This window comes from Mycobacterium sp. GA-1841, assembly GCF_001954135.1.
GTDB lineage: Bacteria > Actinomycetota > Actinomycetes > Mycobacteriales > Mycobacteriaceae > Mycobacterium.
In genome coordinates this window covers 1-56,609 of record NZ_MBEQ01000063.1, presented here as the reverse complement: position 1 = coordinate 56,609, position 56,609 = coordinate 1, and the positions used below count along the sequence as shown (strand labels likewise).

The window sequence follows — 56,609 nt, the reverse complement described above, 5'->3', positions numbered from 1 at the left end:
CGCTCTCGATGTCCTGCAGCATCAGGAGCCGTGCGGTGTCCAGGTGTTTGCGCCAGTGTGCCTCGGCGGCGTCGCCGTCACCGGAGCGGATGAGCTGAATCAGCTTGCGGTAGGACCGCATCAACTTGTCGTAATCGGTCTTGGACACCGGCCGGCGTTCCTTGAACAGGAAGGCGTGGTGGCGCACGGTGATCTCGTGCAGCATGCCGGCGATGATGCCGAGGGTGGCGTTGCCCGACAGCTCGACCACCCGGCGGTGAAAGTCACCGGTGGTCTCGGCCAACCGATCCGACTGGTGGTCGGTGGGGATGTGCTCGTCGAGCATGCGTTCCAGTTCGGCGAACGCCGCCTCGTCGCCCTTCTCGGCCAGCAACCGGGCGGCCATCGGCTCGATCGCCGCGCGGCCCACCAACAGGTCGGCGATGTCGGCGCCTGACAGCTCGAGCAGCAGGCCCGCCGGGCGGGCGACGATCTCGGGACCGGGGACCCGCACCCGGGCACCGGTGCGCGAGCCGCGCCGCACCTCGACCAGACGCTCGGATTCCAGCACCCGAACCGCCTCGCGCAGGGTCGGCCTGCTGACCCCGAAGTGCTCCATGAGCTCGGCTTCGTTGGGCAGGAAGTCGCCTTCTTTGAGCTGGCCGTCGACGACCATCCGCCGCAGGGTGCCCGCGACGAGCTCGGCCGTCTTCGGGGAACGGACCGGCGCTTGCGGTGCGATCGCGTCGGGGCCGATCATCGGCGCCAGTGGTGTGGTTCGAGCCACCAGACACTCCCAGGTAGACAAAGGTCGATACGGGCCGGGCGGCCCAGCTGTACAACTCAGTAAACCATCTGCGTCCTAAAGGAACGGCACATCAGGCTCTACCAACCAGTAGGTTGACCTAGTAAACCTACTGGTCTATTTTCACCTCGAGCGCCCTCATGGGCAGCACCAACCCACTCTTCAAAGGAGAAGCCATGGCTGAAGCCGTCATCGTCGAGGCTGTCCGGTCACCTATCGGCAAGCGCAACGGCGCCCTGTCGGGCGTGCACCCGGCGGATCTGTCGGCCCAGGTGCTCAACGGTCTGGTGCAGCGCGCCAGCATCGATCCCGCACTCGTCGACGACGTCATCTGGGGCTGCGTCATGCAGGCCGGTGAGCAGGCCCTCGACATCGCGCGCACCGCGGTGCTGACCGCCGGCTGGCCCGAAACCGTGCCCGGCGTGACCGTCGACCGTCAGTGCGGCTCCAGCCAGCAGTCGCTGCACTTCGCCGTGGCCGGCGTGGTGGCCGGTCACTACGACGTCGTCGTCGCCGGCGGTGTCGAGTCGATGTCGCGCACTCCGATGGGCTCCTCGCTGGCCAACGGCGGGCACCCGTACCCGGAGGCCTTCCGGGAGCGCTACAACGGGCAGAACCCCAACCAGGGTGTCGGTGCCGAGATGATCGCCGAGCAGTGGGGCCTCTCGCGTACCCAGCTCGACGAGTTCTCCCTGCGCTCGCATGAGAAGGCCGCCGCCGCACAGGATTCCGGTGCGTTCAAGGACCAGATCGTGGGGATCAAGGACCAAGATGGCAATGTCGTGCTGGAGGACGGCGGCATCCGCCGCGGCGGCACCGTCGAATCCATGGCCGCCATCAAGCCCGCCTTCAAGGAGGACGGCGTGATCCACGCCGGTAACTCCAGCCAGATCTCCGACGGGTCGGCCGCGCTGCTGATCATGTCGGCCGAGAAGGCAAAAGACTTGGGGCTCAAGCCCCTTGCCAAGGTGCACACCGCAGTGCTGGCCGGCGCCGACCCGGTCATCATGCTGACCGCACCGATCCCGGCCACCCAGAAGGCGCTGGCCAAGTCCGGCCTGAACATCGACCAGATCGGCGCATTCGAGGTCAACGAGGCGTTCGCCCCGGTCCCGATGGCCTGGCTCAAGGACATCGGCGCCGACGAGAGCCGCGTCAACCCCAACGGCGGCGCCATCGCCCTGGGCCACCCGCTCGGCGGCTCCGGCGCCCGCATCCTGACCACCCTGCTGTACCACATGCGCGACAACAACATTCAGTACGGCCTGCAGACCATGTGCGAGGGTGGCGGCCAGGCCAACGCGACCATCCTGGAGCTCCTGTGACCGACGCCGACGCCCAGCCCGGTGCGCTCGTAGAGAAGCGCGGCAACGTACTGCTCATCACCATCAACCGGCCCGAGGCGCGCAACGCGATCAACGCCTCGGTCAGCATCGCCGTCGGTGATGCGTTGGAGCAGGCGCAGAACGATCCGGAGATCCGGGCCGTGGTGATCACGGGTGCGGGTGACAAGTCGTTCTGCGCCGGGGCCGATCTCAAGGCCATCTCGCGGGGCGAGAACCTCTTCCACCCCGAGCATCCCGAATACGGATTCGCCGGCTACGTCAGCCATTTCATCGACAAGCCGACCATCGCCGCGGTCAACGGCACCGCCCTGGGCGGCGGCACCGAGTTGGCTCTGGCCAGCGATCTGATCGTGGCGGAGGAGAACGCGAAATTCGGCCTGCCCGAGGTGAAGCGGGGCCTGATCGCCGGTGCCGGCGGCGTGTTTCGCATCGCCGAGCAGTTGCCGCGCAAGGTGGCCAACGAGCTGCTGTTCACCGGTGAGCCGATGACCTCGGCCGACGCGCTGCGCTGGGGTCTGATCAACCAGGTGGTGCCCGACGGGACCGTTGTGGACGCGGCACTCAAACTGGCCGAGCGGATCACCGGCAATGCCCCGTTGGCCGTGCAGGCCAGCAAGCGGGTGGCCTACGGCGTCGACGAGGGCGTCGTCGTCGGCGACAAGGACGGCTGGAAGCGCACCAACCGCGAGTTCTCCACCCTGCTGCAGACCGAAGATGCCAAAGAAGGACCGTTGGCGTTCGCGCAGAAGCGTCAACCAGTATGGAAGGCCAAGTAGCCCAACATGAAGCGAACGATCTACACCGCAGAACACGAAGCGTTCCGCGAGACCGTCAAGGAGTACATCGAGCGTGAGCTCGTGCCGCACTCCGAGAAATGGGAGGCCGAGCGGATTGTCGACCGGTCGGCGTACACCGCCGCCGGCAAGTACGGCGTCATCGGTTTCAACATGCCCGAGGAGTTCGGCGGCGGCGGCTCGGACGACTTCCGGTTCAACGCGATCATCGACGAGGAGATCGCCAAGGCCGGTGTGCATGGCCCCGCACTGAGCCTGCACAACGACGTCGTCGGCCCCTACTTCAAGGACCTGACCAACGACGAGCAGAAACAGCGCTGGCTGCCCGGCATCGCCAGCGGCGAGACGATCATCGCCGTCGCGATGACCGAACCGGGCGCGGGCAGCGACCTGGCCGGCATCCGCACCTCAGCTGTGCGTGACGGCGACGACTGGATCATCAACGGCTCCAAGACCTTCATCTCGTCGGGCATCAACTGCGACCTGTGCGTCGTGGTGGCGCGCACCGATCCCGAAGCCGGCCACAAGGGCTTCACACTGTTCGTCGTGGAGCGGGGCATGGAGGGCTTCACCCGCGGCCGCAAGCTCGACAAGATGGGCCTGCACTCACAGGACACCTCCGAGCTCAACTTCGAGAACGTGCGCGTGCCCAACGCCAACCTGCTGGGCAAAGAGGGGCGCGGGTTCTACCACCTGATGACCAACCTGCCGTCGGAGCGGCTCTCGATCGCCATCTCGGCCATCTACGGGGCGCGTGCGGTCTTCCAGGAGACGTTGCAGTACGCCAAGGATCGCAAGGCGTTCGGCCAACCGATCGGCAGCTTCCAGCACAACCGGTTTCTGCTCGCCGAGATGGAGACCGAGCTCGACGTCACCGAGACCTACATCGACCGCTGCCTGCAGGGCGTCGTCGACGGTGAGCTGACCGCAGTGGAAGCCGCCAAGGGCAAGTGGTGGGCGACCGAGGTGGCCAAGAAGGTCATCGACAACTGCGTGCAGCTGCACGGCGGCTACGGCTACATGATGGAATACCGCGTCGCACGGGCCTACGTGGACGGCCGGATTCAGACGATCTTCGGTGGCACCACCGAGATCATGAAAGAGATCATCGGCCGCGACTTGGGCGTCTAGTTCTTTCGGCGAACAGACGCAAAACTGCCCATTTCCACGCGGAAATGGGCAGTTTTATGTCTGCTCGCGCAGGTAAAAGGATCAGCCGATCGGCGCGTCGGCGGCCGGGGTCTCCGGCTCTGAAGCCTGCGTGGTGGTGGTCGGCGTGGTGCTGGTGCCCGAGATGGTCGGCACCAGGGCCTCCGGCGGCGAGTTGGGATCGAGCACGGTGTCGATCAGGTAGATGCGGGCGTTCTGGGACTGGATCGGGCCGCAGACCAACTTGGCGGTGTCGTTGACCTTGATGTCGCCACCCTTGCCGGTCACCTTGACCTCGGCGCCCTGCTGGGTGGGTCGCTGGCCCTTCACGTCATCCGGGCCGAGCAGGCCGAGGAATGCGTGGTAGTAGTCGAAGCTGGTGAGCGCAGCCGGGTCGGCCTTGAGGGCGTCGAGCTGTCCGGGCGCCATGGCGTCGAAGGCCGCGTTGGTCGGCGCGAAGATCACGTATGGGCCATTGTCGAGCACCGGCACGATGTTCACATCCGGGTTCAGGCCGCCGGACAGTGCGGCGTTGAACGTGCTGATGTCCGGGATGCTGGCCAAAACCTTGCCCGTCGGCACGTCGGCGAAGCTCTTCCAGTTCGGCATGGCCTTCTTGAAGTTGTCGCAGCCCGAGCCCTGTGGGTCGGGGATCTCCACCACCGGGGCCGCGGTGGTCGTGGGCGCCGGATCGGCGTAGGCGGTGACCGCCAACGGCAGCGACGTCGTGATCGCGGCGACTGCCGCGGCGAAGCCCAGTGTCTTGGTGCGCGTCTTCATCGGTGGGTTTTCCTCCCGCTCGTGCCTAGCCTGTATTCGTCGGCTGCCGGTGACGCGTTACGCGGGTCTCCGCGACTGCGGCGACCGGCTGGCGAGCGAACACGACAACCTCAGCGTTCCCCGCGGCGCCGCATCGGATGGTAAGGGTAACGAAGCGGTTACGGCAAAGCCGACGTATCTACTTGGGCCGTTTCGGGACTCGTGACCAGGGCTTTTTGATCGTAGTGCACGACGCTGCCGCACCGGCACGCAGGTTTGACGCGACGCCGCCCGCCTGGGCCGAGGTTCGGCCCGGCTTCTACGATGACCGACATGCCTGAGCCGCTGATCGTTTCCGTCGCTGGTCATACTCCGCAGATCGACGCCGACGCCTGGGTCGCGCCCAACGCCAGTGTGATCGGCCAGGTTTCGCTGGCCGCCGGAGCCAGCGTCTGGTACGGCGCCACGCTGCGCGCCGAGGTCGAGCCCATCGAGGTCGGTGCGAACAGCAACATCCAGGACGGGGTCACCGTTCACGTCGACCCCGGTTTTCCGTGCCGGATCGCCGCCGGGGTGACCGTCGGCCACAACGTGGTGCTGCACGGCTGCACCGTCGAGCAGGACAGCCTGGTCGGGATGGGTGCGGTGGTGCTCAACGGTGCGGTGATCGGCGCCGGCTCGCTGGTGGCCGCAGGCGCCGTGGTGCCGCAGGGCATGGTGGTGCCGCCGCGCTCGCTGGTGGCGGGTGTGCCGGCCAAGGTGCGTCGCGAGCTCAGCGACGACGAGGTCGGCCACAACCAGCTCAACGCCGCGGCCTACACCCACCTGACCGGCCTGCACCGCGAGGCCTGAACCGACGTCAGTGCAGGGGATGGGCCAGCTCGTCGCGCGGCATCCGGGCCGCGGTGACGGCCACCGCGGCCAGTACGGCGGGGACCAGACCGGCCACCAGGAAGATCGACTCCATCGAGACCACTTTGGACAGCGGCCCGACGATCGCGAACGACACCGGCATGAACGCCAGTGACACGAAGAAGTCCAGGCTCGACACCCGGCCCAGCATCTGTGTGGGCACCCGGCGTTGCAGCAGCGTTCCCCAGATCACCATTCCGGCGCCGTCGGTGACGCCGATGCAGAAGGTGGCCAGAGCCATCAAGGGGAACGACGTGGTGACGCCGACGATCACCAGCGGTACCGAACCCAGGCCCCACATCAGCATCATCGTGGTCAGATAGCGCCGCGGCATCCGACGCGACGACACGGTCAACGCGCCCAGCGCACTCCCGAATCCGAAGAACGCCAGGATGAATCCGTAGGACCGGGCACCATCGTCGAACCGGTCGGCAGCGATGAACGGCAACAGCACCTCGATCGGCCCGAGTACGACCAGCACGAACAGACTGGCGAACAGCAGCGTCCACAGCAGCCATGGGGTACGCACCATGAACGCGAAACCGTCCCGCAGGTCCCGCAATACGTGCGGACGCTCGGTGACATCGTGTGGCGCAGCGGAATTCGACGCCGGGCGGGTGGCGATCAGCAGCACGAGACCCACGCCGAACAACACCGCCACCACCACCGCGCCCAGGGCGGGAAACGTCGCGGCGATCACCACGCCCGCCACGGCCGGCCCGACCGAGCGTTGGAACACCGGCCGTACCACTCCCTCGACTCCGTTGGCCGCCAACAGTTGTTCGGCCGGCAGGATGCGCGGCAGGATCGCGCTGTAGGCCGGGAAGAAGAACGCCGCGGCGATACCGAGAATGCCTGCGGCCACGGCCATGTGCCAGACCTTCAGCGCGTCGAGCAGACCCAGCACGGCCACCGTGGAGACCGTGGCCAAATTGACCGTCTCCACCACGATGATGATGGTGCGCTGGTTGATCCGGTCCGCGGTGATGCCGCCGATGAGGACGAACGCCACCAACCCGACGCCCATGCAGGTGGCCACGAGCGACAGCGACGTCGGATCGTTGTCGAGTGCGATGACTTGAAGCGCCATCACCACCGACCACATGCCTTCGGCGAAGATCGACAGGGTCACGGCCGCGATCAGCAGCCGGTATTCCCGGATGCGGAACGGGGCGAGCACACGCCAGCCGCCGGCCGTCTGGGCCGGTACCTCGATGTGGTGCTGAGTGCTCACCGTTCGATGGTGCCTACCCGGCGTGGTTCGCGTCCAACGATTTTCCTCGCCGAACAGTCCCCCACAAGGGGAGGTGGCCCCTGCTCGTGGTGTCTTACTGGTCGGTGAACTCCGGACGCCGGTTCTGCTGGAAGGCTGTGGTGCCCTCGCGGAAGTCGTTGGACACCAACAGTTTCAGCTGACCTTCGCGCTCCCGGGCGAACGCGCCCTCGAGTTCGGTGAGCGTGGCGGCATTGATCGCCTGCTTGGTCTCGCGCAGGGCGACGGCCGGTCCGGAACGCAGCTTGGCGATCGTCTTGTCCACCGCCGCGTCGAACTCGTCGGCCGGGTAGACCGCGCTGACCAAGCCCCAGTCGTAGGCGTCGGTAGCGGTGAGCCGGTCGGCCAGCAGCGCCAGGCGCATGGCCCGGGCCCGGCCGATGTTCGCGGCCACCAGGGCCGAGGCGCCACCGTCGGGCATCAGTCCGATCTTGGTGAAGGCGAGCAGGAAGAACGCCTGCTCGGAGGCGAGCACCACGTCGGCGGCCAGGGCCAGCGACACCCCGACGCCCGCGGCGGGCCCGTGAACGACGGAGACGACGGGCTTGGGCAGCTTCACGATCGAGGCGACGGCGCGGTTGGCCGCGTCGAGCACGCCTGCGGCATCGTGGCTCTTTGCGTTCTGATCTTCCTCGCTGATGCCGGCGCCCGAGCTGAATCCCCGGCCCGCGCCGCCGAGGCGTACCGCCCGCACCTCGGGATCGGTGCCGGCCAGTTCCATGGCGTCGGCGACCGCGATCAGCATGTCCTGGGTCAGGGAGTTGAGGCTGTCGGGTCGGTTGAGCGTCACCGACAGGACGCCGTCCTCGAGTGATACGGATACGTCTTTTACGTCGGGGTATTCGCGGGTCACGGTCATCTCTGCACCTTAAGTCTGGCGGGCCCGTGGCCCGCTGGCGGCGGGGCCGGCTATGGCCATGCCGGTCGAGAAGGTTATACAAGTAAGCTATGTCACCGGTCAACCGTGGCCGAACACGCGAAGGGGCAGTAGAGCATGGCAGGACCACTGCAAGGTTTGCGCGTCGTGGAGCTGGCCGGTATCGGCCCCGGCCCGCACGCGGCGATGATCCTCGGCGATCTGGGCGCCGACGTGGTGCGCATCGAGCGGCCGGGTAAGAGCGGGGGAGTGCCCGCGGGTGACCGGGATTCGATGCTGCGCAACCGCCGCTCGGTGGCGGCTGACCTCAAGAGTGACGAGGGCCGCGAGCTGGTGCTCAAGCTGATCTCCAAGGCCGACGTGCTGATCGAGGGCTACCGGCCCGGTGTCACCGAACGGCTGGGGCTGGGGCCCGAGGATTGCGCCAAGATCAACGACCGGCTGATCTACGCCCGGATGACGGGGTGGGGTCAGCAGGGTCCGCGGGCCTTGCAGGCCGGCCACGACATCAACTACATCTCGCTCAACGGCCTGCTGCACGCGGTTGGTCGCAAGGGCGAGCGGCCGGTGCCGCCGCTGAACCTGGCCGGCGATTTCGGTGGCGGGTCGATGTTCCTGCTCGTGGGCATCCTCTCGGCCCTGTTCGAGCGGCAGACGTCGGGCAAGGGGCAGGTGATCGACGCGGCCATGGTCGACGGCTCGTCGGTGCTGATGCAGATGATGTGGGGCTTCCGCGCCAACGGCATGTGGTCCGACGAGCGCGGCACCAACATGCTCGACACCGGTGCGCCCTACTACGACACCTACGAGACCGCCGACGGCAAATACTTCGCCATCGGAGCGATCGAGCCGCAGTTCTACGCCGAGCTGCTCAAGGGACTGGGGCTCGAAGGTGCCGACCTGCCGGCCCAGAACGACATGGCCCGCTGGCCCGAGCTGCGCGAGGCCTTCACCAAGGCGTTCGCCTCACACGACCGGGACCACTGGGCCAAGGTGTTCGCCGGCACCGATGCCTGTGCGACGCCGGTGCTGTCGTTCGCCGAGGTGCTCACCGAACCGCACATCGCCGAGCGCAACACGTTCTTTGACGACGAGGGCCACCTGCAGCCCATGCCGGCGCCACGTTTCTCGCGCAGCACCACCGCCGAGCCGACGCCGCCGCGTCCTCGCGGTGCCGACACCGAAGCCGTTCTGCGGGACTGGGTTTAGTCCACCGTTTCAGTTCGAACAATCCATGGGTCGGCACAGTGCCGGCCGGAAAGGAATGCGGTACATGGAGATCAAAGACGCGGTAGCCGTCGTCACCGGCGGTGCCTCCGGTCTGGGCCTGGCCACCACCAAGCGCCTGCTGGATGCGGGTGCGCAGGTCGTGGTCATCGACCTCAAGGGTGAAGAGGTCGTCGCCGAACTGGGTGACCGGGCCAAGTTCGTCGCCACCGACGTCACCGACGAGGCGGGCGTCGCGAAGGCACTGGACGTCGCGGAATCGCTGGGCCCGGTGCGGATCAACGTCAACTGCGCGGGCATCGGCAACGCGATCAAGACCCTGAGCAAGAACGGGGCGTTCCCGCTCGATGGGTTCCGCAAGGTGGTCGAGGTCAACCTGATCGGCACGTTCAACGTGATCCGGCTGGCCGCCGAGCGCATCGCCAAGACCGAGCCGATCGGCCCGAACGGCGAAGAGCGTGGCGTCATCATCAACACCGCTTCGGTGGCGGCGTTCGACGGGCAGATCGGGCAGGCCGCCTACTCGGCGTCCAAGGGCGGTGTGGTCGGCATGACGCTGCCGATCGCTCGTGACCTCTCGCGTGAGCTGATCCGCGTGTGCACCATCGCGCCGGGTCTGTTCAAGACCCCGCTGCTGGGCTCGCTGCCCGAGGAGGCACAGAAGTCGCTGGGCCAGCAGGTGCCGCACCCGGCCCGGCTGGGTGATCCCGACGAGTACGGCGCCCTGGCCGTGCACATCGTCGAGAACCCGATGCTCAACGGCGAGGTGATCCGCCTCGACGGCGCGATCCGCATGGCCCCGCGGTAACTAGGAAGGCGAACGTATGGCATTGAAGACGAAGTTCACCGAGACGTTCGGGGTCGAGCACCCCATCGTGCAGGGTGGCATGCAGTGGGTCGGCCGCGCCGAACTGGTGGCGGCCGTGGCGAATGCGGGTGCGCTGGGGTTCATCACCGCGCTCACCCAGCCCACCCCGGCCGATCTGGCCAAGGAGATCGAACGGTGTCGGGAGCTCACCGACAAGCCGTTCGGGGTGAACCTGACGATCCTGCCGACGATCAACCCGCCGCCATACGACGAGTACCGCCAGGTGATCGTCGACTCCGGCATCAAGATCGTCGAGACCGCGGGTTCTAACCCGGCGCCGCATTTGCCGATGTTCCATGACAACGGCATCAAGGTGCTGCACAAGTGCACCTCGGTGCGTCACGCCGTGAAGGCCCAGAGCCTGGGTGTGGACGGCATCAGCATCGACGGCTTCGAGTGCGCCGGTCACCCCGGTGAGGACGACATCCCGGGTCTGGTGCTGATCCCGGCCGCGTCGGCCAAGATCGAGATCCCCATGATCGCCTCGGGCGGTTTCGCCGACGCGCGCGGTCTGGTGGCGGCGCTGGCCCTGGGTGCCGACGGCATCAACATGGGGTCGCGGTTCATGTGCACCGCGGAATCGGCGATCCATCAGAACGTCAAGGAAGCGATCGTGGCGGGCACCGAGCTCGACACCGAGCTGATCTTCCGCAGCCTGGGGAACACCGCGCGCGTCGCGAGCAACACGGTCTCGCGTGAGGTGGTGCAGATCCTCAAGGACGGCGGCCAGTTCGAGGACGTCAAGGATCTGGTGGCCGGCAAACGCGGCGTGAAGGTCTATGAGATCGGTGATCTCGACGCCGGTATCTGGTCGGTCGGGACCTCGATGGGCCTGATCAACGACATCCCCACCTGCGGCGAACTCGTCTCGCGGATGGTGTCGGAAGCCGAGGAGCTGATCAGTGGGCGCCTGGCGAACATGATCGGCGCGGGCGAAGCCGAGCCGGAGAAAGAAGCAGTCCTCGCCTAAGCGAGGACTGCGGCCCGTCACGGGCAAACTCAAGATGGGAAAACGCGCGCCGCGAGGCGCGCGTTTTTCTCATACTGCCTTCGGCAGTTCCTGGTAGTTGTCGAACTGCTCCGAGGTGTCACCCTCGACCAGGACATCGCCGTGGTAGAGAGCCTCGAAATCAACCTTGATGACATCGGCACTGGTGTCGTCGATCCACATGACACTGAGCGTATGGGTCACCATTAAGGATTCTTTGAGTCACGGTTCGGAAAATGGTGGCAATCCTACTTTTGGGTAGGTTTCTGGCGAGTACGGCCCGTGACGCCGCCCGGCGCCTATTGCTGCGCCGACTGGCTGCGCCGACTGGCTGCGCCGACGGGCTGCGCCGATTTCTACCGCAGGGTCGCTGGAGCGCGCCGGCCACAACCCTGGCGTGGAAATCGACGAGAAGGCTCACGCGTAAGCAGCAGTTGAACCCCCGGGCCTCGGTCGCCGTATGTAGAGCATGGCCCAATGTTGACGCCGAAAACTTACCGTTGTTAACTTAACGGCGATACTAAGTGGGGGAAGGACTTACAGTGCTGCAACGAATCGCCCATCTGGCCATCGCCGCACCACGCCGTGTCCTGGTGGTCGCCGCGCTCGTGATGGTGGCCGCGGGCATCTTCGGCGTCCCGGTGGCCAAAAGCCTCTCGGCCGGCGGATTCCAGGACCCCACCTCGGAATCGGCGCAGGCCACGCGATTGCTGTCGGAGAAGTTCGCGCGAGGTGACATGCAACTGGTCATCAGCCTCACCGACGAGTCGGCCGCCGGGGCCCAGAGTCCGGCCGCCAAGGCCGCCGGCGCCGACATCGCCGCGCGCCTCGATGCGTCGCCCTATGTCACCGAGGTGAGCTCGGCGTGGACCCTGCCGGGCCCGGCGGCGGCAACCTTGATCAGCAAAGACGGCAAGACCGGGCTCATCCTGGCCGGAATCACCGGTGGGGAGAGCGGTGCGCAGAAGCACGCCAAGGAACTCACCGATCAACTCGTGCATGACCGCGACGGCGTGACCGTGCGGGCCGGCGGCGAGGCGATGATCTACGTCCAGATCAACGGGCAGAGCGAAAAAGACCTGTTGATGATGGAATCGATCGCCATTCCGCTCAGCTTCCTGGTACTGGTGTGGGTGTTCGGCGGGTTGCTGGCCGCCGCCTTGCCGTTGGCGGTCGGCGGCTTCGCGATCCTGGGATCGCTGGCTGTGCTGCGCGGCTTCACCATGGTCACCGACGTCTCGATCTTCGCGCTCAACCTCACCGTCGCGATGGGTCTGGCGCTGGCCATCGACTACACCCTGCTGATCGTCAGCCGGTACCGCGACGAACTGGCCGACGGCACCGACCCCGATCGAGCACTGGTGCGCACCATGGTCACCGCCGGACGCACCGTGCTGTTCTCGGCGATGACGGTGGCACTGTCGATGGTGGCGATGGTGCTGTTCCCGATGTATTTCTTGAAGTCGTTCGCCTACGCGGGCATCGCGGTGGTGGCGCTGGCGGCGTTCGCGGCCGTCGTGGTGGCCCCGGCCGCCATCGCGCTGTTGGGTGACCGTCTCGACGCGTACGACGTGCGCCGGTTCATCCGCCGCGTGCTGGGCCGGGCCGAACCGGCGCCCAAGCCTGTCGAGCAGACCTTCTGGTACCGGATGACCAAACGTGTGATGCGGCGTTCGGTTCCGATCGGCATCGGTGTGGTGGCACTACTGCTGATGTTGGGCGCGCCGTTCCTCGGCATCAAATGGGGCTTCCCCGACGATCGGGTGCTGCCGTCCTCCGCATCGGCTCGTCAGGTGGGTGACGAACTGCGGACCGATTTCGCCGTAGACTCCTCGACCGCCGTCACCGTGGTGCTTCCCGACGTGACCGCCCTGCCGCCGGCCGAGATCGACCGCTACGCAGCCGATCTGTCACGGGCCACCAGCGAGGTCTCGGTGTCCGCGCCGGGCGGCACCTTCGTCGACGGACGCCGCGTCGGCCCGCCGGCGTCGGGCACCGGAATCGACGACGGCAGTGCATATCTCACGGTTGCCAGCGATGTGCCGCTGTTCAGCGACGCCTCCGAAGCGCAGCTCGACGCGCTGCACGCGGTCCCGGCGCCGACCCAGGTGCAGTTCACCGGTCTGGCACAGGTAAACCGGGACAGCTCCCACGCCATCACGTCCCGGTTGCCGATGGTGCTCGGCATCATCGCGGCCATCACCTTCATGCTGTTGTTCCTGCTCACCGGCAGCGTGGTGCTGCCGCTCAAAGCGTTGGTGCTCAACGTGTTGTCGCTCTCGGCGGCGTTCGGTGCGCTCGTGTGGATCTTCCAGGACGGTCACCTCGGCGCGCTGGGCACCACGCCGACGGGCACCCTGGTGGCCAACCTGCCGGTGCTGTTGTTCTGCATCGCCTTCGGGCTGTCGATGGACTACGAGGTGTTCCTGGTCTCCCGGATCCGGGAGTACTGGCTGGCATCCGGGCAGACCCCGGCCGGCGACGCACAGCTGTCTCCCCGAGCCAGGAACGACGAGAGTGTTGCGCTCGGACTGGCCCGCACCGGCCGGGTGGTCACCGCCGCGGCCCTGCTGATGTCGATCTCGTTCGCCGCACTGATCGCCGCCCAGGTCGCCTTCATGCGGATGTTCGGCCTCGGACTGACTTTGGCCGTGCTGGTCGACGCCACCCTGGTGCGCATGCTGCTGGTCCCGGCCTTCATGCATCTGATGGGGCAGTGGAACTGGTGGGCGCCCGCGCCGCTGGCTCGGTTGCATCGGCGTATCGGCATCAGCGAGTCCGGCCCCGAAGATCCGTCCGACCTGCCCGGTGAACCCCGCCGGGAATGTGCCGGCGCCGGCATGGGGGACACCGGTTAGCGTGGTGCTGCAGCCGAGTAAGCGGCGCCGGGCCCCACGTGGGTCCGGCGAACTGCTGCGCGACGAGATCCTGGACGCCACAACCGAACTGCTGCTGAAAACCGGCCACGCCAAGGACGTGTCGATCCGGTCGGTGGCCCAGCGGGTGGGCGTCACGCCGCCGTCGATCTACCTGCACTTCGCCGACAAGGACGCGCTTTTGGACGCGGTGTGCTCGCGGTACTTCGAGAAGCTCGACGAGGAGATGCAGCGCGTGGCCGCCGACCACACCTCCACGATCGAGGTGCTGCGGGCCCAGGGGCACGCCTATGTTAACTTCGCCCGGCGTACCCCCGAGTTGTACCGGCTCGCGACGATGGGCGAGGGCAGGCCCGGAAGCGACGTCGACGCCACCCTCAACAGCTCGGCGTTCCAGCACATGCGCGGGGCCGTTCAGGCGCTGATCGAGGAGGGGGTGTACCCGGCCGAGGACGCCACGACGATGGCGCTCGAACTGTGGACCGCCGCCCACGGGGTGGCGGCCATCCTGATCTCGAAACCATATCTGCCGTGGGGCGACGTCGAGGAGTTCACCGACCGCGTGCTGCGGGCGGTGTGCATCGGTCAGATCGTCTCGGGAATCATCGGTACCGATCTCGAGCCGGCGGAGATGATCGCCCGTTTGAAGGGATTCGCAGTGGAGGACAAGAACCGTGACTGACAAAATTGTCGACAATCCGTTCTTCGCCAGGGTATGGAAAGCGCTGTCGAGTTCGGAACCGCCCGCGCTGCGCCGCTTGCGCGGAGAGAACCTCGCCGGGCTGAGCGGGCGGGTGCTCGAGGTCGGGGCCGGCACCGGCACCAACTTCGCGTTCTACCCACCGACGGTGACCCAGGTGGTCGCCATCGAACCCGAACGTCACCTTGCCGAGGTGGCCCGCGACGCGGCTGTCCACGCTCCGGTGCCGGTGACCGTCACCAGCGACACCGCCGAGACGTTCCATAGCGCTGAGTCTTTCGACGCGGTGGTCTGCTCGTTGGTGCTGTGCTCCATCGAAGAGCCCGATGCCGTTCTGCGGCAGCTGCTTTCATTGCTGCGACCCGGCGGGGAGTTGCGGTACCTCGAGCATGTCGCCGGAACCGGATGGCGGGCACGCCTGCAGCGCGCGGCCGACGCCACCGTGTGGCCGCGGTTGTTCGGCAATTGCCACACCCATCGGCACACCGAGCAGACGATCGCCGACGGCGGATTCCGGGTCGCCGAGACCCGTCGAGAACTGGCGATGCCCGCCTGGGTGCCCTTGCCGGTCACCGAGTTCGCGATCGGACGCGCGGTCCGGCCGGCCTAGCCGAGCAGTGCGGGCAACCGCTGCAACAGGCTCGGTAGAGCAGTGGCCGCGGTTTCGCGCAGCGAGACCGTCGCACTGTCGGACAGCGGTGTGCGTTCCGGATTGACCTCGATCACCGCGATGCCTGCGGCCAGCGCCGCCTCGGGCAGGCCCGCGGCGGGGTAGACGATCGAACTGGTGCCCACCACGATGACCAGATCGGCGCTGCTGACCGCCTGCACCGACCGCTGCCAGGCGTCGTCCGGCAGCGGTTCGCCGAACCAGACCACGCTGGGTCTGATCAGGCCGCCGCACGGGCAGACCGGAGGCTCGATCGTCTCGACCGGTTCGGGCATCTCGGGAAGATTGCCCTCGAACCTGGAACCACAAGCATCGCAACGGAATTCAAACAAACTACCGTGCAGGTGATAGACGTTGGTGCTGCCGGCGCGCTCGTGCAGGTTGTCCACGTTCTGCGTGATGACGTGCACGTCGGCGTGGTCCTGCCAGGCAGCTACGGCACGGTGGCCATCGTTGGGCTCCACGTGCGCCATCATGTAGTGCCGCCACAGGTACCAGGCCCACACCTTCTCGGGATTCCGCTGCCAGCCGTCCAGGCTGGAGATCTCATACGGGTCGACCTTGGCCCACAGTCCCGTCTCGACGTCACGGAACGTGGGTACACCGCTCTCTGCCGAGATGCCGGCGCCGGACAGGACAGTCACTTGCACGTCACCAACGTAGTCGGTTTGGGTGATACTGGGCACGTGGCCGAGTTGGGGGAGTGGGTGCTGGTCGATCCGAGCGCGGAAAAGCCGCTGTTCGATCAACTCAGGATCCAGATCATCGATGGCATCCGCCAGGGGCGGTTGTCGCCGGGGACCCGCCTCCCTACGGTGCGTGAGCTGGCGGGGCAGGTTGGCCTGGCGGTCAACACCGTGGCCAGGGCGTATCGCGAGCTGGAGGCGGCGGGGGTGTTGGAGACGCGGGGGCGGTACGGCACATTCGTGGCCCGGGCCGACCCGGCCGACGCCGCGATGGCCGCGGCCGCGCACTCGTTCGCCGAGGCAGCCCGTGCGCTGGGCATCGGCAAGACCGATGCGCTGCGCTACCTGGACGACGTGTTCGACTGAGTCGCGTTCAGCCGCGCTCGTCTAGCCGAACTCGAGGAGCCCCACCAGCGGGCGCACCGAGTCGAAGATCGGCAGGTGCTGCGCTCGCAGCAAGGTGTTGAACAACATGCCGCGTCCGGGTGGCATCGGCAGATCCCGCACGGTGCGGACGCCGGGGACCGTGTTCACCAGATCGGCCAACTGCGCCGGGGACAACGAGAACGGCATGGGCGGTACCCGGTAGCGCGTCGAGGTCGGCATTCCCTTACGGGTCAAGAACGCGAACACCGACGGCGGCAGGTCGAACATCATCTGGCCGCCCGGAAAGCGTTGTGCGCACGCGCGGATGATCGACATGGACTCCTCGGGCTGCAGATACATCAGGAGCCCCTCGGCGGTGATGAACACGCCCTGGTCAGCGTCGACCTGATCCATCCAACTGAAGTCCAGCGCGGACTGGGCGCACTGCGTGACCCGGTCCGGTTTGGGCAGCAGCTTGTTGCGAATGGCGATCATCGGTTCCAGATCCACTGACAGCCAACGGAACTCATGACCGAGGCCGGCCGCGTCGAGCCGGTAGAAGCTGGTTTGCAACCCCTCGGCCAGGGCCACCACCGTGGCCCGCGGATGATCGCGCAGATAGTTGCCGGTCATCCGGTCGAACACCAGGGCCCGCAACGCCATGTCCTGGCGCCGGGTGAAGCCGAACTTGCCGAAGTCGAAATCGATCGAGTCGACCAGTTGCACCGCCACCGGGTCGTCGATCAAGCCGTCGGGCCGCCGCGCTTCATGCGCACGGACCTGCAAGGTCATCAGCGCGGTCTCGGAAACGCCGGTGAGTTCGACCTTGGCACGCGAGTTGGTGGTCACCTCGTCGAATGTACCGAAATCAGCGCAGCACTTTCTCCACCGTGCGCAGGTTCCTGGTGGTTGTCGAGGACTTGTAGCGCTTCTTGCCCATGGTCTTGTTGAGGGTGCTGTCCAGTGTCGCGCCGCGGGGGACCTGCCAGTAGAGCACACCGTCACCACGCCGGACCTTTTCCCCTTTCCCCGGCGGAAGGGCCGCCAGTTCATCGAGCAGATCGGTGTCGCTGACGAACGTCACGTAGGAGTGGTGGCCGTCGACGTCACGCTCGAACGGGTAGGCCGCCGAGACCTGCTGCAGCGTCGTCACGTCGTACACCAGTACCCAAGCCTCGTAACCGAAGGTGTCCCGCAACGCGCGTTCGGCGGTGGTGCGTACCTTCGCGGCATCGAAATCGCTGTCCAGCACCACGTTTCCGCTCGCCAGGATCGTGCGCACCGCGGTGAACCCGGCCGCCTCCAGGGCGGCTGCCACCTCCACCATCTTCAGGTTGACCCCACCGACGTTGACGCCGCGCAGGAAGGCGATGTAGCGGGCCATGGTGGAAGCCTAATCGCCTCAGGCGAAGTCCAGCACCGTCATCGACGGGCGCGCGCGGTGCACGGCGCCGATCCGGTCCAGCCACGGTTGAGCGGCCAGCTTGACCAGGCCGCGGCCCGGCGGCAGCGCGACATCGCGGGCGGACCGGACCCCGGCGACGGCGCCCGGCCCCGACCCCGCCATGGCAAGGCCGCCGTCGGCGGTGAGGGCGAACGGCATCGGCGGGACGATGTAGCGGTCGGACAGGTGCAGTCCCTTGACGGTGCGCCGGCTCAGCCACGGCGGGATCGAGTCGAACATCATCCGGGCCCCGGGAAACCGGGCTGCGCAGTCGGCGATCAGGCTGCGCACGTCGTCGGGCTCGAGGTACATCAGCAGTCCCTCGGCGGTGATGAACACGCCGTCTTCGGCGTCGACCCGGTCCATCCAACTGCGATCGAGCGCCGACTGGGCCAGCGGCACGATCCGCTCATCGGTGGGCAGCAGGCGTTCGCGGATCGCCATCACCGGCGGTAGATCGACTGAATACCAGGTCAATTCGTCGGCCACCCCGGCCTGATCGAGGCGCCAGAAACTGGTCTGCATACCTTCGGCCAGGGCCACCACCGCGGCCCGTGGATGCGTCGCGAGGTAATCGGTGGTCTCGAGGTCGAAGGCGCGGGCCCGCAGGGCGTGCGATTGATTGGGCTTGCCGAACTTGCCGTAGTCGAAGTCGATCGCGTCGAGCAGGGCCACCGCCCAGGGGTCGCGGATCACGCCGTCGGAGCGCTTGGCCTCCGTGCCGCGGTAGCTCAGGGTCCACAGAGAGGTCGTCGAGACGCCCTGCAGGGTGTTGCCGTCAATCACGCTCATCGGATCGATGGTAAAGACGTACGCTCGACTCATGGGGCGCCAGGTTTTCGACGACAAGCTTTTGGCCGTGATCGGCGGCAATTCCTTGGGAGTGCTGGCGACGATCAAACAGGACGGTCGTCCACAGCTGTCGAACGTCTCCTATTACTTCGATCCGCGCGCGCAGCAGATCCAGGTGTCGATCACCGAACCGCGGGCCAAGACCCGCAACCTGAGACGCGATCCGCGCGCGTCCGTCCACGTCAGCTCCGACGACGGCTGGTCCTATGCGGTGGCCGAGGGGGACGCGATCCTCACCCCGCCCGCCGCCGCCCCGGACGACGACACGGTCGAAGGGCTTATCGCCTTGTACCGCAACATCGCCGGTGAACATCCGGACTGGGACGATTACCGCCGAGCCATGGTCGACGACCGCCGCGTTCTGCTGACACTGCCCATCACACACGTCTATGGGATGCCGCCCGGGCGGCGGTAGCGCTACGCTGCGCCTATGGCTGACGACAAACCGGAAGACGACAACAAGCGCAAGTTCCGGGAGGCCCTGGAGCGGAAGAAGTCGCAGTCGTCGGGAGGCGCTGCGCACAAGGACGGCGGTCGTTCTCAGCCGCGAGCCCACGGTCCGGTGGAGAACCGGCGGGAGTTCCGCCGTAAGAGCGGGTAGGCACCCTCGGCGTGCTATTTGTCGGCGAGTGCCCGGGCGGTGACCAGTGCCACCAGCATGACCGCCACGCAGTACACCCCCTGATCCTTCAGGCCCCACGCCACGGAGGTCAGCGTGGCCGCACCGGCCACACACAGCAGCAGGCCCACGCCGGCGCTGCGAATTCCGGTGCCGCTCACCACGCCGCCGTCCCACCCGGGCAGCGGGTTGTTCTCCAGCGGCCGCAGGGCGACGAAGGCGAGCGCGACCAGGCCGGCCATCAGCGCCAGTTGCAGTATCGACAGGGCCACGAAGCCGGGGGCCGACGGGTCGATGCGGTCGGCGCCGAGGTAGTCGAACGCCAGGTGCACACCCAGCAGCAGCGGCATGTGCCACAGGTACAGGGTCATCGCGCCGGAGTTGCCGATCGCGGTCAACCACCACACCCGCGGCCGCTGCGCCCACCGGTTGATTGCCGGAGCAGCGGCAATCGCGAACGCACACATCATGATTGCGTGGCCGGCCAGCAGCAGTGACGGCGGCGTCATGTTCTTCAGCTGCTGGGTCTCGATGCCGACCAGGCTCAGCTCGTAGGGGCCGAAGTACAACAGCGCCAGGTTCATCCCGAGCATGCCGACCCCGATCTTGAGCGCAGCCGAGCTCGAGAGCAGGTTCCGTCGATAGGCAACCCCGAACATGCCGGGTATCAACCACACCACGGTGTTGAGATAGCCGAGCGTGGCGTAGCCGTCAGTGCTGTCGGCGGTGATCCGGACTACGTCGATCACGGCGATGAACGCGTAGGTGCCCACGACCGCGGCAGTGAGCTGGGCCGTCGTCGTGATGCGTGCCAGCAGCGGCACCGCCGCCAGCACCAGCACGTAGGCGCCGAGGAACCACAGCAGTTGGATCGAGATCCCGGCGACGGGTTCGTAGACATGCTCCGGCAGCACGAACCGCAGTACCGCCAGGGCGACGGTCCAGAACGCCAGGTAGTAGAACACCGGGCGGTACAGCCGGGTGCAGCGCTTCAGCAGCCAGCCGCCCCACGGCTGAATTGCGGGCTCCGTCCGCGGCGAAGAGCCGGGCCGCCACGACTGCACGGAAGCGGCCACCCCGGCGAAGAAGAACAGCGGCATGATCTGGAAGATCCACGTCAGCGCCTGAAACACGGTGGACGCGGTGAGCAGGTTGCTCCAGATGAACACGTCATCGCGGATGGTGCTGGTGGCCATGATGGTGTGGCCGAACACCACACCGACGAGTGAGACGATGCGGATGACGTCGATGGCCCGGTCCCGATCCGGTGGGGTCTGGGCCTCGACCTCGGCGGGTGACGGGAACAGCCCGGCTTTTGCGGGGGCTGGGTCAGCGGCAATGGTCATGACGGCAACGCTATGGCCCGGCGACTGCGGAGTCTTTAGGTAGAAGCACTCAACTTTTGCCGGGCCTCGGTGACCAGGATGGCGGCCAGGCAGATCGCGGCCAGCGCGGCGACGCCGATCGCGAAGGCCACGCCGGCGGTGCGTAGACCGAGATGTTGGGCGGCCAGGCCTTCGCCGATCACCGGCAGCGAGATCGCGATGTACGCGACGACGAAGTAGGTGGAGCTGACCTCGGCGCGGCGCTCGGCCGGGGCGCGTTCGGCCACCGCGGCCAGGCCCCGACTGAAGCTCATGCCTTGGCCGATACCGGACACCACAGCCGCCGCGAGCAGCCCGACCAGCGATGAAAAGAACAGTGCAGCAGTCAGTATCGCCATACCTGCGATCAGCAACGTGCATCCCACCGCCACCGCGCGACCCGTGGCCATCCGGTTCGCGAACACCTGGGTGACCGCCGACGCGGCAAAGATCGAACAGGCGATCGCGCCGGCCACGGCGTGGTTGTCGATGCCGATCACCGTGGAGAGAAACGACGGAGCCACCGCGGTGTACATCCCCGTCACCGCGAATCCGGCGAAGGCAGCCAGCGCCGCGATGACGAACACGGTCCGCACCTCGGCGGGAACGGACAGGCGCTGCAGGCCGATCCGGCCGGTGCGTGCCGAGGTCTCCGGGGCGACGAACACCGCCGCCGCGGCCAAGACAGCCAGGCCGATATGGACGAGGAACGGCAGTTGCAGTGGATGCGGTGCGTACTGGACGAGCAGACCGGCCAGCAGCGGACCGGCGCCGAGCCCGCCGATGTTGGCGACGGTGGCGACCGCCGCGGCCCGGCTTTTCCACGCCGCCGGTGCCGCCTCGATGACGGCGGCGGTGGCGGTGCCGGTGAAGATGCCGGCCGACAGACCGGAGAGCACCCGTCCGATCAACAGCACCGGCACCGAGTCGGCGAACAGGAACGCCACCGCGCTGGCCAGAGCGAATCCGACGCCGGCCAGCAGCACCGGCCGCCGGCCCAGCACATCGGACCACCGGCCGAACACCAGCAGCGCGAAAAGCACGCCGCCTGCATACGTCGCGTAGATGACGGTGGTGGTTAGGACCGCGAAATGCATCTCCTGGCCGTAGAGGGCGTACATCGGGGTCGGCAGGGTGGTGCCGACCATGATGGCCGCGAACGCGTAGGCAAGGAGCGGAAACGAAAGGCGCCTGAGCACAGTTCAGGGTAGCGAGCGGAGCGCCGGCCAATCTGGCGCGCCGAGCGTCAGTGCGCGACGGCCTTTTCGGCGCCCACCCCGGTCAGCGACCGCACTTCCATCTCGGCATTGAGCTCCGGGTCTCCGGTGTCGCGTGAGGTGAGCGTGCCGATGATGCCGAGGGCGAACGCCAACGGGATCGACACGATGCCGGGGTTGGCCAGCGGGAAGAAATCGAAATCCGCGCCGGGGATCATCGCGGTCTTGCTGCCTGACACGGCGGGGGAGAACACGATCAACACGATGGTCGAGATCAGCCCGCCATACATGCTCCACAGCGCGCCGCGGGTGTTGAACCGCTTCCAGTACAGCGAGTAGACGATCGTCGGCAGGTTGGCCGCGGCCGCGACCGCGAACGCCAGTGCCACCAGGAACGCCACGTTCTGACCGTTGGCCAGGATGCCCAGACCGATCGCGAACACTCCCAACACCACTGCGGTGATACGCGAGACGCGCACCTGCTCGGCCTCGGACACTTTGTGGGACTTCAAGACTGACGCGTAGATGTCGTGCGCAAAGGAGGCCGACGCGGTGATGGTCAACCCGGCCACCACGGCCAGGATCGTCGCGAAGGCCACCGCGGAGATGACGCCGAGCAGGATCACCCCGCCGAGTTCGAACGCCAGCAGCGGCGCCGCCGAGTTGACGCCGCCTGCCGCACCGAGGATCCGGTCCGGCCCGACCAACGCGGCCGCCCCGTAGCCGAGCACCAGGGTGAACAGGTAGAACGCGCCGATCAGCGCGATCGCCCAAACCACCGACCGCCGAGCCTCTTTCGCCGTCGGAACGGTGTAGAACCGCATCAGCACGTGCGGCAGGCCGGCGGTGCCGAGTACCAGTGCCAAGGCCAGCGAGATGAAGTTGATCTGTGAGGTGAACGAGCCGCCGTACTGCGCGCCCGGGGCCAGCACGTCACGACCGGACACACCCTTGGTGGTGGCTTCGGAGATCGCCGACTGCGCCGAGCCGAGGATGTCGGAGAGGTTCAGCCCGAACTTGCTCAACACCATCAGCGTCATCAACGCGGCGCCGGCGATCAGCAGCACGGCCTTGATGATCTGCACCCACGTGGTGCCCTTCATGCCGCCGACCAGGACGTAGACGATCATCAGGATGCCGACGACGGCGATCACGATCGACTGCCCGGTGCGGCTGTTGACGTCGAGCAGCAGCGCAACCAGGCCACCCGCCCCGGCCATCTGGGCCAGCAGGTAGAACAACGACACCGTCAGCGTCGAGATCGCTGCGGCCAGTCGGACCGGTCGTTGCTTGAGCCGGAAGCTCAGCACGTCGGCCATGGTGAATTTGCCGGTGTTACGCAGCAATTCGGCCACCAGCAGCAGTGCCACCAGCCAGGCCACCAGGAACCCGATCGAGTAGAGGAAGCCGTCGTAACCGTAGACGGCGATGGCCCCGGCGATACCGAGGAAGCTGGCCGCCGACAGGTAGTCACCGGCGATGGCAATGCCGTTCTGCGGGCCGGAGAAGCCGCGACCGCCGGTGAAGAACTCGTCGGCGGTGGCGTTGCGCTTGCTGGCCTTGATCACCACGACCATCGTGACGACGACGAACAAGCTGAAGATGCCGATGTTGGCCACCGGGTTGCCGACGGTCTCGGCGGCGAGTGTCGTGATGGTCATCGGGTGCCCTCCAGCTCTTCGCGGATGGCGGTGGCTCGTGGGTCGAATTCCTTGTTGGCGAAGCGCACGTACAGCCCGGTGATCAGGAACGTGGTGAGGAACTGGCCCAGACCGATCAGCAGACCGACATTGATGTTGCCGAATACCCGGATGGCCATGAAGTCATGGGCGAACGCGCCGAGGGCGACGTAGAGGGCATACCAGACCAGGAAGAACGCGGTCATCGGAAAGACGAAGCGGCGCAGGCGGGTACGCAGCTCCTGGAATTCAGGACTGGCCTGCGCGGCGAGGAATTGCTCCCCGGTCGGGGCAACCCTCTCGGGAAGGTCAATTTCGGGCACGGTACTCCTGACAGTCGGCTGTGAGGGAACTGGGCACCGAACCTAATTGAGAGGTGGATCACAAGGCAGGGGTATCGGTCGCGATACGGCGAGTTCGGGCGTCGTTGCGCTGAACGGTCGGTCGTCTGGGCTGAGCGGCAGGGCGGTCAGCCGGTGGGGAGGCGCTCGACCCCCAGGCCGAGACGCTCCGGCACGTGCATGCGCGCGAAGATCTGTGCGACGCCGGGTGTGGGCCGGGTGAGGAGGCTGACGACGATCATCACCAGAAATGCGACGGGAACGCTGACCGCGGCCGGGTAGTCCACCATCACCGCGGGCCACCCGCCGAGCGCGGCATCGTCCACGCCGCCGGTGATCGCCACGAGGACCGCCCCGCCACATACCGACCCGCCGACCACGAGACCACATGCCGCGCCCACCGCGGTCAGGCCGCGCCACCAGATACCGAGCACCAGCAGGGGACACAAGGTGGACGCGGCGACGGCGAAGGCCAGGCCGACGCTGCGGGACAGCTCGAGCCCGGACACCATCAGCGACAACGGGATCGGAATCAGCCCGCCGACCACCGCGGCCACCCGGAAATCCCGCACCCGGCCGCGCATCACGTCGGTGGCCAGGGCGCCGGCAATGCTGACCAGCAGCCCGGACGAGGTGGCCAGGAATGCCGCGATGGCGCCGGCGGCCACGAGCGCGGCCAGCAGCTGTCCGCCGATACCGCCGACGGCCGCACCCGGCGCCAAAAGCACTGCGGCATCAGCGGTCCCGGTGATCAACAGCTGCGGAACGTACAGCCGGGAGAACACCCCGAGCAGGATCGGGAACACATAGAACACCGACAGCAGCGCCATCACGGCCAATGCGGTGCGGCGGGCGGCCCGCCCGTCCGGGTTGGTGTAGAAGCGGACTAGCACGTGTGGCAGGCCCAGGGTGCCGAGGAACGTCGCGACGATGATGGACAACACCTGGTAAAGCGGATGTCCGCCGCCCAGGCCGCCACCGGAGGCGATCCATTCGCTGCCGGTGCCCGGCGTATCGGCCACGACAGGCGTGGCCGCACCGGCCGCCAAGGTCAGCGCGGTACCGGCGCCGAGGGTGTGTTGCCCCGGTGCGGTGATCGTGGCGGAGTCGACGTGGCGGCCGTCGAGGTCGCCGGTCACCGTGATGCCGGCCGGTTCGATCACCTGGACGACGACATCGGTCTCGATCTGCACGGTGGTCTGATGCTGGACGGTCGGTGGCAGTGGGCCGCCCAATTCGCCGCGGTCGTTGACGAACAACCCCAGCAGGGCGAGCGCGGGGATGGCGACCGCGGTGAGCTTGAGCCAGTACTGGAACGCCTGCACGAAGGTGATCGATCGCATGCCACCGGCCACCACGTTCATGATGACGATCGCCCCCACCAACAGCGGACCGATCCACACCGGAACGCCCAGAAGTGTTTTCAGGGCCAACCCCGCGCCCTGATATTGCGGGGCCAGGTAGAACAGGCAGATCATCACGACCACGAGCATGGCCACCTTGCGCAATCTGACCGAGCCCAACCGGAATTCGGCGAAATCCGGCACGGTGTAGGCGCCCGACCGGCGCAGCGGCGCTGCCACGAACAACAGCAGGCCCAGGTATCCCGCCGTGAAGCCCACCGGGTACCACAGCGCGTCGGCACCGTATTTGGCGATCAGCCCCGCCACCCCGAGAAACGAAGCAGCAGACAGATATTCGCCTGATATCGCGGCGGCGTTCCACTGCGGCCCGATACTGCGGGAGGCGACCAGGAAGTCGGAGGTGGTGCGCGACAACCGGACACCGTACATGCCGATCACGATGGTGGCGACCGCGGCGACCAGGAGCGCGGCGGCGGTCAACGGGGCGCCGGTCATGGTTCGCTGTCGACGACCCGGACGAAATCGCGTTCGCCCTGTTCGGCCAGCCGCACGTACATCCGTCCCACGCCGTACAGCAGCGGGTAGAGCAGTCCGGCCAGGACCAGCCAGTTGAGCCGGATCCCGAATACGCTGAGCGCGGCCAGATCCGGCGCCATGGCGTTGATCAGCACGAGCGCCACGACGATCGTCACCACCACCGCGGTGAGCCGCAGCGCGAGCCCCAGCTGGGTGCGCACCAGCCCCCGCACCAGGGCGTCGCCCACCTGGGTCTGCTCGGCCACCTCGACGCGGGTGCGCACCATGCGGGCGCCGCGGCGGTGGGCGAGGACGACGCGCTCGCGTTGGGGGATGGGCCGCTCACTCATCGGTGCCCGCCGGTTTCAGTGAGCGCATCGGGTCACGGACCAACCGGTCGCGCAACTCGCGTGCCTGGCGTCGACTCACCGGCAACTCCACCGCGGGTGAGGATCCGTTGGCGCGCAACCGCACCAGCACGGCGCCGTCGGAGCTGCGCAGGCCGGTGACCTGCCGCAAAGACACCAGGTATGACCGGTGGATGCGCTGGAACCCGTGATCGCGCCATCGGGTCTCCAAGGTGCTCAACGGTATTCGCACCAGATGCGCACCGGTGGCCGAGTGCAGCCGGGCGTAGTCGCCTTCGGCTTCCACCCAGCCGATGCTGTCGCGGGGCACCAGATGGGTGATGCCGCCCAGCTCGGCGGGGATGACGTTCCAGTCCTGATCGTCCGGGGCGGCGGCCGTACCGCTGTGGGCGGTGCCGGCGGCCACGCGTCGCACCGCTTCGTCGAGCCGGTTCTGTCGGATCGGTTTGAGCAGGTAGTCGACGGCACCCACATCGAAGGCGGCCACCGCCTTGTCCTCGTGAGCGGTCACGAACACCACCGCCGGACGGTGCGTGTAATTGGCCAGCACCCCGGCCAATTCGATACCCGACAAGCCCGGCATGTTGATGTCGAGGAACACCGCATCGATGCGGTGCTGATTGAGTTCCCGCAGTGCCGAGGTGGCATCGGATGCGGTGTGCACGTCGGTGACGTCGGGGTGGCGGCCCAACAGGTAGGCGAGCTCGTCGAGGGCGGGGGCCTCGTCGTCGACGGCCAGTACGGTCAGGCCGGTCCTCATGCGAACGCTCCTCCGCTGGCTCGTATCCCCGAGCGGAACTTCGGCACACGCATCACCACTTTGGTCCCGGCGCCGACCGCTGTCTCGACCACCAGACCGTAGTCGTTGCCGAAAGCCGCGCGCAGCCGATGGTCCACGTTCGTCAGCCCGACGTGCGCAGATTCGTCGGTCCGGTCGGCCAGTGCATCGCCAGGACCGGCACGGAGCACGTCGGGATCCATGCCGGCGCCGTCGTCCTCCACGGTGATCACACATTCGGTACCCGCGTCGCGCGCGATGATCTCCACCGATCCGCCGCCCTGTCCGGCCAGCCCGTGTCGTACGGCGTTTTCCACCAGGGGCTGCAACGCCAGAAACGGCACCACGACGTTGAGCACCTCGGGCGCCACCCGCAGCCGCACCAGCAGATTGGCGCCGAACCGGGCGCGTTCCAAGGTCAGGTAGCGGTCGATGTTGCGCAGTTCGTCGGCCAACGTGGTGTATTGGCCTGCGGCGCGGAACGAATAGCGGGTGAAGTCGGCGAATTCCAGGATGAGCTCACGCGCCCGATCGGGGTCGGTGCGGACGAACGACGCGATCGTGTTGAGCGCGTTGTAGATGAAGTGCGGGCTGATCTGGGCCCGCAACGCCAGCACCTCGGCCCGATCCAGCCGGGCGCGGGATGCGTCGAGTTCGGCCAGTTCGATCTGGCTGGCCGCGTAGCGCGCCACCTCGCCGACCGCCCCGAGCATGCCGGGGCCCGGACTGGACGGGGCCAGCACGACGAGCGCGCCCAGCACCTCACCGCCCTCGGTGAGCAGCGGCTGGGCCACCACCGCGGTCGATCGCGCCGTGCGCAGCACTCGGCGTCCGGCGTTGATCGATTCCCGCGCGGTGTCGGCGCAGATGCCCACGATGTCGGGATGCCAGATCGCCTCGTCGGCATGATCACGGGCCAGGGGGGCCGCGTCGTCGTCGAACAGGGCCAGCCCGGCTGTGCCGGTGAGCTCACGCAGGTACGGCGCTGCGGTGGTCGCGGATTCGGTGTCCAGGCCTTGACGTAACGCGCGGGCGGCCTGTGCAGCGGTGTGCAGCGCGGCATGCACTGCGCGTTCGGTGGGGGTGGCGACGACTCTGCGGGTGCGCACCACCCCGACGGCGGCAACCGCCGCCAGGATCAGCGCCAGGGCCAGCGCGAGTGCAACTTCGCCGGACATCGTGCGGCCAACCTTAAACCGGCGAGGTTGCCCCGCGCGGTGCTGCTACTGAACCGGGCAGGCGTACTTTCTGGCCACGTCGTACACCCGCTGCTCCGCGCCGGGGCCGATCACACCCTGTGCGGCCAGCTCCCAACTGATGTACCCCGGGATGCTGCCCGTACAAGCCTGGTGAGCGACGCGCCACGCAGTATCTGGGTTGAGGTGGAATCCGTTGCGGTCCAGGCCCTGCATGTAGTTGTCGAATTCCGGCGTGCCCTGATCGGGGATGGCGTTGGCCGTGGCAGCCAAGGCAAGCGCCGTAGCCAGCGCGGCAAAAAGAGGTACAACGACGCGTCTCATGTCCATCTCCTATGGCACATCTCCGGTTGACGCGTGTACTTTCGCACACTCGACCGACACAGGCGTCAAAAACGAGTCTGGTTCTAGACTGACGACGTGGGAAAACTGCAGCTCGTCCAAGACCCCGAGGCCGACGCCCTGCTGGAGGCCAACCCCTTCGCGTTGCTGGTCGGGATGTTGTTGGATCAGCAGATTCCGATGGAGACGGCGTTCGCCGGGCCCAAGAAGATCGCCGATCGCCTCGGTGACGTCGACGCCCGCAAGATCGCCGATCACAACCCCGACGAGTTCATCGCGTTGGTGTCGCAAACCCCTGCGATTCACCGATTTCCGGGCTCGATGGGCAAGCGGGTGCAGGAGCTCGCGCGCGCCATCGTCGACGAATACGACGGTGACGTGACGGCCCTGTGGACCGGTGGCGACCCCGACGGCGCCGAGGTGTTGCGCCGGCTCAAGCGGCTACCCGGATTCGGTGATCAGAAGGCCCGGATCTTCTTGGCGCTGCTGGGTAAGCAGTACGGCGTGACACCGGCGGGGTGGCGCCAGGCTGCCGGCGATTACGGCAACGAAGGCAGTTTCATGTCGGTGGCCGACGTGGTCGATCCCGGGTCGTTGCAGAAGGTGCGGGCCTACAAGAAAGACATGAAAGCCGCGGCGAAGAAAGCCAAACAGGCCAAGGCTTAGCCACCACGCCGAGCGTGCGTTCAGATCGCGTTTCGGCCCGAAATGGCGATCTGAACGCACCGTCGACGTCAGAACGGCGGCCCGTCGAACCGTTCCCGGGTCGCGATCTCGGTGACGGGCTTTCGTTTGAGCTTGGTGAGTTGGCGGACGGGCTTGCCGAGTGGCAGCACTGCGGCGACCGCGTAGTCCTCGGGTATGCCGAGCAGCGCTTTGACCTTGGGTTCTTCGGCCACGGCCATGGTGGTGAGGACACCGCCGTAGCCTTCGTTGCGCGCGGCCAGCAGGATGTTCCACACGAACGGATACACCGAGGCCCCGGAGACCACGCCGATCCGGTCGAGGTCCTGGTCGAATGCCGCGACGACACCCAAGTCGACGCACACCACCAAAACCACCGGCGCCTCGACGAGGTGGGTGGCGCGTGGGACCTTCACCGCGGCGACATCGTCGGCCGACACCCGCATGGAGTGCAGCGGGTTCCACGGACTTTCGCCGTTGCGCTGCTGGGCGATATAGCGTCTCGATCCGGTGACGCCGAGGTCGGCGAGGGCCTCGCGGGTGTCGCGGTCGCGGATCACCACCACGCGTGAACCCTGGCGGTTGCCGCCGCTGGGTGCGAAGCGGGCGTTGTCGAGGATTCGTTCCAGCACGTTGTCGGGCAGCGGGTCGTCGGTGAACTGGCGTGCGGCTCCGGTCGTTCGCATGACGTCGTACAAGTCCATGGCTACATCTATCTCACATATGCGAAAGTGAGGATATGGCGAAGACACATCTGAACTGCCCGTGTGGCGAAGCGATCAGCGGTACCGACGAGGACGACCTCGTCGAGAAGGCCCAGGCGCACCTGGCCCAGCAGCACCCCGGCCGTGAATACGACCGGGAAATGATCCTCTTCATGGCCTACTGAGCCTCCGACTTTCAGCCCCTACACAAAATTCCCGGTCGCCGGCCATGAGGCCAGCGACCGGGAATTTCGCTTCCCCATTCATATGGTGTGGTCAGGGCACCACCGTGGATCCGATGGTGGGCATGAACTGGCACTGCTTCTCGGTCGTGGTGACCTGCCCGAAGATCGTCGACATGATGCTGCCGGAGCCGGTGTCGGCGATCGCGGTGAGCGTGGTCGGTCCTTCGGGGTTGATGTCCGAGCGCGGCTGCAGCGTCACGCTGCCGGACTTGCCAGTGGTCAGGTTGACCCACGTGGCGTTGAGCGGAAGCTTCTGCTCGGCGGCCGGACCCGGGGTGCCGATCGCGGTGAACACGTAGGCGGTCTGGCCGGCCTTCGGGCCGGGCAGCGGGATCGTGGCGGGGCCGGCCACCGAAATTGCCGTCGCCAGAACGTTTCCGCCGTCCTTGAGGCACCCGTTGCTGATCGACGGGTACATGAAGTCCTGCGTCGTCGGCGCGTTGGGACCGAAATCGGGCGCGCCGGCCGGCGCGGCGTCCGGTGCAGGCGCGGGCGCGGGCGCCGGAATCGTGACAGCGGCCGGAACGGCCCCGGGCGCCGGAGCGGGAGCAGCTTCGGGTGCGGGAGCCGGGGCAGCTTCAGGTGCGGGAGCGGGTGCCGGAGCAGCTTCGGGCGCCGGTGCCGGGGCAGGAGCCGGCAGTGCCTCGGGGGCCGGCCCGGCCGCATGGACCGGGTCGACGCCCGCAGGCAGATGTGCGTCGAGCCCCGCACCCGCGGCCGGGATGTGCTCGGGTGCGGCGACGGGTTGGGAGGCGAACTGGTTGACCGCCGTGGCGATGTTGTTGGACGCGGCCGGTTCCGACTTGTTGGCCGCGAACGCTTGCGCGGCAGCCATCAACAGCTGAGCCGCGCCGGCAGGGTCGGCCGCAGCCTGCTGGATAATCGGACTCAACTCCGATACCGCCGACAAGCCGGGTGCCTGCTGCGCGTCGATCGGCAGCGGTGCCGGATCGGCGTTGGCTACGGCGCTGCTGAACAGCAACAGGGTGGTGGACCCGATTGCGGCGGCGGTGCCGAACAACGTTTTCAGTGACATACGCGAGGACATGGCTTTCCCATCGTTTCGGGCGGTCAGACCAGTTCGGTGATCAGGGCAGGCCGGCGGTCAGCAGCGGGGCCAACGCTGCGACACCCGGGGCGGTCGCCGGAACAGCGGCGGCGGGCGCAGCAACTGCCGGAGCTGCCGCGACCGCCGGGGCACCGGCGGGCAGGGCCGTCTGGGCCGCGACCGGAACCAGCGACGCCAGGTCACCCGGGATGTTCACAGACTGCGGCAGGGGCAGCGGCATGCCCGGCACCTGCGGGATTTTGACCTCGGCCGAGGGCACCAGGGACGAGAGTCCGGTGGCCGGAGCGGTCGTGGCGGCAGCCGGAACGGCCGGGGCCGCAGCCGGAACGGCCGGGGCGGAGGGCAGGCCCGGTACCAGAGACCCCAGCGGTGCGTTGGCCGACGATGCGGCGGGCGCCGTGGCCGCGGGCTGCGGCAGCGTCACCGATGCGGTGGCCATCGGGGCCGGCGCCGGCGCGGGGGCAGGTGTCCCCGACAGCGCGGAGCCGACATCCTGCAGCAGCTGCGGCGCGGCGGCCGGCACGCCGGCGAGTTGGTTGACGATCGGCAGGCCCGGTGCGGGCGCCGGCGCCGGGGCTATCGGATCGGCATTCGCTGTCGCGCTGAGCGCCAACGCGACCGGGACTGCGCCGGCGGCTGCGATCACGCTGGTGGAAACTGTTTTCCAGGTGAAGATCATGGTTCTCCCAATCGGTTGCTTGCAACGTCTGAGCCCGAAACTATCGAGTTACTGGTGTGACTCAAGGGACACGTGTGGCGGTTATTCAACCGTTACTGCACCGTCTGAATTCGTTATCGGGCAGTGCCTGACGCGTGACGCGCCGACCGCCTCGGGCGTTTCTTCGTCCCGACTGTCACGCTGGGGTGACGCTCGACCTCGGCAGCCACGCTGGCGTGACAGACCGCGCGGGGCCGCGAGGACTTCGTCACGCTGGGGTGACGCTCGACCTCGGCAGCCACTCCTGCGTGACAACCGGTGGCGGGGCAACCGATGGCGGGGCAACCGATGGCGTGACAACCGGTGGCGTGACAACCGGAGGCGGGACAGCCGGTGGCGGGGGCAGGCGGCACAGGAGGGTCGCTAAAGTCGTGACCGTTAACACCGAACCGGCCACCCACTCCTCAGCATCCGCGCGGCTCTACCGCCTGGCGCCGATGTTGCTGGTCCTCAGCATTGCGGCGCGCCTGGCGTGGACATATCTGGTGCCCAACGGTGCGAACTTCGTCGATCTGCACGTCTACGTCGGTGGTGCTGCCACGCTCGACGGCCCCGGCGTGCTCTACGACTACGTCTATGCCGATCAGACGCCGGATTTCCCATTGCCTTTCACCTACCCGCCGTTCGCGGCGGTGGTGTTCTACCCGCTGCATCTGCTGCCGTTCGGGCTGGTGGCGTTCTGCTGGCAACTCGGGATCATCGCCGCGCTGTACGGCGTGGTGCGGATCAGTCAACGGCTCCTGCGTCAGGAAGCCGACCGGCGCGTCGCGATGCTGTGGACCGCGGTCGGCATCTGGACCGAACCGCTGCGCAGCACTTTCGACTACGGACAGGTCAATGTCGTCCTGGTGCTGGCCGTGCTCTACGCGGTCTACAGCAATCGCTGGTGGCTGTCGGGATTGCTGGTCGGCGTGGCGGCAGGGGTGAAGCTGACGCCTGCGGTGTCGGGCCTGTACTTCCTCGGCGCGCGCCGGTGGGCCAGCGTGGTGTTCTCGGCGGCGGTGTTCTTCGCGACGATCGCGGTCTCGGCGTTGGTGATCGGAGATCAGGCGCGCCGGTATTTCACCGAACTGCTCGGTGACGCCGACCGGATCGGGCCGATCGGGACATCGTTCAATCAATCATGGCGGGGTGGGATTTCGCGAATCCTCGGCCATGACGCCGGGTACGGTCCGGCCGTGCTTCTGGGCATCGTCGTCACCGCGGTGCTGGCCGTGTTGGCCTGGCGGGCCATCGGTGGCAGTGCCGACCGCCTCGGCGGGATCGTGATCGTGAGCCTGTTCGGGTTGCTGCTTTCGCCGATTTCGTGGACGCACCACTGGGTGTGGTTGATTCCGTTGATGATCTGGTTGCTGCACGGGCCGTTTGCCGATCGGCTCGGCGCGCGGATCCTCGGTTGGGGTTGGCTGGCGCTGACCCTGATCGGGGTGCCGTGGCTGCTCAGCTTCGCGCAGCCGACGATCTGGGAGATCGGCCGACCGTGGTATCTGGCGTGGGCCGGGTTGGTCTACATCGTGGCGACGCTGGCCACGCTCGGCTGGGTCGCGACTATTCGGGCTGGTCGGACAGAATCCGGTTGATCTCCTGGGCCATCTGAACGTCCTTGTCGGTGATCCCGCCGGCGGAATGCGTCACCAAGGCGAATGTGACAGTGCGCCAGCGGATGTCGATGTCTGGATGATGGTCCTTCTGTTCGGCGAACTCGGCCACGCGGCGCACCGCCTCGATGCCGTCGAGGAACGTGGGGAACTTGGTGGATCTGCGCAGGGCGCCCGCCGCGCGCTCCCAGCCCGGCAGATCGGGCAGTGCGGCGTCGACCTGATCGTTCGATAACACGGCCATATGCCCGACGGTATACCGTCGGGCGCGATGAGTGAGCAGATCGTCGTGGCCGGTGCGTTGTTTTCGGCGGACCGGCTGTTGGTGGCCCAACGGCAGCGGCCGCCCGAGCTGGCCGGATTGTGGGAGCTGCCCGGCGGAAAAGTCGCGACGGGGGAGAGCGACGCCGGCGCGCTGGCCCGGGAGTTGCAGGAGGAACTCGGTGTCGAGGTGGCTGTCGGCGCCCGTCTGGGCGTCGACGTCGAACTGAAGGCGGGGGTGATCCTGCGCGCGTATCGGGTCACGCTGACGGCCGGAAGTCCGCAACCACACGACCACCGGGCCCTGCGGTGGGTCGGTGCGGACGAACTCGATGCGCTGCCATGGGTACCGGCCGACCGGGCCTGGCTCGGTGAGTTGGCCGCGGTGCTGCGATCGTCTTAGACGCCCGCGTATTGGCTTGGTACGTCGCCCGTTTCGGCTGGCCGGCGGCTGCTGGGCATTTTGGACACGATGATGTTGCGGATTACGTTTCTGTGAATCTGCTCGCAACGTTTCCGGGGAAATGACGCACCTGCACCGAATATGATGTTTTGCTGTTGTGGTGAGCACGGCTAGCACGCCACTCCGGGGCCAGAGCGTGAATCTCGTGCTGGCCACCTGGGTCTCGGCCATCAATTTCTGGGCCTGGAACATGATCGGCCCGCTCTCCACCACCTATGCCGGCGACATGAGGTTGAGCAGTACCCAGGCCTCGATGCTCGTGGCCACGCCGATCCTGGTGGGATCGCTCGGTCGCATCGCCATCGGCTCCCTGACCGACAGGTTCGGTGGCCGCACGATGTTTCTCGCGGTGACCCTGGCCTCGATCCTGCCGGTGCTGGCGGTCGGGGCGGCCGGTGAGGCCAAGTCCTATCCGCTGCTTTTGATCTGCGGCTTCTTCCTCGGTATCGCGGGCACCATCTTCGCCGTCGGCATCCCGTTCGCCAACAACTGGTATGAGGTCAGCCGCCGTGGCTATGCCACGGGCGTATTCGGCATGGGCATGGTGGGCACTGCGCTGTCGGCGTTTTTCACCCCGAGGTTCGTCCGGTGGTTCGGGTTGTTCACCACCCACGTCATCATCGCCGTCGCCCTGGCGCTGACGGCCGTGCTGTGCATGGTGGCGATGCGGAACTCGCCGGTGTTCCAGCCGAATACCGACCCGGTGCTGCCGAAGCTGAAATCCGCGCTGAAACTCCCTGTCACGTGGGAAATGTCGTTCCTCTACGCCGTGGTGTTCGGCGGGTTCGTGGCGTTCAGCAACTACCTGCCCACCTACATCAAGAACATCTACGAGTTCTCCTCGGTCGAAGCAGGCTCCCGCACAGCCGGATTCGCGTTGGCCGCGGTGCTCGCTCGGCCCGTCGGCGGGGCACTGTCGGACCGCATCGCCCCCAAATACGTGGTGCTGACCTCTTTCGCGGGCACCGCAGTTCTGGCGTTTGTGGCGATGTTCCAGCCGCCGCCGGATGTATGGTCGGCGTCGACCTTCATCGGACTGGCGATCTTCCTGGGCATCGGTACCGGCGGTGTCTTCGCCTGGGTGGCCCGCCGGTCACCAGCGAAGGAAGTCGGTTCGGTGACCGGGATTGTCGCCGCCGCAGGCGGTTTGGGCGGCTACTTCCCACCACTGGTGATGGGGGCGTCCTACGATCCCATTGACCACGACTACACGGTAGGGCTTGTGCTCCTGGTGGCAACGGCGTTGGTGGCGTTCGGCTATACCGCGCTACGACTGCATGCCCGGGAACCCGCGCAGCCCAAGGAGGCGTTTCGATGACGAAGCCGCACATCGGCGGATCGATCGAGGAATTGCTCGAACGCAGTGGACAGTTCTTCACTGCCGGTGAGTTCTCCGGGGACCTGCGCACGGTCACCCGTACCGGAGGGCGGCAAGGGGATGTGTTCTACCGCGACCGGTGGAGCCACGACAAGGTGGTGCGCTCCACCCACGGGGTCAACTGCACCGGATCGTGCTCGTGGAAGATTTATGTCAAGGACGGAATCATCACCTGGGAAACCCAGGAGACGGATTATCCGTCGGTCGGGCCCGACCGCCCCGAGTACGAGCCGCGCGGCTGCCCCCGCGGCGCGGCGTTCTCCTGGTACACCTACTCGCCGACGCGGGTGCGGTACCCCTACGCGCGCGGCGTGTTGGTCGAGATGTACCGGGAAGCCAAGGTACGGCTGAAGGATCCGGTGTTGGCCTGGGCCGACATCCAGGGCGACCCGGCGCGGCGCAAGCGGTATCACCAGGCCCGCGGCAAGGGTGGCCTGGTCCGGGTGACGTGGGCCGAGGCCACCGAGATGATCGCCGCCGCGCACGTGCACACGATCAAGACCTATGGGCCCGACCGGGTGGCCGGTTTTTCACCGATCCCGGCGATGTCGATGGTGTCGTTCGCCGCGGGCTCGCGGTTCGTGGAGCTCATCGGCGGAGTGATGACATCGTTCTACGACTGGTATGCCGATCTGCCGGTGGCATCGCCACAGGTGTTCGGCGATCAGACCGATGTGCCCGAGTCCGGGGACTGGTGGGATGCGGCCTATCTGATGATGTGGGGCTCCAACGTCCCGGTCACCCGCACCCCGGACGCGCACTGGATGGCCGAGGTCCGCTACCGCGGCACCAAGGTGGTCACGGTCAGCCCCGACTACGCCGACAACACCAAGTTCGCCGACGAGTGGATGCCGTGCGCGGCCGGCACCGACGGTGCACTCGCGATGGCCATGGGACACGTGATCCTCGATCAGTGCTTTGTGCAGAACCGGGTTCCGTACTTCGTCGACTATGTCCGCCAGTTCACCGATCTGCCGTTCCTGGTCAAACTCGAGGAGCGCGACGGGGTGCTGGTTCCCGGGAAGAACCTCACCGCAGCCGATCTCGGCGGGGTGATCGCCGAGCAGGAGAACGCCGCGTTCAAGCCGGTGCTGCTCGACGGCGCCAGCGACAGCGTCGCGGTACCGCAGGGTTCGCTCGGATTCCGCTACGGCAACGATGGCCTCGGCAAATGGAACCTCGACCTGGAGGACCTGTCCCCGGCACTGACCGTACTGGGTGACATCTTCGAAACCGCCGAGATCACGCTGCCGCGATTCGACACCGTCGACGGCAGCGGTGCGACGCTGAAACGTGGTGTGCCGGTGCGGCGGGTCGGCGACCATCTGGTGTGCACGGTGTTCGATCTGATGCTGGCCCAATATGGCGTGCACCGCCCCGGCCTGCCCGGCGACTGGCCCACCAGTTACGACGACGCCACCCGGCCCTACACACCGGCCTGGCAGGAACAGATCACCGGGGTGTCCGCGGCCCAGGCCATCCGGGTGGCGCGCGAATTCGCCCGCAACGCCGAAGAATCCGGCGGCCGCTCGATGATCATCATGGGGGCCGGCATCTGCCAGTGGTTCCACGGTGACGCGACCTACCGCGCGGTGCTCGCGCTGCTGTTGCTCACCGGGTCGATGGGCCGCAACGGCGGCGGCTGGGCGCATTACGTCGGCCAGGAGAAGTGTCGTCCGGTCACCGGGTGGGCGGCGATGGCGATGGGTACCGACTGGTCGCGCCCGCCGCGGCAGATGGCCGGGACGTCGTACTGGTATGTCCACACCGACCAGTGGCGCTACGACGGCTACCGCGCCGACGCATTGTCCAGCCCGGTGGGCCGGGGCCGGTTCCGAGACAAGCACACGATGGACGTGCTGAGCTCGGCGGTGGCCATGGGGTGGACGCCGTTCTACCCGCAGTTCGACCGCTCCAGCCTGGACGTGGTCGACGAGGCCAAGGCGGCCGGCCGTGAGGTGGCTGACTATGTGGCCGAGCAATTGGCCAGCGGCGGGCTGAAATTCGCGGTCACCGACCCGGACAATCCGGCGAACTGGCCGCGCGTACTCAACGTGTGGCGGGCCAACCTGCTGGGCTCCTCGAGCAAGGGCAACGAATACTTCCTGCGCCATCTGCTGGGCACGACATCGAATGTGCAGGCCGAACCGGCCGGGGACGACCTGCGCCCCGACGGGGTGGCCTGGACCGAGGAGATCCCCGAGGGCAAGCTGGATCTGTTGATGTCGATCGACTTCCGCATGACCTCGACGACGCTGCTCTCGGATGTGGTGTTGCCGGCGGCGACCTGGTACGAGAAGGCCGACTTGTCGAGCACCGACATGCACCCGTATGTCCACGCGTTCAGCCCGGCCGTCGACCCGCCGTGGGAAACCCGTTCGGACTTCGACGCTTTCGGTGCGATCGCGCGGACTTTCAGCGCGTTGGCCGCGCGGCACCTGGGCACCCGCACCGATGTGGTGATGGGAACATTGCAACATGACACGCCTGGGGCGATGGCGTACCCGGGTGGCACCGAACATGATTGGCGGAACACCGGGGAGACGCCGGTTCCGGGCAAGACGATGGGTCCGCTGGTGGTGGTCGAGCGCGACTACACCGCGATCGCCGAGAAGTGGTCCACCCTGGGACCGCTTGTCGACACCTTGGGGCTGACCACCAAGGGGGTCACCACGCACCCCGACCAGGAGGTGGCCGAACTTGCCGCGAAGTTCGGCGTGATGGATTCCGGTGCCGGCCAAGGCCGCCCGGCGATCACCACCGCCGAACGCATGGCTGATGTGATCCTGGCCCTGTCCGGCACGTCGAACGGCCGGCTGGCCGTCGAAGGGTTCCGCGAACTCGAGCGGCGCACGGGGCGCAAGCTCATCCATCTGGCGGTCGGCAACGAGGAACGGCGGATCACCTACGCCGACACCCAGGCCCGGCCGGTTCCGGTGATCACCAGCCCCGAGTGGTCCGGCAGTGAGACCGGCGGCCGCCGATATGCCCCGTTCACGGTGAACATCGAGGAACTCAAGCCGTTTCACACGCTCACCGGTCGCATGCACTTCTATGTCGATCACGACTGGTTGGAGGAACTCGGCGAGCAGCTGCCGATCTACCGGCCCCCGCTCGACATGGCGCGGTTGTTCGGTGAATCCAGGCTCGGGCGCGACGGCGTCGGCCTGACCGTGCGCTACCTGACGCCGCATTCCAAGTGGTCGATCCACTCGGAGTACCAGGACAACCTGTTCATGCTGTCGCTGTCACGCGGTGGTCCCACGATGTGGATGAGTCCGGCTGATGCCGCGAAGATCGACGTGAAAGACAACGACTGGATCGAAGCGGTCAACCGTAACGGCGTGCTGGTGTGCCGGGCGGTGGTCAGCCACCGGATGCCCGAGGGTGTGGTGTACGTCTACCATGCCCAGGAACGGACCATCGACGTGCCGCTGAGCGAAACCACGGGAACCCGTGGTGGCATTCACAATTCGTTGACCCGGCTGTTGGTCAAGCCCAGCCACCTTGCCGGCGGCTACGCGCAGCACTCCTTCGCCTGGAACTACCTGGGCCCCACCGGAAACCAGCGTGACGAGGTGACGGTGGTCCGCCGTCGTTCACAGGAGGTGCAATACCAGTGACACCGCGCGAAGCTTGCGAAGCGAGGCTTACATGAAAGTCATGGCGCAGATGGCGATGGTGATGAACCTCGACAAGTGCATCGGGTGTCAGACCTGTTCGGTGACCTGCAAGCAGGCCTGGACCAACCGCGCCGGTACCGAGTATGTCTGGTTCAACAACGTCGAAACCCGCCCCGGACAAGGCTATCCACGCACCTACCAGGATCAGGAAAAGTGGCGCGGGGGCTGGAAGTTGGACCGCCGCGGCCGGCTTCGGTTGCGCGACGGTGGCCGGCTGGCCAAACTGGCCAGGATCTTCGCCAACCCGAAGCTGCCCTCGATCGAGGACTACTACGAGCCGTGGACCTACGACTACGAGAATCTGACCTCGGCTCCGCTCGGTGAACACATCCCCACCGCGCCGCCGCGCAGCCTGATCACCGGTAAACCGATGAAGGTGTCGTGGTCGGCCAACTGGGACGACGATCTGGCCGGCTCGCCGGAGATCGTGCCCGGAGATCCGATCCTCAAACAGGTCAGCGAACAGATCAAGCTCGAACTCGAGCAGACCTTCATGTTCTACCTGCCGCGAATCTGCGAGCACTGCCTGAACCCGTCGTGCGTTGCGTCCTGCCCGTCCGGTGCGATGTACAAGCGGTCCGAGGACGGCATCGTGCTGGTGGATCAGGACCGCTGTCGCGGCTGGCGCATGTGTGTCTCCGGATGCCCTTACAAGAAGGTGTATTTCAACCACAAGACCGGCAAGGCCGAGAAGTGCACGCTGTGCTATCCGCGCATCGAGGTCGGATTGCCCACGGTGTGCTCGGAAACCTGCGTGGGGCGGTTGCGCTACCTCGGTCTGGTTCTGTACGACGTCGACCGGGTGCTGGAGGCCGCGTCGGTACCGGACGACAAGGACCTCTACGAGGCGCAGCGGCAGATCCTGCTCGACCCGACCGACCCCGAGGTGATCGCCGGGGCCCGGGCCGAGGGCATCTCCGACGAGTGGATCGAGGCCGCCCAGCGCTCGCCGGTGTACAAGCTGATCCACACCTACGGCGTTGCGCTGCCGCTACATCCGGAGTTCCGGACGGTTCCGATGGTGTGGTACATCCCGCCACTGTCGCCGGTCGTCGATGCCGTCAGCCGCGACGGGCACGACGGGGAAGACGTCGGGAACCTGTTCGGCGCGCTGGAAGCGCTGCGCATCCCGATCGAGTACCTGGCCGGGCTGTTCACCGCCGGGGACACCGCCGTCGTCGAAGGGGTGCTGCGCCGGCTCGCCGCGATGCGGTCCTACATGCGTGACATCAATCTCGGGCGCGAGACCCAGCCGCACATCCCGGCGGCGGTCGGGATGAGCGAGGAGCAGATGTACGAGATGTACCGGCTGCTGGCATTGGCGAAATACGAAGAGCGTTACGTCATCCCGACCGCCTACAGTGCCGAGGCGATCCCCGGGGCCGAGGAGCCCGGTTGCTCGCTGTCCTTCGAAGGCGGCCCGGGGATGTACGAGTCGGGCCCGTTCGGTGAGGCCAGCGGAGGGCCGGTGCCCGTGGCCGTGGAGACCTTCCATGCGTTGCAGCACCGCCAGACCACCGGGGGCATGGCCGCCAACGCCGATCGTCCCTCGCGGGTCAACCTGCTCAACTGGGACGGCAGGGGAGTGCCTTCGGGCATGTTCCCGCAGGATTGACAGGAGGGCCAGTGAGGAAGCGCAGAACTCGATCCGAGCACCGACTGCAGGACCGCTTGGTGTGGCAGGCCGCATCCCTGATGCTCGCCTACCCGGACGACAACCATGCCGATCGGCTGCAGGCCGCGGCTCGCCTGCTCGATCACCTCACCGGTGCGCCGCGGGCGCTGCTGGACGAAACCGTTGTCGGGCTGAGCCTTCGGTCACCGATGGAGTTGGCACAGGAGTATGTCGAGACCTTCGACCTGCAGAGGCGGTGCACGATGTTGTTGACCTATTGGACGTCGGGGGACACCCGCAACCGTGGCGCCGACATGGTCGAATTCACCCAGACCTACCGCGCCGCCGGTGTCGAGATGCCGAAAGGTGAAGCCCCTGATCACCTTCCGGTGGTATTGGAGTTCGCCGCCACAGTGGATCCCGAGGCGGGCCGGCGGTTGCTCACGAAATACCGGGTGCCGATCGGTGTGGTGGCCCGTGCGTTGGCCGATTCACACTCGCCGTATGCGCCTGTCGTCGCGGCGGTGGACGCCACTTTGCCGGCGCCGGCCTCCGTCGATGACGTCGCACGGCTCATGATGTCCGGACCCCCGGCGGAATCCGTCGGCCTGCAGCCATTCCAGCTGACCGTGCCGCCCCGCCGAGCGCAGGAGGTGCTCTGATGTCGGGCTGGGAGATCTTCTGGGACGTGGTGCCGTACGTGACGCTGGCCATGGTCGCCGTCGGCACCTGGTGGCGATACCGCTACGACAAGTTCGGCTGGACCACGCGGTCCTCCCAGCTGTATGAGTCGCGGCTGCTGCGGATCGCCAGCCCGATGTTCCACTTCGGCATGCTCGTGGTGTTCATCGGACACGTCATCGGCTTGTTCATCCCCGAATCCTGGATGGACTTGGTGATCAGCGACCACGTCTACCACCTGCAGGCAGTGGTCCTGGGCGGCATCGCCGGCATCGCGGCCCTGGTCGGTATCGCCCTGCTCATCTACCGCCGCCGCACCACCGGCCCCGTCTTCATGGCGACCACGGTCAACGACAAGACGATGTATCTGGTGCTGGTGGCGGCGATGGTGGCCGGCTTTGTCTGCACGGCGATCGGGGCCACCCCCGAGGGCGCCGAACACGACTACCGCCAAACCGTCTCGCCCTGGTTCCGTTCGATCTGGATCCTGCAGCCTCGGGGTGACCTGATGGCCCAGGCGCCGCTGTACTTTCACATCCACGTGATGATCGCGCTCGTGCTGTTCTGCCTGTGGCCGTTCACCCGACTGGTCCACGTGTTCAGCGCGCCGATCGGCTACCTGTTCCGGCCGTATGTCGTGTATCGCAGCCGCGACGTCGCCGGACGTGGCGAGCTGGTCGGATCTCAGCCGCACCGGCGTGGTTGGTGACCAGCAGAGGACCTTTGACCCTGTCTGCGCCACTCGCGGCAGGCAGACGATGGTTCTATGGACCAGTTGACCGCACTTGACGCCGGGTTCTTGGAAGCCGAGGATTCCGATCCGCACGCCAGCCTGGCCATGGGCGCCATCGCGGCCCGTCTTCCTCAGCGCGGTGTGGTTACCCTGGCGACCAACGTGGCCGGCCCTCGGAACACGTTGCGGGTGATGGGACGTGAGGTGGTGCGGTTGCTGCCGATTCCGCCGTTGGCACTGCATCTGCGGACCGGTATTGCGATCATGAGCTATGCCGACCGGTTGGTGTTCGGCGTCATCGGCGATTACGACGCAGCTCCGGATGTGGACGAACTCGCCGACGGCATCGCCCGGGCGGTCGAGCGGTTGACCACCATCAGCACCGGCCACTGGCGCTCCACCCCGGTAGGGACCCTGCTGCTCGTCGAAGGAGTTTGACCATCGTGACCAAAGGATCCGAGCTCGACGTTCTCACCCGCAGGCAGTGCCTGGATCTGCTGGGGCGGGTGCGGGTCGGCCGGCTGGTGTTCACCGAGGATGCCTTGCCGGCGGTGCAGCCCGTCAACTTTCGGCTCTGGCACGACGATGTGGTGATCCGCGTGGCCGGCGGCCCGAAGCTGATCGCCGCCACCGACCATCAGGTGGTCGCCTTCCAGGCCGATGAACTCGACGCCGACTTACACACCGGCTGGAGCGTCACGGTCGTCGGACACGCCGAGACGGTCACCGACGTGGACGAGATGGTGGAAGTCGCCGGGACGTTCGTGCAGCCGTGGGTCGACGGTCGACGCGACCACTTCGTCCGCATCCGCACCGAGAAGGTCACTGGCCGTCAGTTCCGCAGCCGCGGTGTCCCGCACTACCAAGGGGAGCAGACCGCGGCCGGCGATCAGTAACGCAAGCGGTCGCCGACCACCCGCACCGCGTGGCCCGGGTGCTGCGTCGCGTACAGCGGGTGCAGCAACATCGGGTGGCGGCAGTGCGCACAGGACGCCTGCGGCCGGTTCGCCGAGGCAAAGGTGAGGTGGTGGCATTCGCTGCACCGGACCATGTAGCAGGCGCCGATCCAGTTGGCCAGGCCCACATAGATCGCCACCGTTGTCCCCGCGGCGAGCACCATGATCAAAGCGACTGTGAGCGCTTCGTAAACCGTCATGACTGGTACCTCCAAGCACGCCCATCGCAACGTGACGGATACCTGAAACGGTACTCGCGAAGGCGGTGTCTGCCGCCCGAACAGATCAGTCGGCCTACGTCATGCCTTCCTGGCCCGTTTGAAGACTTTTTCCAGCTCTTTACCGTGCAGGCCGTTACGTTCGGCCTTGGCCACTTTGTGCAGTACGACCGGGCACCTTTTGCAGCGAGGCTTGCTGCGACAGCACTTCTTCTTGGGCTTCAACGTGGCGAGCTTGGCGGCCTTCAACGTGACGGGGCTCTCTCGTTTTCGTGATCGACCGGCCTACCTGCGAGAATCGCAGGGTGGATTCACGGCCCAGTTTCAGAAACGTCGCCATCGTCGCACACGTCGACCACGGTAAGACGACCCTAGTCGACGCGATGTTGCGGCAGTCGGGTGCGTTGACGCACCGCGGCGACGATGCCGTGGAACGCCTGATGGACTCCGGTGACCTGGAGAAAGAAAAAGGCATCACCATCCTGGCGAAGAACACCGCAGTGCACCGTCATCACCCCGACGGCACCATGACGGTGATCAACGTCATCGACACTCCCGGCCACGCCGACTTCGGTGGCGAGGTGGAACGCGGCCTGTCCATGGTCGACGGCGTGGTGCTGCTGGTCGACGCTTCGGAGGGCCCGCTGCCGCAGACCCGGTTCGTGTTGCGCAAGGCCCTGGCCGCGCACCTGCCGGTGATCCTGGTCGTCAACAAGACCGACCGGCCGGACGCGCGGATCGCCGAGGTGGTCGAGGAAAGCCACGACCTGCTGCTCGACGTCGCCTCCGACCTGGACGACGAAGCCCAGGCCGCAGCCGAGAAGGCGTTGGACCTGCCCACGCTGTACGCGTCGGGCCGCGCCGGCATCGCCTCCACGACCCAGCCCGCCAACGGCGAGAACCCGGACGGCGAGAACCTCGACCCGCTGTTCGACGTGCTGATGGAGCACATCCCGCCGCCGTCCGGGGATCCGGAGGCGCCGCTGCAGGCGCTCGTCACCAACCTCGACGCGTCGGCCTTCCTCGGCCGTCTCGCGCTGATCCGCATCTACAACGGAAAGATCAAGAAGGGCCAGCAGGTGGCCTGGATGCGTGAGGTCGACGGCTCGCCGGTGATCACCAACGCCAAGATCACCGAGCTGCTGGCCACCGAGGGCGTCGACCGCAACCCGACGGAAGAGGCCGTGGCGGGCGACATCGTCGCCGTCGCGGGCATCCCCGAGATCATGATCGGCGACACCCTGGCCGATCCGGACAACTCGCACGCGCTGCCGCGCATCACCGTCGACGAGCCGGCCATCTCGGTCACCATCGGTACCAACACCTCGCCGTTGGCCGGCCGGGTGTCGGGTCACAAGCTGACCGCCCGCATGGTCAAGAACCGCCTCGACGCCGAACTCGTCGGCAACGTGTCGATCCGGATCGTCGACATCGGCCGCCCCGACGCCTGGGAGGTGCAGGGCCGCGGTGAGCTGGCGCTGGCCATCCTCGTCGAGCAGATGCGCCGCGAGGGCTTCGAGCTGACCGTCGGCAAGCCGCAGGTGGTCACCAAGAACATCGACGGCAAGCTGCACGAGCCGTTCGAAGAACTGACCATCGACTGTCCCGAGGAGTTCGTCGGTGCCATCACTCAGCTGATGGCCAACCGCAAGGGCCGTATGGAGCAGATGACCAACCACGCCGCCGGCTGGGTGCGGATGGACTTCGTGGTGCCCAGCCGCGGACTGATCGGGTTCCGCACCGACTTCCTGACCGAGACGCGCGGCACCGGCATCGCCAATGCCGTGTTCGAGGGCTACCGGCCGTGGGCCGGGGAGATCCGGGCCCGCCACACCGGATCGTTGGTGAGCGACCGGTCCGGCTCCATCACCCCCTTCGCGATGATCCAGCTGGCCGACCGTGGACAGTTCTTCGTCGAGCCCGGCCAGGACACCTACGAGGGTCAGGTGGTCGGAATCAACCCGCGCGCCGAGGATCTCGACATCAACATCACGCGCGAGAAGAAGCTGACCAACATGCGGTCCTCGACCGCCGACGTGATGGAGACGCTGGCTCGGCCCCTGGAGTTGGGACTCGAGCAAGCCATGGAGTTCTGCGCCGAGGACGAGTGCGTCGAGGTCACCCCCGAGGTGGTCCGGGTGCGCAAGGTGGAGCTGACGGCCTCGCTGCGGGCCCGGGCCAAGGCGCGGGCCAAGGCGCGCGGCTAGTCGGCGGCGTCCGCGGAGGCTTTCTTCGCCGACGTCCTCTGCGTGGATTCCTTCTGCGCGGCAGGCTTTTTGGTGTTGCCGCGCAGTCGGTCGCGCAGGCCCTTGACAGCCGTGTCGAGCCGGTTGCCGGATTGCTTGACCTGAGTCCGCACCGTGGTCGGGCTCGGCTTCGTGGCAGTCTCGGTGGCGTGCTTCGTCGCCCGTGCGGAGCTGTCCTCGCCCGGGACGAACTTTTCGACGCTCGTGCTGCCGGAGACCCGGCCCGCCAGCCGGGCCGGTGTCGTGGCCGTGCCGGTGCTCGAAGGTGCTGAACTTGAAGACGTTGAACTCGACGGTGTTTCGTCGGATTTCACAGCGTCGTCGGCCTTGATCGCCCGGACGGTGGGCAACGGGTCACCGTTCGCGGGGTCGACATCGAGCGCCTTTGCGACCGCCCGTCGTGCCGCGTCGGTGGCGCCCCACAGCACCTTGTCCCGGAACTTGATCATCTGGCCGTCTTGCGCCGAGGACACCTCGTGCTTTCCGTCGGTTCCGCCCAGCGGTCGGGGCATCACCTTGGCCAGGGCGTCGATCGTGGGATCAGCCGCCCACAGCGGCGCGTCGATGATGTTGCGGACCGTCCGATACAGCGGTGTGTTGTTCCCCGTCGTCAGTGCCCCGGCAATACCGACGGCCAACTGAGCCACGGTCAGCGGGGACACCGCGACACCTTGGAGGATGCGTACCGCCGTTCCGCCGATACCGACCGCCAGCGTGATCGCGCCCTGGGCCAGGTTCGCCGGTGGGCCGGCCTGAACCGGATCCAAGGGGTTGCCGGTGGCCGGGTCGACGTTCAAGGCTTGGGCGATCTGCGCATTCACCGCCTCGGCGCCGGCCCAGAGCACCTGGTCGACGAAGTCCACGATCGCACCATCGGCCGGTGTGTTGTTCCACGGGTCGCCGTCGGTGCCACCGAGCGGCTCCGGGAAGATCTGGGCCAGGGCTTCGAACGTGGGCGAGGCGATCGCCCACGGCGCGTCGACGTACTGGCGGGCCGTGAAGTAGAGGCCCTTGTTGTTCTGTTGGCCCAAGTCGTAGGCGCCGACGATCAGGGCCGCGGGCAATTCGAGGATCTCTGACGCCAACACGTCCAGCGACGACGAGATGCCTCCGGCCAGGATGGCGCCCGCCTCCAGCGGGTTGGTCACAGCAGACAGGTTCAGCTGAACCGTCTGTACTGCCTTCGGTGGATCCGGCACGGGGCCGGTCACCGGATTGAGAGCGACAACACCGGCGGTCAGAATCGCCGATCCCGCCGTCATCGATTTCTTCACTCCGACATACATATAGGTCCCCTTGTCCGGCGTGTTGAATACCAGGAACATAACCACGGCGGCGAACTAATCGGTTGAGAATGACGTTCCGCTCCGGGGCGTCCGAAGCGCAGGTTGGCACCGTCCTGAACTGGCAATTTTTGCCGATCTGCGGGTCGGTGCGGCGATCCGGCAAGACCGCGACCCGACGGTATTCCAGCAAATATTTTTTGCGGCGGCCGAGCTTTTCGCCGGGTCGACGCGGCGGCGGTGTGTGCGATCGCGGGTGTGGTGGGTCGATACCCTGATTGGCGTGCCGACCCCCCGCCGCCGCGCCCAACTGACGATCGGGGCGCTCGTATCGGTGCCGGCACTCCTGTTCAGCGGCTGCACGGTGAGTCCGCCGCCCGCCCCGCAAAGCACTGAGACCAGCGAGGTCACGCCGCCCCCGCCGATGAAGGCGACGCAGGTCATCATGGCCATCGATTCGATCGGGCCGGGTTTCAACCCGCACCTGCTCTCCGATCAGTCCCCGGTGAACGCGGCCGTCTCCGCGATGGTGTTGCCGAGTTCGTTCCGGCCGGTGCCCGACCCGAAGTCCCCGACCGGTTCGCACTGGGAACTCGATCCCACCCTGCTCGAATCGGCCGAGGTGACAAGCGACAATCCGTTCACTGTCACCTACAAGATCCGTCCCGAGGCGCAGTGGACCGACAACGCCCCGATCGCCGCCGACGATTATTGGTATCTGTGGCGCCAAATGGTCAGCCAGCCGGGCGTTGTCGATCCGGCCGGGTATGACCTCATCACCGGCGTGCAATCGGTCGAGGGCGGCAAGCAGGCCGTGGTGACCTTCTCCCAGCCCTATCCGGCCTGGCGCGAACTGTTCAACGACATCCTGCCCGCCCATATCGTCAAGGACATTCCCGGTGGCTTCGGGGCCGGCCTGGCCCGCGCGTTGCCGGTGACCGGCGGACAGTTCCGGGTGGAGAGCATCGACCCGCAGCGGGATGAGATCCTGCTCGCCCGCAACGATCGGTACTGGAGTGTGCCGGCCAAGCCGGATCTGGTGCTGTTCCGCCGTGGCGGCGCACCGGCCGCTCTTGCCGATTCGATCCGCAACGGCGATACCCAGGTGGCCCAAGTCCACGGTGGCGCAGCCACTTTCGCTCAGCTGAGCGCAATCCCCGATGTTCGTACCGCCCGGATCGTCACCCCGCGGGTGATGCAGTTGACGTTGCGCGGACAGCAGCCGGCCCTGGCGGAAGTCCAGGTGCGGAAGGCCATTTTGGGTTTGATCGACGTCGATCTGCTGGCCTCGGTGGGGGCGGGGGACGACAACACCGTGACCTTGGCGCAGGCCCAGGTGCGCTCCCCGTCGGATCCCGGCTATGTGCCGACGGCGCCTCCGGCGATGCCGCGGGAGGCCGCACTGGATCTGTTGCGCGCCTCGGGTTACCAGGTGGAACCGGCCGCGCCGCCGGCGCCCGGCGGCCCGGCCGAGCCCGCCAACGGCAGGCAGCGCATCACCAAGGACGGCGCGGCCTTGGCCTTGGTCCTCGGAGTGGCGTCCAACGATCCGACCTCGATAGCGGTGGCCAACACCGCCGCCGACCAACTGCGCAACGTCGGCATCGACGCCTCGGTGCTGGCTCTCGACCCGGTCGCGCTGTACGGGGAGGCGTTGACCAACAACCGGGTGGACGCCGTCGTCGGCTGGCGACAGGCCGGGGGAGACCTGGCGACCAGCCTTGCCTCACGCTACGGCTGTCGGGCACTGGAGGCGACGGCGGTCTCCACCGCGGTGCCCGGTGTGCCACCGTCGCCGACCCCGAAGGCGACCACGAGTGCGGCGCCCGCCACACCGACCACCACGCCGACCCCGACCCGGCCGGCGCCGGCACCTGATTCCGATGCACTGGTGCAGGCGCCGAGCAACATCACCGGCGTCTGTGATCGCAGCATGCAGCCGAAAATCGATGCGGCACTGGAGGGTTCGGAGAACATCGCCGAGGTCATCCAGGCTGTCGAGCCTCGGCTGTGGAACATGTCCACGGTGCTGCCGATCCTGCAGGACACCACCATCGTCGCCGCCGGCCCGAGCGTGCAGAACGTGAGCCTGTCCGGCGCGGTGCCGGTCGGCATCGTCGGTGATGCGGGCAACTGGATCAAGACCAGATGACAGTGCAGCGGGCCCCGCGGAAGTGATCCGTCGAGGCCCGCTGAACCGCTAGTGGTCAGGCAGCGTTGTCCGAACCCTTGGACGCGTTCGACGATTCCGTCTTCTTCTCGGTGTGCTTCTTGGCGACCTTGTCCTTCTTCAGTCCGCTGGTCAACTTCTTGACCGCCGACTTCACCTGCTCGCCGACGGCCTTGGCGGAGGTCGCCTTGGTCCGTCCCGTGGCGGTCTTCGGCGATGCCTTGGTCGACAGCTTGGTGACGGACTTCGTGGCATCGTCGGCCGCAGGAGCAGCAGCATCGTTGGCAGCTGGTGCCGTGGCTGTGTCCGCGTCAGCTGCTTCGCCAGAAGTGGTGTCTGCGTTGCTGATCGGCGCCGACTCCGTCTTCTCCACCTCGGCGCCGGCCGGTGCGGCAGAGACGCGGGCCGTCAGCGATTTGGTGGGTGCCACATCGAGGGTCACTGTGGTGGGGTCGGCGAGCAGGGTCGAGTTCACCGCGGCCGTGTCGGGCGTAACCGACAGGCCAGGCAGATTGCCGAAGAGGTTGCCGCGGTCCGTGCCGGGAGTCTTGATCGAGTTGGCGATGTCGGACATCGTCTTGATCACCGTGGCGATCGTCCCGCCGGGCAGCCATCCTTCTGCAGCCGTGAGGAAGCCGGCGGAGTGAGAGCCTTGTATGTCGTATCCGTTGAGGAAGGCGCCGGTGACCGTGGCGGGCGTGTTCAGCAAGGCAGTGGCGAACTCCGCCAAGTCGGCGGACTTCGCCGCGCTCACGATGCTGTCGAGGCTGTGGCCGGTGGCGGCGGCGGACGCCATCAACGGAGACAGGAGTCCGTTGGCCAGCAGGGCAGGCACATTGTCGTTCACCTTGGCGACGAACTGACCGAAGTTGACGAAGGGCTGGGCGATGGCGGGCCACGCCTGGCCGATTCCCGTTTGGAGTGGCAGGGCCAGAAGCACGAGGCTCGACACCACGCCGCCCAGGCCGTTCTCGAAATCGCCGGCCGCGATCATGTCGAGGGAGTCCTTGAGCGCATTGGTGAAGCTGAGGAACGACTCGGTTCCGAAGGCGTCTTTGAAGCCGTCGATCGTTGTCTGCGCCGCCCCGTTCAGGACATTCACGCTGTGCAGCTGGTTGGCGATGATCTGCGTGAGGATCGGGGCGGGGTCGGCGGCTACCTGCTGGCCCAGGCCGTCGATGTTCTCGAATGCTGCGCCGATCACCTCGGCCCACAATTCGAGCGGATTGGCCTGGGCCGACAGCGCCACCGAAGCGGACGACACGTGAACCGCCGGCAGGTGGACATCCGGCGCCGGTGGCGCCATGGGGCTGACTGCGATGGCGCTGGCACCGACGAGTGCCACCCCCGCGGCCAAGTACGACCGAGCAGCGAGTTGCATGGAATCTCCTTACGGGAGCGTAACTAGGGCGGCGCAGAAGTTACCTGAAAGTAAGTTGGGCTGTCTGCAAATTTTTCGAACTATTTTCCGGCTAACCAGAACGCTCGTACTGCTCGGCTAATGAGCCCGACAAACATGTTTCATTGCAGGTCGTCGCGATTTTGTCGCCATATATCACATTATTGCGATACCGCAAGTAGCGATTATCGGCAGGCTTTAGGCGTCCGTACAGCAAATAGATGACATACACTGTCAAGGCGTTGCCAGCGAAGCTGTCGAGGGTAAGTTCGGTTACGTTACCCAGCGGTAATGGGGCCTCGGGGATGGTCGTCGAGTTAGCGTGCACACGTTGGACACCTCGTTGTGAGTTGTAAAACACGTGCACAGCAATGCGACGCATGTCACGGCGGTGTCCGGACTGTCCGAACTCAGATCGTGCTTGCGTGAGCAACTAAATGACAGCCTCGGCCAATTTGAAAACTACGGATTTCGTCGTCGGTTTTGGCGGCCGGTGTGCAACCACCCACGCGCGACTATCGTCTCTACCGATGCCCAACGAAGCCCCCAGACTCCTGTTCGTCCACGCCCACCCGGATGACGAAACCCTCACCACCGGCGGCACGATCGCGCATTACGCCGCGCTGGGCGCCGAGGTGCAGGTGGTCACCTGCACCCTTGGCGAAGAGGGTGAGGTGATCGGCGACCAGTACGCCCAGTTGGCCGTCGACCACGCCGACCAACTCGGGGGATACCGGATCAGCGAGCTCACCAAGGCGCTGGGTGCACTCGGACTCGAGGCGCCCCGTTTTCTCGGCGGGCCGGGGCACTGGCGCGACTCGGGCATGGAAGGTACGCCGGTGCGCAAACACCGCCGCTTCATCGATGCCGACATGGAGGAAGCCGTCGGGGAACTGGCGACGATCATCCGGCAGATGCGCCCGCACGTCGTCGTCACCTACGACCCCGACGGTGGGTACGGACATCCCGACCACAAACAAACCCATCGTGTCACGGCGGCGGCGGTCGCCGCGGCCGCCGAAAGCGGCTGGTCCGTTCCCAAGTTCTACTGGACGGTCATGGCCAGCAGCGCCATGCGGGCCGGACTCCAAGGTCTACCCGACGTGCCCGCGGACTGGATCCGGATCGACGTCAGCGATGTGCCGTTCGGGTACCCGGACGATCGCATCGACGCCGTCGTCGACGTCACGGCGCAGCTGCCGGCCAAGGTGGCCGCGATGCGTGCGCACGCCACCCAGGTCACCGTCGCCACCACGGGTGAGGCTTTCGCCCTGTCCAACAAACTCGCCCTGCCGATCCTCGGTGAGGAGCACTACGTGCTTGTGGCGGGCGACGCGGGCGAGCGGAACGGCCAGGGTTGGGAAACCGACCTGCTGGCCGGACTGAACCTGGAATGGACAAAACCGGACGCGGTAAGCTCCTCCTGAATCAGAGGCGTCGAAGGGACATTCATGGACCCCGATCTGGATCCGAACCTGCAGCATTGGCAGGACCGTGCGGACAACTTCCAGTGGGTGGTGGGTTCGCTGGTTGGTCTGCTCGACAGCATTCCGACCTGACCCCGCCTTCAGACCTCGTGCTGGGTCGCATCGTCCTGGCACTGCTCGCGGTTGACGGCGTGATTTCCGCCGTCGTAGGTGCATTACTGCTGCCGTCGTATGTCGGCTCGATCCCGTTTCCGGTGAGCGCACTGGCCGCCGGAGCGGTGAACACTGCGCTGGTGTGGGCAGCCATGTACTGGACCGATTCCATGCGGATCGCGGCACTGCCGCTGTGGACCTGGCTGGCCACCGTCGTTCTGATGACATTCGGTGGCCCCGGGGGAGACCTGATCTTTGCCGGGCGCGGGCTGATGGCCTACAGCTCACTGATATTCATCGCCGTCGGTGCCTTACCCGCGGCGGCGATGCTGCGCCGGTATCACCGCCGCTGACTCACTTGCCGGTGTCGGACTTCTTGCCGCCGGTGGTCTTGGACTTACCGCGCTCGGACGCGGCCTTTTTGGTCTTCGCGTCCTTGGTCTTCGCGTCGGCCCGGTCGGCCCTCTGCCCGGCTGCCTTGTCGCGGGCCGCCTTGAACGCCGAACGCACGCTGTCGGTGGCCCTTTTCACGTCGGCCGTGGTGTTGCCGACGGCGGTGCGGACACCATCGCGACCCGACCGCACCAGACGGGCTCGCGGCGTGTCCGGCTGCGTCTCCTCGAGCGCTGTACCGACGGTGCTCTCGGTTTCGGCGGCGCTGTCGATTGCCGCACCCGGTCCGGCGCCGCGGAGGGACTGGCTGACCACGTTCGGGACGACGGCAACGTCGTCCTTCCGAGCGGTTTTGAGCTTCCCTGCATCGATGAGATGTTCCAACTGCTCGCCGGCATCGTTCGAAACGGTCTCGACTGCGTCGGCCACGCCGGTCGCAAGGTTCTTCGAGGCGTCCTCGGCGCCCTCGACCGCATCCTTGACGACTTCGACGACCGGATTCGCCTCGGCCGCGGCGGTTCCCGCGGCCCCCCGAATTCCCAATGTCTTGATCGCGGCGGCGAAGTCCGCACCGGCTTTGGCGATTGCGTCGGTGAGGGAGGTGAGCGGATTCTGGATCGCCGCCCCGAACGTAGTGGCCGGCGCGGCCAGAGCGGCGGCCGCAAACGGCCCTTGCAGCGGCGGACGCGGTGGCAGCGGAATCGGCGGAAGCGGAATGAAGGTATTCACCACGTCGAGGCCGAGCCAGGCAACGGCCAAGACGGCATCGACTCCGAAGTCGGCCAGGTTCGTCACGATCCCGCCGTCACCGCGCAGCCAGTCGGTGAAGTTGTAGACGCCGCTGGCGACGAGGGACTCGCCGAACGTGTAGCCGTCCATGAGCAGGCCGCCTGCCCAACCACCGACCCACGGGACCCAGCCCAGGATGGAGGCCGCAACCTCGAAGCCGTACTGAACCCACGGCTCGATATCGCCGTACAGCTGATCGATCGTGTTGGCCAGATTGGGCGCGATCGCTATCGCGGTGGGCTGGGGAGTGACCGGTGCCGTCACGGCCGCCGCCGGGGCCACACCCAATGCGGGTGCGCCTCCCGAGGACGGTTTAGGGGTGACGGCGGCCGTCATCCGGCTGGCGGCGGCCAGCAGGTCGATCATGGCCTGCGTCAATTGCGGCTGAGTGGAAGTGGGGTGGGCGGGCACGGCGATATCGGCCGGAGCGACGTGGATCGGGGTGACAGCGATGGCTGTGGCGGTGGCCGCGGCGGCTCCCGCGACGAGATACGAACGGACGGATATGGGCATAGCGGCTCCCCTCGGTTCCCCTTCCCGATGGAAACAACTTACGCGGTCGCCAACCCGTTCGTCGCTCCTTTAGAGTCTGTGTCCCAGAAGGGCGCCGCACTCGCCTGATGTCCTGGGTCTACTGTGGCCGATATGGCGGGCGCATTGGTTTCAGAATGTGAGACGCGTGGATGATTGTGTACACCGACGGGGTTAAACGGGAGTGGCTCTGAACCCCCAGCACGGCGCCGATCTGCCCACCCCGGCTGTCCCACCGAAGTCTGCAGCGCCTACTTCAGGGGCCCTCCGGCGCGTGTTGCGTCGGGCGCGTGATGGCGTGGCTTTGAATGTGGATGAGGCCGCTGTCGCGATGACGGCGCGTGGTGAGGATCTGGCCGATCTGTGTGCCAGCGCGGCGCGGGTGCGCGATGCGGGTCTGGAGTCGGCGGGCCGGCGCGGACCTGGTGGCCGGTTGCCGGTGAGTTATTCGCGCAAGGTGTTCATCCCCGTGACCCATTTGTGTCGGGATACGTGTCATTACTGCACGTTCGTCACGGTGCCGGGCAAGCTGCGTTCTGCGGGCCTGGGGATGTTCATGGAGCCCGACGAGATCCTCGATGTGGCGCGCCGCGGTGCGGAGTTGGGTTGCAAGGAAGCTCTTTTCACGTTGGGTGACCGCCCGGAGGCTCGGTGGGACGAGGCCCGCCAATGGCTCGATGAGCGGGGCTATGACTCCACGCTGGATTATGTGCGGGCGATGGCGATCCGGGTGTTGGAGGAGACCGGTCTGCTGCCGCACCTCAATCCGGGGGTGATGAGCTGGTCGGAACTGTCGCGGCTCAAGCCGGTCGCGCCATCGATGGGCATGATGCTGGAGACCACCTCCCGGCGGTTGTTCGAAACCAAGGGCCAGGCGCATTACGGCAGTCCGGACAAGGATCCGGCGGTGCGGCTGCGCACGCTCGATGATGCCGGGCGGTTGTCGATCCCGTTCACCACGGGTCTGTTGGTGGGGATCGGCGAGACGCTGGTCGAGCGGGCCGAGACGATGCATGCGATCCGTCGCTCCCATAAGGAGTTCGGTCATGTGCAGGAAGTGATCGTGCAGAACTTCCGGGCCAAGGATCACACTGCGATGGCGTCGGCCCCGGATGCGGGGATGGAGGATTTCCTGGCGACGATCGCGGTGACGCGGTTGGTGCTGGGGCCCAAGATGCGGGTGCAGGCCCCGCCGAATCTGGTGTCGCGGGATGAGTGCCTGGCGTTGATCGGTGCCGGAGTCGATGACTGGGGCGGGGTGTCGCCGCTGACCCCGGATCATGTCAACCCGGAACGGCCGTGGCCGGCGCTGGAGGATCTGGCCGACGTCACCGGTGAGGCCGGCTACTACCTGGTGCAGCGCCTCACCGCACAACCGCAGTACGTGCAGGCCGGGGCGGCCTGGATCGATCCGCGGGTGCGCGGGCACGTCGACGCGCTGGCCGATGCCGACACCGGGTTCGCCCTCGACGTCAACCCGGTCGGGCGGCCGTGGCAGGAACCCGACGAAGCATCAGAATCGTTGGGCCGCACCGATCTGCATGCCGCGATCGACTCCGAGGGCCGGTTGACCGAGACCCGCAGCGATCTGGACAGCGCGTTCGGGGATTGGGAATCGATCCGGGCCAAGGTCTCTGAGCTGGCGGCACGGGCCCCGGAGCGTATCGATACCGATGTGCTGGCCGCACTGCGCTCGGCCGAACGTGATCCCGGTGGCTGCAGCGACGACGAGTATTTGGCGTTGGCGACCGCGGACGGTCCGGCGTTGGAGGCGGTGACCGCGCTGGCCGATGCGCTGCGCCGTGACGTCGTCGGGGATGACGTCACGTTCGTGGTCAACCGCAACATCAACTTCACCAACATCTGCTACACCGGTTGCCGGTTTTGCGCGTTCGCCCAACGTAAAGGCGACGCCGATGCCTACTCGTTGTCCACCGACGAGGTGGCCGACCGGGCCTGGGAGGCCCACGTGGCCGGCGCGACCGAGGTCTGCATGCAGGGTGGTATCGACCCCGAACTGCCGGTCACCGGATATGCCGATCTGGTGCGCGCGGTCAAGGCCCGGGTGCCCTCGATGCATGTGCATGCCTTCAGCCCGATGGAGATCGCCAACGGCGTGACCCGCAGCGGGTTGTCGGTGCGCGAATGGTTGACCAGCCTGCGCGAAGCCGGCCTGGACACCATCCCGGGCACCGCCGCGGAGATCCTCGACGATGAGGTGCGGTGGGTGTTGACGAAGGGCAAGTTGCCCACCTCGGAGTGGATCAACGTGGTCACCACCGCCCACGAAGTCGGTTTGCGGTCGTCCTCGACGATGATGTACGGCCACGTCGACACCCCCAAGCATTGGGTGGGGCACCTCAACGTGTTGCGCTCGATCCAGGACCGCACTGGCGGGTTCACCGAGTTCGTGCCGTTGCCGTTCGTGCATCAGTCCTCGCCGTTGTATTTGGCGGGTGGGGCGCGGCCGGGTCCGACGCATCGGGATAACCGGGCGGTGCATGCGTTGGCGCGGATCATGTTGCATGGCCGGATCCCCAGTATTCAGACCAGCTGGGTCAAGCTCGGTGTCGAACGCACCCAGGTGATGCTGCGCGGGGGCGCCAACGATCTGGGTGGCACGTTGATGGAGGAGACCATCTCCCGGATGGCCGGCTCGGAGAACGGCTCGGCGAAAACCGTGGCCGAGCTCGTCGCGATCGCCGAAGGCATCGGCCGCCCCGCCCGGCAACGCACCACCGATTACTCGCCGCTGGCTGCCTGATCTTCCGACCTCAACTCCGCGAGACATCCCTGGGAGCTAAGTGTCAAGCGGCGGCTTGTGCGCGGTGTGCCCAGGCGGTGTGTTCGTCGTAGG

Annotated in this window: 54 protein-coding genes and 1 pseudogene (1 of these 55 running past the window's edge); 29 read left to right on the top strand and 26 right to left on the bottom strand. The window is 66.8% G+C overall.

Annotated elements, in window-relative coordinates:
* Window positions 1-766, bottom strand: the 5' portion of a protein-coding gene (locus tag A5740_RS14750; RefSeq protein ID WP_076195183.1) for a FadR/GntR family transcriptional regulator. The gene continues 26 nt to the left of window position 1, outside the view; 766 of the gene's 792 nt are visible here — the first part of the coding sequence; it begins with the start codon at window positions 764-766; its stop codon lies beyond the left edge, outside the window.
* A 194-nt stretch (window positions 767-960) separates the two neighbouring features.
* On the opposite strand from A5740_RS14750, the gene A5740_RS14745 reads away from it, so the two are divergent.
* Genes A5740_RS14745 through A5740_RS14735 form a run of 3 tightly spaced genes read left to right on the top strand, consistent with a single transcriptional unit; the run spans window position 961 to window position 4,055 of the window.
* Window positions 961-2,109, top strand: coding sequence for a thiolase family protein (locus tag A5740_RS14745; RefSeq protein ID WP_076195199.1), 1,149 nt, complete (start codon window positions 961-963; stop codon window positions 2,107-2,109).
* Window positions 2,106-2,906 (top strand): crotonase/enoyl-CoA hydratase family protein, encoded by an 801-nt coding sequence (locus tag A5740_RS14740; protein WP_076195181.1) that lies wholly within the window; start codon window positions 2,106-2,108, stop codon window positions 2,904-2,906. The genes A5740_RS14745 and A5740_RS14740 overlap by 4 nt, the downstream gene beginning before the upstream one ends.
* A 6-nt stretch (window positions 2,907-2,912) precedes the next feature.
* On the top strand, window positions 2,913-4,055 hold the full coding sequence (locus tag A5740_RS14735) for an acyl-CoA dehydrogenase family protein (protein WP_076195179.1): 1,143 nt from the start codon (window positions 2,913-2,915) through the stop codon (window positions 4,053-4,055).
* A gap of 81 nt (window positions 4,056-4,136) precedes the next feature.
* Here A5740_RS14735 and A5740_RS14730 read toward each other — a convergent pair whose 3' ends face one another.
* Complete coding sequence (locus A5740_RS14730; RefSeq protein WP_076195177.1) at window positions 4,137-4,853, bottom strand: fasciclin domain-containing protein; 717 nt, start codon at window positions 4,851-4,853, stop codon at window positions 4,137-4,139.
* A gap of 312 nt (window positions 4,854-5,165) precedes the next feature.
* Between A5740_RS14730 and A5740_RS14725 the strand changes: the two genes are divergently transcribed.
* Entirely contained in the window at window positions 5,166-5,684 is a 519-nt protein-coding gene (locus tag A5740_RS14725) for a gamma carbonic anhydrase family protein (RefSeq protein ID WP_076195198.1), read from the top strand.
* A 7-nt stretch (window positions 5,685-5,691) separates the two neighbouring features.
* Here the strand turns inward: A5740_RS14725 and tet(V) are convergent, their stop codons facing one another.
* Both tet(V) and A5740_RS14715 read right to left on the bottom strand, forming a co-directional pair.
* Window positions 5,692-6,960 (bottom strand): tetracycline efflux MFS transporter Tet(V), encoded by a 1,269-nt coding sequence (gene tet(V), locus A5740_RS14720; protein ID WP_175616260.1) that lies wholly within the window; start codon window positions 6,958-6,960, stop codon window positions 5,692-5,694.
* Window positions 6,961-7,072: 112 nt separating this feature from the next.
* The gene (locus tag A5740_RS14715) at window positions 7,073-7,876 is read right to left on the bottom strand and encodes an enoyl-CoA hydratase (protein WP_076195174.1); all 804 of its coding nucleotides are present in this window, start codon (window positions 7,874-7,876) and stop codon (window positions 7,073-7,075) included.
* A gap of 135 nt (window positions 7,877-8,011) precedes the next feature.
* Between A5740_RS14715 and A5740_RS14710 the strand changes: the two genes are divergently transcribed.
* The 3 genes from A5740_RS14710 to A5740_RS14700 all read left to right on the top strand — a co-directional run bounded on the left by A5740_RS14710 (window position 8,012) and on the right by A5740_RS14700 (window position 10,959).
* On the top strand, window positions 8,012-9,103 hold the full coding sequence (locus A5740_RS14710) for a CaiB/BaiF CoA-transferase family protein (RefSeq protein WP_076195172.1): 1,092 nt from the start codon (window positions 8,012-8,014) through the stop codon (window positions 9,101-9,103).
* 64 nt (window positions 9,104-9,167) lie between these two features.
* Window positions 9,168-9,929 (top strand): 3-hydroxyacyl-CoA dehydrogenase, encoded by a 762-nt coding sequence (locus tag A5740_RS14705; RefSeq protein WP_076195196.1) that lies wholly within the window; start codon window positions 9,168-9,170, stop codon window positions 9,927-9,929.
* Window positions 9,930-9,945: 16 nt separating this feature from the next.
* Window positions 9,946-10,959 carry a nitronate monooxygenase family protein gene (locus A5740_RS14700; RefSeq protein ID WP_076195170.1) on the top strand — a complete coding sequence of 338 codons (1,014 nt, stop codon included), beginning with the start codon at window positions 9,946-9,948 and terminating at the stop codon, window positions 10,957-10,959.
* Between the two features lie 69 nt (window positions 10,960-11,028).
* Here the strand turns inward: A5740_RS14700 and A5740_RS29325 are convergent, their stop codons facing one another.
* Window positions 11,029-11,160, bottom strand: a complete 132-nt coding sequence (locus A5740_RS29325; protein ID WP_139335136.1) for a hypothetical protein — start codon at window positions 11,158-11,160, stop codon at window positions 11,029-11,031.
* A gap of 359 nt (window positions 11,161-11,519) precedes the next feature.
* On the opposite strand from A5740_RS29325, the gene A5740_RS14695 reads away from it, so the two are divergent.
* From A5740_RS14695 to A5740_RS14685, 3 genes are read left to right on the top strand one after another with little or no spacing between them, the layout of a single operon-like run.
* Window positions 11,520-13,835: an MMPL family transporter gene (locus A5740_RS14695; protein WP_076195169.1), complete on the top strand. Its 2,316-nt coding sequence runs from the start codon at window positions 11,520-11,522 to the stop codon at window positions 13,833-13,835.
* Window position 13,836: 1 nt separating this feature from the next.
* Window positions 13,837-14,535, top strand: coding sequence for a TetR/AcrR family transcriptional regulator (locus A5740_RS14690; protein ID WP_076195167.1), 699 nt, complete (start codon window positions 13,837-13,839; stop codon window positions 14,533-14,535).
* Window positions 14,528-15,163, top strand: coding sequence for a class I SAM-dependent methyltransferase (locus tag A5740_RS14685; protein ID WP_076195166.1), 636 nt, complete (start codon window positions 14,528-14,530; stop codon window positions 15,161-15,163). Before A5740_RS14690 ends, A5740_RS14685 begins: the two co-directional genes overlap by 8 nt.
* On the opposite strand, the gene A5740_RS14680 is transcribed toward A5740_RS14685, so the two are convergent.
* On the bottom strand, window positions 15,160-15,873 hold the full coding sequence (locus A5740_RS14680; protein ID WP_076195195.1) for an NAD-dependent deacylase: 714 nt from the start codon (window positions 15,871-15,873) through the stop codon (window positions 15,160-15,162). The two genes, A5740_RS14685 and A5740_RS14680, sit on opposite strands and share 4 nt — an antisense overlap.
* Window positions 15,874-15,909: 36 nt before the next feature.
* Between A5740_RS14680 and A5740_RS14675 the strand changes: the two genes are divergently transcribed.
* Entirely contained in the window at window positions 15,910-16,275 is a 366-nt protein-coding gene (locus tag A5740_RS14675) for a GntR family transcriptional regulator (protein WP_076195165.1), read from the top strand.
* 21 nt (window positions 16,276-16,296) lie between these two features.
* Here A5740_RS14675 and A5740_RS14670 read toward each other — a convergent pair whose 3' ends face one another.
* The 3 genes from A5740_RS14670 to A5740_RS14660 all read right to left on the bottom strand — a co-directional run bounded on the left by A5740_RS14670 (window position 16,297) and on the right by A5740_RS14660 (window position 18,511).
* Entirely contained in the window at window positions 16,297-17,067 is a 771-nt protein-coding gene (locus A5740_RS14670) for a class I SAM-dependent methyltransferase (RefSeq protein WP_076195193.1), read from the bottom strand.
* A gap of 76 nt (window positions 17,068-17,143) precedes the next feature.
* Window positions 17,144-17,659, bottom strand: a complete 516-nt coding sequence (locus A5740_RS14665; RefSeq protein ID WP_076195164.1) for a DUF1697 domain-containing protein — start codon at window positions 17,657-17,659, stop codon at window positions 17,144-17,146.
* Window positions 17,660-17,677: 18 nt separating this feature from the next.
* Entirely contained in the window at window positions 17,678-18,511 is an 834-nt protein-coding gene (locus A5740_RS14660) for a class I SAM-dependent methyltransferase (RefSeq protein WP_083654133.1), read from the bottom strand.
* A gap of 31 nt (window positions 18,512-18,542) precedes the next feature.
* Between A5740_RS14660 and A5740_RS14655 the strand changes: the two genes are divergently transcribed.
* Both A5740_RS14655 and A5740_RS28400 read left to right on the top strand, forming a co-directional pair.
* Window positions 18,543-18,986 (top strand): PPOX class F420-dependent oxidoreductase, encoded by a 444-nt coding sequence (locus A5740_RS14655; RefSeq protein WP_076195162.1) that lies wholly within the window; start codon window positions 18,543-18,545, stop codon window positions 18,984-18,986.
* Window positions 18,987-19,001: 15 nt separating this feature from the next.
* The gene (locus A5740_RS28400; RefSeq protein WP_139335135.1) at window positions 19,002-19,172 is read left to right on the top strand and encodes a DUF5302 domain-containing protein; all 171 of its coding nucleotides are present in this window, start codon (window positions 19,002-19,004) and stop codon (window positions 19,170-19,172) included.
* Window positions 19,173-19,186: 14 nt separating this feature from the next.
* Here the strand turns inward: A5740_RS28400 and A5740_RS14650 are convergent, their stop codons facing one another.
* From A5740_RS14650 to A5740_RS14610, 9 genes are all read right to left on the bottom strand, one after another.
* The gene (locus A5740_RS14650) at window positions 19,187-20,536 is read right to left on the bottom strand and encodes an acyltransferase (protein ID WP_076195161.1); all 1,350 of its coding nucleotides are present in this window, start codon (window positions 20,534-20,536) and stop codon (window positions 19,187-19,189) included.
* 35 nt (window positions 20,537-20,571) lie between these two features.
* Complete coding sequence (locus A5740_RS14645; RefSeq protein ID WP_083654131.1) at window positions 20,572-21,753, bottom strand: MFS transporter; 1,182 nt, start codon at window positions 21,751-21,753, stop codon at window positions 20,572-20,574.
* Window positions 21,754-21,800: 47 nt separating this feature from the next.
* Window positions 21,801-23,432, bottom strand: coding sequence for a cation acetate symporter (locus tag A5740_RS14640; protein ID WP_076195160.1), 1,632 nt, complete (start codon window positions 23,430-23,432; stop codon window positions 21,801-21,803).
* Window positions 23,429-23,773: a DUF485 domain-containing protein gene (locus A5740_RS14635; RefSeq protein ID WP_076195159.1), complete on the bottom strand. Its 345-nt coding sequence runs from the start codon at window positions 23,771-23,773 to the stop codon at window positions 23,429-23,431. Before A5740_RS14635 ends, A5740_RS14640 begins: the two co-directional genes overlap by 4 nt.
* 146 nt (window positions 23,774-23,919) lie before the next feature.
* Window positions 23,920-25,650, bottom strand: a complete 1,731-nt coding sequence (locus tag A5740_RS14630) for a cation acetate symporter (protein WP_076195158.1) — start codon at window positions 25,648-25,650, stop codon at window positions 23,920-23,922.
* Window positions 25,647-26,021 (bottom strand): hypothetical protein, encoded by a 375-nt coding sequence (locus tag A5740_RS14625; RefSeq protein ID WP_076195157.1) that lies wholly within the window; start codon window positions 26,019-26,021, stop codon window positions 25,647-25,649. Before A5740_RS14625 ends, A5740_RS14630 begins: the two co-directional genes overlap by 4 nt.
* A complete protein-coding gene (locus A5740_RS14620; protein WP_076195149.1) occupies window positions 26,014-26,799 on the bottom strand; it encodes a LytTR family DNA-binding domain-containing protein in 786 nt (261 codons plus the stop codon). Before A5740_RS14620 ends, A5740_RS14625 begins: the two co-directional genes overlap by 8 nt.
* Window positions 26,796-27,995 carry a sensor histidine kinase gene (locus tag A5740_RS14615; protein WP_076195148.1) on the bottom strand — a complete coding sequence of 400 codons (1,200 nt, stop codon included), beginning with the start codon at window positions 27,993-27,995 and terminating at the stop codon, window positions 26,796-26,798. Before A5740_RS14615 ends, A5740_RS14620 begins: the two co-directional genes overlap by 4 nt.
* A gap of 45 nt (window positions 27,996-28,040) precedes the next feature.
* A complete protein-coding gene (locus A5740_RS14610; protein ID WP_076195147.1) occupies window positions 28,041-28,343 on the bottom strand; it encodes a DUF732 domain-containing protein in 303 nt (100 codons plus the stop codon).
* A 90-nt stretch (window positions 28,344-28,433) separates the two neighbouring features.
* Here A5740_RS14610 and A5740_RS14605 point away from each other — a divergent pair, with 90 nt between their 5' ends.
* Window positions 28,434-29,021 (top strand): HhH-GPD-type base excision DNA repair protein, encoded by a 588-nt coding sequence (locus tag A5740_RS14605; protein WP_076195146.1) that lies wholly within the window; start codon window positions 28,434-28,436, stop codon window positions 29,019-29,021.
* Window positions 29,022-29,089: 68 nt separating this feature from the next.
* On the opposite strand, the gene A5740_RS14600 is transcribed toward A5740_RS14605, so the two are convergent.
* On the bottom strand, window positions 29,090-29,743 hold the full coding sequence (locus tag A5740_RS14600) for a nitroreductase family protein (RefSeq protein ID WP_076195144.1): 654 nt from the start codon (window positions 29,741-29,743) through the stop codon (window positions 29,090-29,092).
* 35 nt (window positions 29,744-29,778) lie between these two features.
* On the opposite strand from A5740_RS14600, the gene A5740_RS14595 reads away from it, so the two are divergent.
* Window positions 29,779-29,928 carry a DUF1059 domain-containing protein gene (locus A5740_RS14595; RefSeq protein ID WP_003882209.1) on the top strand — a complete coding sequence of 50 codons (150 nt, stop codon included), beginning with the start codon at window positions 29,779-29,781 and terminating at the stop codon, window positions 29,926-29,928.
* 91 nt (window positions 29,929-30,019) lie between these two features.
* On the opposite strand, the gene A5740_RS14590 is transcribed toward A5740_RS14595, so the two are convergent.
* Window positions 30,020-31,024, bottom strand: coding sequence for a hypothetical protein (locus A5740_RS14590; RefSeq protein WP_076195142.1), 1,005 nt, complete (start codon window positions 31,022-31,024; stop codon window positions 30,020-30,022).
* Window positions 31,025-31,076: 52 nt separating this feature from the next.
* A complete protein-coding gene (locus A5740_RS14585) occupies window positions 31,077-31,736 on the bottom strand; it encodes a hypothetical protein (protein WP_076195140.1) in 660 nt (219 codons plus the stop codon).
* Window positions 31,737-32,212: 476 nt separating this feature from the next.
* On the opposite strand from A5740_RS14585, the gene A5740_RS14580 reads away from it, so the two are divergent.
* A complete protein-coding gene (locus tag A5740_RS14580) occupies window positions 32,213-33,355 on the top strand; it encodes a mannosyltransferase (protein ID WP_254849191.1) in 1,143 nt (380 codons plus the stop codon).
* On the opposite strand, the gene A5740_RS14575 is transcribed toward A5740_RS14580, so the two are convergent.
* A complete protein-coding gene (locus tag A5740_RS14575) occupies window positions 33,324-33,617 on the bottom strand; it encodes a 4a-hydroxytetrahydrobiopterin dehydratase (protein WP_076195136.1) in 294 nt (97 codons plus the stop codon). The genes A5740_RS14580 and A5740_RS14575 overlap by 32 nt on opposite strands.
* 27 nt (window positions 33,618-33,644) lie before the next feature.
* Here A5740_RS14575 and A5740_RS14570 point away from each other — a divergent pair, with 27 nt between their 5' ends.
* From A5740_RS14570 to A5740_RS14535, 8 genes and pseudogenes are all read left to right on the top strand, one after another.
* Window positions 33,645-34,037: a (deoxy)nucleoside triphosphate pyrophosphohydrolase gene (locus tag A5740_RS14570; RefSeq protein ID WP_076195190.1), complete on the top strand. Its 393-nt coding sequence runs from the start codon at window positions 33,645-33,647 to the stop codon at window positions 34,035-34,037.
* A 160-nt stretch (window positions 34,038-34,197) separates the two neighbouring features.
* On the top strand, window positions 34,198-35,415 hold the full coding sequence (locus A5740_RS14565) for a NarK/NasA family nitrate transporter (RefSeq protein ID WP_076195188.1): 1,218 nt from the start codon (window positions 34,198-34,200) through the stop codon (window positions 35,413-35,415).
* Window positions 35,412-39,098 carry a nitrate reductase subunit alpha gene (locus tag A5740_RS14560; RefSeq protein WP_076195134.1) on the top strand — a complete coding sequence of 1,229 codons (3,687 nt, stop codon included), beginning with the start codon at window positions 35,412-35,414 and terminating at the stop codon, window positions 39,096-39,098. The genes A5740_RS14565 and A5740_RS14560 overlap by 4 nt, the downstream gene beginning before the upstream one ends.
* A 31-nt stretch (window positions 39,099-39,129) precedes the next feature.
* Window positions 39,130-40,773 carry a nitrate reductase subunit beta gene (gene narH, locus A5740_RS14555; RefSeq protein ID WP_076195132.1) on the top strand — a complete coding sequence of 548 codons (1,644 nt, stop codon included), beginning with the start codon at window positions 39,130-39,132 and terminating at the stop codon, window positions 40,771-40,773.
* 80 nt (window positions 40,774-40,853) lie between these two features.
* Window positions 40,854-41,435, top strand: coding sequence for a nitrate reductase molybdenum cofactor assembly chaperone (gene narJ, locus A5740_RS14550; RefSeq protein ID WP_175616259.1), 582 nt, complete (start codon window positions 40,854-40,856; stop codon window positions 41,433-41,435).
* Window positions 41,435-42,163, top strand: coding sequence for a respiratory nitrate reductase subunit gamma (narI, locus tag A5740_RS14545; protein WP_076195128.1), 729 nt, complete (start codon window positions 41,435-41,437; stop codon window positions 42,161-42,163). Before narJ ends, narI begins: the two co-directional genes overlap by 1 nt.
* Window positions 42,164-42,310: 147 nt before the next feature.
* Window positions 42,311-42,625, top strand: a pseudogene (locus A5740_RS14540) (WS/DGAT domain-containing protein); the annotation flags it as partial.
* A 5-nt stretch (window positions 42,626-42,630) separates the two neighbouring features.
* A complete protein-coding gene (locus tag A5740_RS14535; RefSeq protein ID WP_076195186.1) occupies window positions 42,631-43,083 on the top strand; it encodes a pyridoxamine 5'-phosphate oxidase family protein in 453 nt (150 codons plus the stop codon).
* Here A5740_RS14535 and A5740_RS14530 read toward each other — a convergent pair.
* Window positions 43,077-43,343: a hypothetical protein gene (locus A5740_RS14530; RefSeq protein ID WP_076195126.1), complete on the bottom strand. Its 267-nt coding sequence runs from the start codon at window positions 43,341-43,343 to the stop codon at window positions 43,077-43,079. The genes A5740_RS14535 and A5740_RS14530 overlap by 7 nt on opposite strands.
* A gap of 323 nt (window positions 43,344-43,666) precedes the next feature.
* Here A5740_RS14530 and typA point away from each other — a divergent pair, with 323 nt between their 5' ends.
* Window positions 43,667-45,568, top strand: a complete 1,902-nt coding sequence (gene typA / locus A5740_RS14525) for a translational GTPase TypA (protein ID WP_067770247.1) — start codon at window positions 43,667-43,669, stop codon at window positions 45,566-45,568.
* Here typA and A5740_RS14520 read toward each other — a convergent pair.
* Window positions 45,565-46,869, bottom strand: a complete 1,305-nt coding sequence (locus A5740_RS14520; RefSeq protein ID WP_139335132.1) for a hypothetical protein — start codon at window positions 46,867-46,869, stop codon at window positions 45,565-45,567. The two genes, typA and A5740_RS14520, sit on opposite strands and share 4 nt — an antisense overlap.
* Before the next feature lie 298 nt (window positions 46,870-47,167).
* Here A5740_RS14520 and A5740_RS14515 point away from each other — a divergent pair, with 298 nt between their 5' ends.
* Window positions 47,168-49,042: an ABC transporter family substrate-binding protein gene (locus A5740_RS14515; RefSeq protein ID WP_139335137.1), complete on the top strand. Its 1,875-nt coding sequence runs from the start codon at window positions 47,168-47,170 to the stop codon at window positions 49,040-49,042.
* A 55-nt stretch (window positions 49,043-49,097) separates the two neighbouring features.
* Here the strand turns inward: A5740_RS14515 and A5740_RS14510 are convergent, their stop codons facing one another.
* Window positions 49,098-50,441, bottom strand: a complete 1,344-nt coding sequence (locus tag A5740_RS14510; protein ID WP_139335131.1) for a hypothetical protein — start codon at window positions 50,439-50,441, stop codon at window positions 49,098-49,100.
* A 548-nt stretch (window positions 50,442-50,989) separates the two neighbouring features.
* Here A5740_RS14510 and mshB point away from each other — a divergent pair.
* Both mshB and A5740_RS14500 read left to right on the top strand, forming a co-directional pair.
* Window positions 50,990-51,886: an N-acetyl-1-D-myo-inositol-2-amino-2-deoxy-alpha-D-glucopyranoside deacetylase gene (gene mshB / locus A5740_RS14505; protein ID WP_076195121.1), complete on the top strand. Its 897-nt coding sequence runs from the start codon at window positions 50,990-50,992 to the stop codon at window positions 51,884-51,886.
* An 83-nt stretch (window positions 51,887-51,969) separates the two neighbouring features.
* On the top strand, window positions 51,970-52,392 hold the full coding sequence (locus tag A5740_RS14500; RefSeq protein WP_076195119.1) for a hypothetical protein: 423 nt from the start codon (window positions 51,970-51,972) through the stop codon (window positions 52,390-52,392).
* A 1-nt stretch (window position 52,393) separates the two neighbouring features.
* On the opposite strand, the gene A5740_RS14495 is transcribed toward A5740_RS14500, so the two are convergent.
* A complete protein-coding gene (locus tag A5740_RS14495; RefSeq protein ID WP_076195117.1) occupies window positions 52,394-53,734 on the bottom strand; it encodes a hypothetical protein in 1,341 nt (446 codons plus the stop codon).
* Between the two features lie 202 nt (window positions 53,735-53,936).
* Here A5740_RS14495 and A5740_RS14490 point away from each other — a divergent pair, with 202 nt between their 5' ends.
* Window positions 53,937-56,516 carry a bifunctional FO biosynthesis protein CofGH gene (locus A5740_RS14490; RefSeq protein WP_076195115.1) on the top strand — a complete coding sequence of 860 codons (2,580 nt, stop codon included), beginning with the start codon at window positions 53,937-53,939 and terminating at the stop codon, window positions 56,514-56,516.
* Window positions 56,517-56,609 lie beyond the last annotated feature (93 nt).

What these genes read in the sequence shown, in the direction of transcription:
- A5740_RS14745 (WP_076195199.1), top strand. Translation starts at nt 961, where the DNA reads ATGGCTGAAGCCGTCATCGTCGAGGCTGTCCGGTCACCTATCGGCAAG.
- A5740_RS14735 (WP_076195179.1), top strand. Translation starts at nt 2,913, where the DNA reads ATGAAGCGAACGATCTACACCGCAGAACACGAAGCGTTCCGCGAGACC.
- A5740_RS14730 (WP_076195177.1), bottom strand. Translation starts at nt 4,853, where the DNA reads ATGAAGACGCGCACCAAGACACTGGGCTTCGCCGCGGCAGTCGCCGCG.
- A5740_RS14725 (WP_076195198.1), top strand. Translation starts at nt 5,166, where the DNA reads ATGCCTGAGCCGCTGATCGTTTCCGTCGCTGGTCATACTCCGCAGATC.
- A5740_RS14715 (WP_076195174.1), bottom strand. Translation starts at nt 7,876, where the DNA reads ATGACCGTGACCCGCGAATACCCCGACGTAAAAGACGTATCCGTATCA.
- A5740_RS14710 (WP_076195172.1), top strand. Translation starts at nt 8,012, where the DNA reads ATGGCAGGACCACTGCAAGGTTTGCGCGTCGTGGAGCTGGCCGGTATC.
- A5740_RS14705 (WP_076195196.1), top strand. Translation starts at nt 9,168, where the DNA reads ATGGAGATCAAAGACGCGGTAGCCGTCGTCACCGGCGGTGCCTCCGGT.
- A5740_RS14700 (WP_076195170.1), top strand. Translation starts at nt 9,946, where the DNA reads ATGGCATTGAAGACGAAGTTCACCGAGACGTTCGGGGTCGAGCACCCC.
- A5740_RS29325 (WP_139335136.1), bottom strand. Translation starts at nt 11,160, where the DNA reads ATGTGGATCGACGACACCAGTGCCGATGTCATCAAGGTTGATTTCGAG.
- A5740_RS14670 (WP_076195193.1), bottom strand. Translation starts at nt 17,067, where the DNA reads ATGACCTTGCAGGTCCGTGCGCATGAAGCGCGGCGGCCCGACGGCTTG.
- A5740_RS14665 (WP_076195164.1), bottom strand. Translation starts at nt 17,659, where the DNA reads ATGGCCCGCTACATCGCCTTCCTGCGCGGCGTCAACGTCGGTGGGGTC.
- A5740_RS14660 (WP_083654133.1), bottom strand. Translation starts at nt 18,511, where the DNA reads ATGAGCGTGATTGACGGCAACACCCTGCAGGGCGTCTCGACGACCTCT.
- A5740_RS14655 (WP_076195162.1), top strand. Translation starts at nt 18,543, where the DNA reads ATGGGGCGCCAGGTTTTCGACGACAAGCTTTTGGCCGTGATCGGCGGC.
- A5740_RS28400 (WP_139335135.1), top strand. Translation starts at nt 19,002, where the DNA reads ATGGCTGACGACAAACCGGAAGACGACAACAAGCGCAAGTTCCGGGAG.
- A5740_RS14650 (WP_076195161.1), bottom strand. Translation starts at nt 20,536, where the DNA reads ATGACCATTGCCGCTGACCCAGCCCCCGCAAAAGCCGGGCTGTTCCCG.
- A5740_RS14640 (WP_076195160.1), bottom strand. Translation starts at nt 23,432, where the DNA reads ATGACCATCACGACACTCGCCGCCGAGACCGTCGGCAACCCGGTGGCC.
- A5740_RS14630 (WP_076195158.1), bottom strand. Translation starts at nt 25,650, where the DNA reads ATGACCGGCGCCCCGTTGACCGCCGCCGCGCTCCTGGTCGCCGCGGTC.
- A5740_RS14625 (WP_076195157.1), bottom strand. Translation starts at nt 26,021, where the DNA reads ATGAGTGAGCGGCCCATCCCCCAACGCGAGCGCGTCGTCCTCGCCCAC.
- A5740_RS14620 (WP_076195149.1), bottom strand. Translation starts at nt 26,799, where the DNA reads ATGAGGACCGGCCTGACCGTACTGGCCGTCGACGACGAGGCCCCCGCC.
- A5740_RS14615 (WP_076195148.1), bottom strand. Translation starts at nt 27,995, where the DNA reads ATGTCCGGCGAAGTTGCACTCGCGCTGGCCCTGGCGCTGATCCTGGCG.
- A5740_RS14610 (WP_076195147.1), bottom strand. Translation starts at nt 28,343, where the DNA reads ATGGACATGAGACGCGTCGTTGTACCTCTTTTTGCCGCGCTGGCTACG.
- A5740_RS14600 (WP_076195144.1), bottom strand. Translation starts at nt 29,743, where the DNA reads ATGGACTTGTACGACGTCATGCGAACGACCGGAGCCGCACGCCAGTTC.
- A5740_RS14595 (WP_003882209.1), top strand. Translation starts at nt 29,779, where the DNA reads ATGGCGAAGACACATCTGAACTGCCCGTGTGGCGAAGCGATCAGCGGT.
- A5740_RS14590 (WP_076195142.1), bottom strand. Translation starts at nt 31,024, where the DNA reads ATGTCACTGAAAACGTTGTTCGGCACCGCCGCCGCAATCGGGTCCACC.
- A5740_RS14585 (WP_076195140.1), bottom strand. Translation starts at nt 31,736, where the DNA reads ATGATCTTCACCTGGAAAACAGTTTCCACCAGCGTGATCGCAGCCGCC.
- A5740_RS14580 (WP_254849191.1), top strand. Translation starts at nt 32,213, where the DNA reads ATGTTGCTGGTCCTCAGCATTGCGGCGCGCCTGGCGTGGACATATCTG.
- A5740_RS14575 (WP_076195136.1), bottom strand. Translation starts at nt 33,617, where the DNA reads ATGGCCGTGTTATCGAACGATCAGGTCGACGCCGCACTGCCCGATCTG.
- A5740_RS14570 (WP_076195190.1), top strand. Translation starts at nt 33,645, where the DNA reads ATGAGTGAGCAGATCGTCGTGGCCGGTGCGTTGTTTTCGGCGGACCGG.
- A5740_RS14560 (WP_076195134.1), top strand. Translation starts at nt 35,412, where the DNA reads ATGACGAAGCCGCACATCGGCGGATCGATCGAGGAATTGCTCGAACGC.
- narH (WP_076195132.1), top strand. Translation starts at nt 39,130, where the DNA reads ATGAAAGTCATGGCGCAGATGGCGATGGTGATGAACCTCGACAAGTGC.
- narJ (WP_175616259.1), top strand. Translation starts at nt 40,854, where the DNA reads ATGCTCGCCTACCCGGACGACAACCATGCCGATCGGCTGCAGGCCGCG.
- narI (WP_076195128.1), top strand. Translation starts at nt 41,435, where the DNA reads ATGTCGGGCTGGGAGATCTTCTGGGACGTGGTGCCGTACGTGACGCTG.
- A5740_RS14530 (WP_076195126.1), bottom strand. Translation starts at nt 43,343, where the DNA reads ATGACGGTTTACGAAGCGCTCACAGTCGCTTTGATCATGGTGCTCGCC.
- A5740_RS14520 (WP_139335132.1), bottom strand. Translation starts at nt 46,869, where the DNA reads ATGACGGCGGGATCGGCGATTCTGACCGCCGGTGTTGTCGCTCTCAAT.
- A5740_RS14510 (WP_139335131.1), bottom strand. Translation starts at nt 50,441, where the DNA reads ATGCAACTCGCTGCTCGGTCGTACTTGGCCGCGGGGGTGGCACTCGTC.
- mshB (WP_076195121.1), top strand. Translation starts at nt 50,990, where the DNA reads ATGCCCAACGAAGCCCCCAGACTCCTGTTCGTCCACGCCCACCCGGAT.
- A5740_RS14495 (WP_076195117.1), bottom strand. Translation starts at nt 53,734, where the DNA reads ATGCCCATATCCGTCCGTTCGTATCTCGTCGCGGGAGCCGCCGCGGCC.